Origin of the sequence: Paenibacillus algorifonticola, assembly GCF_000971975.1 — a bacterium.
GTDB classification, from domain to species: Bacteria; Bacillota; Bacilli; order Paenibacillales; family Paenibacillaceae; genus Pristimantibacillus; species Pristimantibacillus algorifonticola.
The window spans coordinates 115,344-173,014 of record NZ_LAQO01000008.1 but is presented as its reverse complement, the minus strand read 5'-3'; the positions used below and the strand labels follow the sequence as shown (position 1 = coordinate 173,014).

General features: G+C 47.5%; 56 protein-coding genes and 3 pseudogenes (2 of these 59 cut by a window edge). 34 read left to right on the top strand and 25 right to left on the bottom strand.

All coding sequences use genetic code 11. The features are described 5' to 3' along the window. The 6 genes from WH37_RS16935 to WH37_RS16910 form a co-directional block, all read left to right on the top strand. Positions 1–51, top strand: the end of a protein-coding gene (locus WH37_RS16935; RefSeq protein WP_046231782.1) for a response regulator. The gene continues 1,455 nt to the left of window position 1, outside the view; the window shows 51 of its 1,506 coding nt (coding positions 1,456–1,506); its start codon lies beyond the left edge, outside the window; it ends in the stop codon at positions 49–51. Beyond that, positions 44–1,813: a cache domain-containing sensor histidine kinase gene (locus tag WH37_RS16930; RefSeq protein WP_046231781.1), complete on the top strand. Its 1,770-nt coding sequence runs from the start codon at positions 44–46 to the stop codon at positions 1,811–1,813. Before WH37_RS16935 ends, WH37_RS16930 begins: the two co-directional genes overlap by 8 nt. Positions 1,814–1,905: 92 nt before the next feature. After that, positions 1,906–3,255, top strand: a complete 1,350-nt coding sequence (locus WH37_RS16925) for an ABC transporter substrate-binding protein (RefSeq protein ID WP_046231780.1) — start codon at positions 1,906–1,908, stop codon at positions 3,253–3,255. Positions 3,256–3,342: 87 nt separating this feature from the next. After that, positions 3,343–4,209 carry a carbohydrate ABC transporter permease gene (locus WH37_RS16920; protein ID WP_046231779.1) on the top strand — a complete coding sequence of 289 codons (867 nt, stop codon included), beginning with the start codon at positions 3,343–3,345 and terminating at the stop codon, positions 4,207–4,209. Beyond that, positions 4,206–5,033, top strand: coding sequence for a carbohydrate ABC transporter permease (locus tag WH37_RS16915; RefSeq protein ID WP_046231778.1), 828 nt, complete (start codon positions 4,206–4,208; stop codon positions 5,031–5,033). Before WH37_RS16920 ends, WH37_RS16915 begins: the two co-directional genes overlap by 4 nt. A 39-nt stretch (positions 5,034–5,072) precedes the next feature. Next, positions 5,073–8,006 carry a glycoside hydrolase family 78 protein gene (locus tag WH37_RS16910; protein WP_046231777.1) on the top strand — a complete coding sequence of 978 codons (2,934 nt, stop codon included), beginning with the start codon at positions 5,073–5,075 and terminating at the stop codon, positions 8,004–8,006. Positions 8,007–8,140: 134 nt separating this feature from the next. On the opposite strand, the gene WH37_RS16905 is transcribed toward WH37_RS16910, so the two are convergent. Further along, positions 8,141–9,157, bottom strand: coding sequence for an ROK family protein (locus WH37_RS16905; protein WP_197091380.1), 1,017 nt, complete (start codon positions 9,155–9,157; stop codon positions 8,141–8,143). Positions 9,158–9,208: 51 nt separating this feature from the next. Next, positions 9,209–10,426 carry an MFS transporter gene (locus WH37_RS16900; RefSeq protein WP_046231775.1) on the bottom strand — a complete coding sequence of 406 codons (1,218 nt, stop codon included), beginning with the start codon at positions 10,424–10,426 and terminating at the stop codon, positions 9,209–9,211. A 347-nt stretch (positions 10,427–10,773) separates the two neighbouring features. On the opposite strand from WH37_RS16900, the gene WH37_RS16895 reads away from it, so the two are divergent. Further along, on the top strand, positions 10,774–11,949 hold the full coding sequence (locus tag WH37_RS16895; protein ID WP_046231774.1) for a serine hydrolase domain-containing protein: 1,176 nt from the start codon (positions 10,774–10,776) through the stop codon (positions 11,947–11,949). Positions 11,950–12,089: 140 nt separating this feature from the next. Here WH37_RS16895 and WH37_RS36045 read toward each other — a convergent pair whose 3' ends face one another. Then, complete coding sequence (locus tag WH37_RS36045; RefSeq protein WP_197091379.1) at positions 12,090–12,260, bottom strand: hypothetical protein; 171 nt, start codon at positions 12,258–12,260, stop codon at positions 12,090–12,092. Positions 12,261–12,630: 370 nt separating this feature from the next. Here WH37_RS36045 and WH37_RS16880 point away from each other — a divergent pair, with 370 nt between their 5' ends. Then, on the top strand, positions 12,631–13,527 hold the full coding sequence (locus tag WH37_RS16880) for an NAD-dependent epimerase/dehydratase family protein (protein WP_046231771.1): 897 nt from the start codon (positions 12,631–12,633) through the stop codon (positions 13,525–13,527). A 58-nt stretch (positions 13,528–13,585) separates the two neighbouring features. Here the strand turns inward: WH37_RS16880 and WH37_RS16875 are convergent, their stop codons facing one another. After that, positions 13,586–13,912 carry a winged helix-turn-helix transcriptional regulator gene (locus WH37_RS16875; protein WP_046231770.1) on the bottom strand — a complete coding sequence of 109 codons (327 nt, stop codon included), beginning with the start codon at positions 13,910–13,912 and terminating at the stop codon, positions 13,586–13,588. Positions 13,913–14,059: 147 nt separating this feature from the next. Between WH37_RS16875 and WH37_RS16870 the strand changes: the two genes are divergently transcribed. Beyond that, positions 14,060–14,956: an NmrA family NAD(P)-binding protein gene (locus WH37_RS16870; RefSeq protein ID WP_046231769.1), complete on the top strand. Its 897-nt coding sequence runs from the start codon at positions 14,060–14,062 to the stop codon at positions 14,954–14,956. A gap of 58 nt (positions 14,957–15,014) precedes the next feature. On the opposite strand, the gene motB is transcribed toward WH37_RS16870, so the two are convergent. The 4 genes from motB to WH37_RS16850 form a co-directional block, all read right to left on the bottom strand. Next, entirely contained in the window at positions 15,015–15,767 is a 753-nt protein-coding gene (gene motB, locus WH37_RS16865) for a flagellar motor protein MotB (protein ID WP_046231873.1), read from the bottom strand. 117 nt (positions 15,768–15,884) lie between these two features. Then, positions 15,885–16,526: a TetR/AcrR family transcriptional regulator gene (locus WH37_RS33705; protein ID WP_052737030.1), complete on the bottom strand. Its 642-nt coding sequence runs from the start codon at positions 16,524–16,526 to the stop codon at positions 15,885–15,887. Between the two features lie 156 nt (positions 16,527–16,682). After that, on the bottom strand, positions 16,683–17,621 hold the full coding sequence (locus WH37_RS16855) for an alpha/beta hydrolase (RefSeq protein WP_046231768.1): 939 nt from the start codon (positions 17,619–17,621) through the stop codon (positions 16,683–16,685). A 272-nt stretch (positions 17,622–17,893) separates the two neighbouring features. Further along, complete coding sequence (locus WH37_RS16850) at positions 17,894–18,370, bottom strand: TetR/AcrR family transcriptional regulator (RefSeq protein ID WP_177217971.1); 477 nt, start codon at positions 18,368–18,370, stop codon at positions 17,894–17,896. A 266-nt stretch (positions 18,371–18,636) separates the two neighbouring features. Between WH37_RS16850 and WH37_RS16845 the strand changes: the two genes are divergently transcribed. Together WH37_RS16845 and WH37_RS16840 are read left to right on the top strand one after the other, a co-directional pair. Continuing rightward, positions 18,637–19,674, top strand: coding sequence for a ketopantoate reductase family protein (locus WH37_RS16845; RefSeq protein ID WP_046231766.1), 1,038 nt, complete (start codon positions 18,637–18,639; stop codon positions 19,672–19,674). A 138-nt stretch (positions 19,675–19,812) separates the two neighbouring features. Next, positions 19,813–20,628 (top strand): DUF2935 domain-containing protein, encoded by an 816-nt coding sequence (locus tag WH37_RS16840; RefSeq protein ID WP_046231765.1) that lies wholly within the window; start codon positions 19,813–19,815, stop codon positions 20,626–20,628. 129 nt (positions 20,629–20,757) lie between these two features. On the opposite strand, the pseudogene WH37_RS36040 reads toward WH37_RS16840, so the two are convergent. Together WH37_RS36040 and WH37_RS16835 are read right to left on the bottom strand one after the other, a co-directional pair. Beyond that, a pseudogene (locus tag WH37_RS36040) lies at positions 20,758–20,874 on the bottom strand (hypothetical protein); the annotation flags it as partial. 133 nt (positions 20,875–21,007) lie between these two features. Further along, positions 21,008–22,099: a GntR family transcriptional regulator gene (locus WH37_RS16835; RefSeq protein ID WP_046231764.1), complete on the bottom strand. Its 1,092-nt coding sequence runs from the start codon at positions 22,097–22,099 to the stop codon at positions 21,008–21,010. A gap of 433 nt (positions 22,100–22,532) precedes the next feature. Here WH37_RS16835 and WH37_RS16830 point away from each other — a divergent pair, with 433 nt between their 5' ends. From WH37_RS16830 to WH37_RS16815, 4 genes are all read left to right on the top strand, one after another. Continuing rightward, entirely contained in the window at positions 22,533–24,149 is a 1,617-nt protein-coding gene (locus tag WH37_RS16830) for a xylulokinase (RefSeq protein WP_046231871.1), read from the top strand. 2 nt (positions 24,150–24,151) lie between these two features. Beyond that, complete coding sequence (locus WH37_RS16825) at positions 24,152–24,847, top strand: L-ribulose-5-phosphate 4-epimerase (protein WP_046231763.1); 696 nt, start codon at positions 24,152–24,154, stop codon at positions 24,845–24,847. Between the two features lie 42 nt (positions 24,848–24,889). Further along, complete coding sequence (gene araA, locus WH37_RS16820; RefSeq protein ID WP_046231762.1) at positions 24,890–26,314, top strand: L-arabinose isomerase; 1,425 nt, start codon at positions 24,890–24,892, stop codon at positions 26,312–26,314. 238 nt (positions 26,315–26,552) lie between these two features. Further along, positions 26,553–27,308 (top strand): class I SAM-dependent methyltransferase, encoded by a 756-nt coding sequence (locus WH37_RS16815; protein ID WP_046231761.1) that lies wholly within the window; start codon positions 26,553–26,555, stop codon positions 27,306–27,308. 527 nt (positions 27,309–27,835) lie between these two features. On the opposite strand, the gene WH37_RS16810 is transcribed toward WH37_RS16815, so the two are convergent. Then, entirely contained in the window at positions 27,836–29,032 is a 1,197-nt protein-coding gene (locus WH37_RS16810; RefSeq protein ID WP_046231760.1) for a spr1629 family repressor/antitoxin, read from the bottom strand. A gap of 37 nt (positions 29,033–29,069) precedes the next feature. After that, on the bottom strand, positions 29,070–29,825 hold the full coding sequence (locus WH37_RS16805; protein ID WP_046231759.1) for a spr1630 family ClpXP-sensitive toxin: 756 nt from the start codon (positions 29,823–29,825) through the stop codon (positions 29,070–29,072). 277 nt (positions 29,826–30,102) lie between these two features. On the opposite strand from WH37_RS16805, the gene WH37_RS16800 reads away from it, so the two are divergent. Both WH37_RS16800 and WH37_RS16795 read left to right on the top strand, forming a co-directional pair. After that, positions 30,103–31,038, top strand: coding sequence for a copper amine oxidase N-terminal domain-containing protein (locus WH37_RS16800; RefSeq protein WP_046231758.1), 936 nt, complete (start codon positions 30,103–30,105; stop codon positions 31,036–31,038). Between the two features lies 1 nt (position 31,039). Next, positions 31,040–31,420: pseudogene (locus WH37_RS16795) on the top strand (DapH/DapD/GlmU-related protein); the annotation flags it as partial. A gap of 237 nt (positions 31,421–31,657) precedes the next feature. Here WH37_RS16795 and WH37_RS16790 read toward each other — a convergent pair. The 4 genes from WH37_RS16790 to WH37_RS16775 all read right to left on the bottom strand — a co-directional run bounded on the left by WH37_RS16790 (position 31,658) and on the right by WH37_RS16775 (position 33,648). Continuing rightward, complete coding sequence (locus tag WH37_RS16790) at positions 31,658–32,227, bottom strand: manganese catalase family protein (protein ID WP_046231757.1); 570 nt, start codon at positions 32,225–32,227, stop codon at positions 31,658–31,660. 183 nt (positions 32,228–32,410) lie between these two features. Then, positions 32,411–32,683, bottom strand: a complete 273-nt coding sequence (locus WH37_RS16785) for a spore coat protein CotJB (RefSeq protein ID WP_046231756.1) — start codon at positions 32,681–32,683, stop codon at positions 32,411–32,413. 2 nt (positions 32,684–32,685) lie between these two features. Continuing rightward, positions 32,686–32,910 (bottom strand): spore coat associated protein CotJA, encoded by a 225-nt coding sequence (locus tag WH37_RS16780; protein WP_046231755.1) that lies wholly within the window; start codon positions 32,908–32,910, stop codon positions 32,686–32,688. A gap of 174 nt (positions 32,911–33,084) precedes the next feature. Continuing rightward, complete coding sequence (locus tag WH37_RS16775) at positions 33,085–33,648, bottom strand: TetR/AcrR family transcriptional regulator (RefSeq protein WP_046231754.1); 564 nt, start codon at positions 33,646–33,648, stop codon at positions 33,085–33,087. A 161-nt stretch (positions 33,649–33,809) separates the two neighbouring features. Between WH37_RS16775 and WH37_RS16770 the strand changes: the two genes are divergently transcribed. After that, positions 33,810–34,748 carry a ketopantoate reductase family protein gene (locus tag WH37_RS16770; RefSeq protein ID WP_046231753.1) on the top strand — a complete coding sequence of 313 codons (939 nt, stop codon included), beginning with the start codon at positions 33,810–33,812 and terminating at the stop codon, positions 34,746–34,748. A gap of 62 nt (positions 34,749–34,810) precedes the next feature. Here WH37_RS16770 and WH37_RS37445 read toward each other — a convergent pair whose 3' ends face one another. From WH37_RS37445 to WH37_RS16760, 3 genes are read right to left on the bottom strand one after another with little or no spacing between them, the layout of a single operon-like run. After that, positions 34,811–35,359, bottom strand: a complete 549-nt coding sequence (locus WH37_RS37445) for an AbrB family transcriptional regulator (protein WP_269431324.1) — start codon at positions 35,357–35,359, stop codon at positions 34,811–34,813. Between the two features lie 44 nt (positions 35,360–35,403). Beyond that, positions 35,404–35,820: an AbrB family transcriptional regulator gene (locus tag WH37_RS37440; protein WP_052737028.1), complete on the bottom strand. Its 417-nt coding sequence runs from the start codon at positions 35,818–35,820 to the stop codon at positions 35,404–35,406. Next, a complete protein-coding gene (locus WH37_RS16760) occupies positions 35,817–36,533 on the bottom strand; it encodes an MBL fold metallo-hydrolase (protein ID WP_231594260.1) in 717 nt (238 codons plus the stop codon). The genes WH37_RS37440 and WH37_RS16760 overlap by 4 nt, the downstream gene beginning before the upstream one ends. A gap of 196 nt (positions 36,534–36,729) precedes the next feature. Here WH37_RS16760 and WH37_RS16755 point away from each other — a divergent pair, with 196 nt between their 5' ends. Further along, positions 36,730–37,614 carry a TetR/AcrR family transcriptional regulator gene (locus WH37_RS16755; RefSeq protein WP_046231751.1) on the top strand — a complete coding sequence of 295 codons (885 nt, stop codon included), beginning with the start codon at positions 36,730–36,732 and terminating at the stop codon, positions 37,612–37,614. A gap of 233 nt (positions 37,615–37,847) precedes the next feature. After that, entirely contained in the window at positions 37,848–39,548 is a 1,701-nt protein-coding gene (locus WH37_RS16750) for a methyl-accepting chemotaxis protein (protein ID WP_046231750.1), read from the top strand. Between the two features lie 170 nt (positions 39,549–39,718). Here the strand turns inward: WH37_RS16750 and WH37_RS16745 are convergent, their stop codons facing one another. Together WH37_RS16745 and WH37_RS16740 are read right to left on the bottom strand one after the other, a co-directional pair. Then, a complete protein-coding gene (locus WH37_RS16745) occupies positions 39,719–40,081 on the bottom strand; it encodes a nuclear transport factor 2 family protein (protein WP_046231749.1) in 363 nt (120 codons plus the stop codon). Positions 40,082–40,110: 29 nt separating this feature from the next. Further along, positions 40,111–40,905 (bottom strand): SDR family oxidoreductase, encoded by a 795-nt coding sequence (locus tag WH37_RS16740; RefSeq protein WP_046231748.1) that lies wholly within the window; start codon positions 40,903–40,905, stop codon positions 40,111–40,113. Positions 40,906–41,078: 173 nt separating this feature from the next. On the opposite strand from WH37_RS16740, the gene WH37_RS16735 reads away from it, so the two are divergent. Beyond that, on the top strand, positions 41,079–41,972 hold the full coding sequence (locus tag WH37_RS16735) for a LysR family transcriptional regulator (RefSeq protein WP_231594259.1): 894 nt from the start codon (positions 41,079–41,081) through the stop codon (positions 41,970–41,972). Positions 41,973–42,198: 226 nt separating this feature from the next. Here the strand turns inward: WH37_RS16735 and WH37_RS35610 are convergent, their stop codons facing one another. Next, positions 42,199–42,477 (bottom strand): TetR/AcrR family transcriptional regulator C-terminal domain-containing protein, encoded by a 279-nt coding sequence (locus tag WH37_RS35610; RefSeq protein ID WP_046231746.1) that lies wholly within the window; start codon positions 42,475–42,477, stop codon positions 42,199–42,201. A gap of 153 nt (positions 42,478–42,630) precedes the next feature. Further along, positions 42,631–42,756 (bottom strand): annotated as a pseudogene (locus tag WH37_RS37435) (TetR/AcrR family transcriptional regulator); the annotation flags it as partial. Between the two features lie 197 nt (positions 42,757–42,953). Between WH37_RS37435 and WH37_RS16725 the strand changes: the two are divergent. After that, entirely contained in the window at positions 42,954–43,886 is a 933-nt protein-coding gene (locus WH37_RS16725; protein WP_269431321.1) for an NADPH-dependent F420 reductase, read from the top strand. 120 nt (positions 43,887–44,006) lie between these two features. Here WH37_RS16725 and WH37_RS16720 read toward each other — a convergent pair whose 3' ends face one another. Next, positions 44,007–44,807 carry an AraC family transcriptional regulator gene (locus tag WH37_RS16720; protein WP_231594258.1) on the bottom strand — a complete coding sequence of 267 codons (801 nt, stop codon included), beginning with the start codon at positions 44,805–44,807 and terminating at the stop codon, positions 44,007–44,009. Between the two features lie 209 nt (positions 44,808–45,016). On the opposite strand from WH37_RS16720, the gene tnpB reads away from it, so the two are divergent. The 7 genes from tnpB (at position 45,017) to WH37_RS16685 (ending at position 51,621) form a co-directional block, all read left to right on the top strand. Further along, positions 45,017–46,105, top strand: coding sequence for an IS200/IS605 family element RNA-guided endonuclease TnpB (gene tnpB, locus WH37_RS16715; RefSeq protein ID WP_082110859.1), 1,089 nt, complete (start codon positions 45,017–45,019; stop codon positions 46,103–46,105). A gap of 220 nt (positions 46,106–46,325) precedes the next feature. After that, positions 46,326–46,775: an SRPBCC domain-containing protein gene (locus WH37_RS16710; protein ID WP_046231743.1), complete on the top strand. Its 450-nt coding sequence runs from the start codon at positions 46,326–46,328 to the stop codon at positions 46,773–46,775. A 315-nt stretch (positions 46,776–47,090) separates the two neighbouring features. Further along, positions 47,091–47,765, top strand: coding sequence for a response regulator transcription factor (locus WH37_RS16705; protein ID WP_046231742.1), 675 nt, complete (start codon positions 47,091–47,093; stop codon positions 47,763–47,765). Further along, positions 47,762–49,189, top strand: coding sequence for a sensor histidine kinase (locus tag WH37_RS16700; RefSeq protein ID WP_046231741.1), 1,428 nt, complete (start codon positions 47,762–47,764; stop codon positions 49,187–49,189). Before WH37_RS16705 ends, WH37_RS16700 begins: the two co-directional genes overlap by 4 nt. Before the next feature lie 59 nt (positions 49,190–49,248). Next, positions 49,249–50,163 carry an ABC transporter ATP-binding protein gene (locus tag WH37_RS16695; RefSeq protein WP_046231740.1) on the top strand — a complete coding sequence of 305 codons (915 nt, stop codon included), beginning with the start codon at positions 49,249–49,251 and terminating at the stop codon, positions 50,161–50,163. Then, positions 50,163–50,882, top strand: a complete 720-nt coding sequence (locus WH37_RS16690; RefSeq protein WP_331458058.1) for an ABC transporter permease — start codon at positions 50,163–50,165, stop codon at positions 50,880–50,882. Before WH37_RS16695 ends, WH37_RS16690 begins: the two co-directional genes overlap by 1 nt. A gap of 1 nt (position 50,883) precedes the next feature. Further along, entirely contained in the window at positions 50,884–51,621 is a 738-nt protein-coding gene (locus WH37_RS16685) for an ABC transporter permease (protein WP_046231739.1), read from the top strand. Positions 51,622–51,799: 178 nt separating this feature from the next. On the opposite strand, the gene WH37_RS16680 is transcribed toward WH37_RS16685, so the two are convergent. Beyond that, the gene (locus WH37_RS16680) at positions 51,800–53,221 is read right to left on the bottom strand and encodes an MFS transporter (RefSeq protein WP_046231738.1); all 1,422 of its coding nucleotides are present in this window, start codon (positions 53,219–53,221) and stop codon (positions 51,800–51,802) included. A 95-nt stretch (positions 53,222–53,316) separates the two neighbouring features. Here WH37_RS16680 and WH37_RS16675 point away from each other — a divergent pair, with 95 nt between their 5' ends. The 5 genes from WH37_RS16675 to nikD all read left to right on the top strand — a co-directional run. Beyond that, positions 53,317–53,787 (top strand): CcdC family protein, encoded by a 471-nt coding sequence (locus WH37_RS16675; RefSeq protein ID WP_046231867.1) that lies wholly within the window; start codon positions 53,317–53,319, stop codon positions 53,785–53,787. A 197-nt stretch (positions 53,788–53,984) separates the two neighbouring features. Beyond that, positions 53,985–55,628, top strand: a complete 1,644-nt coding sequence (gene nikA, locus WH37_RS16670; RefSeq protein WP_414811858.1) for a nickel ABC transporter substrate-binding protein — start codon at positions 53,985–53,987, stop codon at positions 55,626–55,628. An 18-nt stretch (positions 55,629–55,646) separates the two neighbouring features. Beyond that, on the top strand, positions 55,647–56,591 hold the full coding sequence (gene nikB / locus WH37_RS16665; RefSeq protein ID WP_046231736.1) for a nickel ABC transporter permease subunit NikB: 945 nt from the start codon (positions 55,647–55,649) through the stop codon (positions 56,589–56,591). Continuing rightward, positions 56,588–57,421, top strand: a complete 834-nt coding sequence (gene nikC / locus WH37_RS16660; RefSeq protein ID WP_046231735.1) for a nickel ABC transporter permease subunit NikC — start codon at positions 56,588–56,590, stop codon at positions 57,419–57,421. Before nikB ends, nikC begins: the two co-directional genes overlap by 4 nt. A gap of 14 nt (positions 57,422–57,435) precedes the next feature. Beyond that, positions 57,436–57,671, top strand: the beginning of a protein-coding gene (nikD, locus tag WH37_RS16655; protein WP_046231734.1) for a nickel import ATP-binding protein NikD. 598 nt of this gene lie beyond the right edge of the window; only the first 236 of its 834 coding nucleotides appear in the window; the start codon lies at positions 57,436–57,438; its stop codon lies off the right edge, out of view.

The window sequence follows — 57,671 nt, the reverse complement described above, 5'->3', positions numbered from 1 at the left end:
CATTATCGGGAAGCCCACTCTATCGAGCGTAAGGAAGACGGCCATGCCTAAAAAACGACTAGTGGAATGGCTGCGGTTCAAAAAAATCCGAAGCCGGTTTCTGGCGGCGATGATCATGCTCATTGTGCCTTCGATTATGCTGCTCGGCTATATTTCCTTCAATATTACGAAGGACACGCTGACGGATATGAATGAAAAAACGAATTTGGACCATTTGCGGACGTCCAGCGAGGTCGCCGATTTGCTATTTCGGAATATTAACAATTTTCATCTGTCCATTGTTGTAAACGATGCCATTCGGCAGAGCCTGCGCAGCAGCGGGGAAAATCCGGACATACAGCCCGATACGGTGAACGGCAGAACCTCCTCGCGGCTCCAGCGCCTAATCAGCAGCAGCTTTGCTGATACGCGTTATGTGACCTCGGTCTGCCTGCTTGATCTGAAGTTTCGCACCTACTGCTTTGGCCGCTCCGATGATGCGGGCGTGTATGAAGGAAGCGATAAAATAGCTAAGATTACAGGCTCGGACTGGTACAAGGAGGCGTATGAGAGCAAGGGAAAGGTTGTGTATTATCCGTCAGACATTTTTGACGAAACGAACAAGTCCTTTTCTACCGTGAAGCTGTTTCGCGATTCGGAGGACCCGGGCGGCGAGCCGATCGGCATTCTCGTCGTCAACGTTTCCAAGACGATTTTTGATAAAGTGTTCGGGGGCAGCAAGGAGAACGGAGCGTTCATGGTGCTCAGTGAGGCTGCAGGCTCAACAAAGGCGGTGTATAGCCATAATGACACCGTTCCGCTTGATGGAGGGACAACCGCGGAGACGCTGAGCCATTTGCGGAATGAAGGCTTTCTGGTCAATCCTTATTATAATCAGACGACAAGCTGGACGCTTGTCCATCTCGTCGAATCGAAGGAGCTGCTGAAGCATACCCAGTACATTGGTCTCGCGACGACCCTCATTGCCGCGGCTTTTGCGGTGACAGCGCTGATATTGTCCTATTTTATATCGGGCACGATTACAAGGCCGCTTCTGCGGCTGAAAAAAATGATGAACGACTGGACGCTCGGCAAGCGCGATTTTCCGGCGGAATTTGCCCAGGATGAGGTTGGCGTCATCGGTGAAACGTTCAAGCGCATTGCCCGCGAGAATGAGGAGCTGAATGCGCGGCTGATCAACTCGGAGCTCAAGGAGCGGGAGGCTGAGCTGAGAGCGCTGCAATCGCAAATAAAGCCGCATTTTTTGTATAACACGCTGGATTCAATTTATTGGATGGCGATTTTGCAAAATAACAAAGAGGTCGCCCAAATGGCGGTGTCCCTCTCCGAAAGCTTCAAGCTCAGTTTGAACAAGGGCAAGGAGACGATTCTCGTATACAACGAATTGAAGCATATTGAGCATTATTTGAACATCCAAAATATTCGCTTCAATAACCGCTTCCACTATATAGAGGAGGTGGAGGAATCGATCAAGGGGCTGGAAATGATGAAGCTGCTGCTGCAGCCGCTGGTTGAAAACGCCATCTACCACGGCTTGGAGCCGAAGGTGGGGGAGGGAACGATACGGTTGACGGGAGGAACCGACGGGCCGTATTTGATTTTCACGGTCGAGGATGACGGGGTCGGGATGGCGGATATTGCCCAGACAGAACAAGGCTACGGCATGCGCAACGTCAAGGAGCGGCTGCTGCTGTCTTATGGGCCAGACAGCTCGCTAACCGTCTGGAGCCGCGAAGGAGAAGGGACCCGTGTGACCTTGCGCTTCAATCCGACGACCCAACCTAAAGAAAACAGACACTCACCCGAAAAATGAAGCGCTTTCATAAAAAGCCTTTCCTCCTTACAATAAGGGTATAGAAAAGATCTTATACAGCATTGGCTACCATGAATGAGGGGGAACGAAAAATGAAGAATATGAAGCTTAAATCGCTCGCAATGACAGCAACCGCACTTGTGCTTACCGGAACGCTTGCGGCATGCGGCGGAAGCAATTCGGGCAGCAATAGCGGTACGAATACGGCGGAGGGCGGCACAGGCGGCAATACAGAGAAGAAGGTAACGCTCTCGCTGCTGGTGGACAATACACAGGATTCGGTCAATTTGGCGAATGCTTATGTCGACGCTTTCCAGAAGAAATATCCGAACATTACGGTTGAGATGGAAACAAGGCCGGGCGGTGGCGAAGGCGACAATATTGTAAAGACCCGCCTGGCGACAGGGGATATGACGGACGTTTTCTTTTATAACTCGGGTTCTTTAATGCAGGCATTGTCTCCAGAGAAAAATATGCTGGACCTGACGAATGAAGCGTTCCAGTCCAATATTGTGGATTCCTTCAAGCCGACGGTTTCCTTTGATGGGAAAGTATACGGTGTGCCGACGTCTTCCACAATAGCTGGCGGCTGGTTCTATAACAAGAAGATTTATTCCGAGCTTGGACTGAAGGTGCCCATTACTTGGGATGAGCTGATTGCCAATAACGAGAAAATTAAAGCGTCAGGCATTTCCCCGGTCATCGGCTCCTATAAGGACTCATGGACCTCGCAGCTCGTTGTACTGGCTGATTATTATAATGTACAGGCACAGGTGCCGTCGTTCGCGGATGATTTTACCGCCCATAAGGCGACTTTTGCAGGTACGCCAGCTGCGCTGAGAAGCTTCGAGAAGCTGCAGGAGCTGTATGATAAAGGTTTTATGAACAAGGATATGCTGGCGACAACTTATGATGCAGGACTCAAAATGCTTGCTGATGGCAAGGGGGCGCATTATCCAATGCTGTCGTTTGCATCGCCATCGCTTGTGCAGAACTTCCCGGATGAGATCGAAAATATCGGCTTTTTCGCCCAGCCTGGCGACGATGCCTCGAAAAACGGTTTGAGCGTCTGGATGCCGGGAGCAGGCTACATTTATAAGGAAACAAAAAATGTGGAGGCGGCCAAGCAGTTTCTGGCATTCATGGCTTCTGTAGAAGGGACACAGGTTGCGGCTACGGTCTCGAAGCCAACTGGCCCTTATCTGATCAAAGATGCGAAGATTCCAGACGATGTGCCAACGCTGGTGAAAGACATGCTGCCGTATTTCGAATCAGGCAAAACGGCGCCAGCGCTGGAGTTCGTTTCCCCAGTTAAAGGACCGAGCCTGGAGCAAATTACCGTCGAGGTTGGCGCAGGCATTAAGAAGGCACCGGAAGGCGCAGCTGCTTACGATAAAGATGTTGAGAAGCAAGCGAAACAGCTTGGACTGGCGGGCTGGTAATCTATAGCTTGGATATTAGTAAAAAATAGATAGAGAAGTTCGGCCCTGCTTGCAGGGCCGCTTTACTTCAATGTAGGAGTGATAACGATGAACAGTATTTTTAAACGAACCTACTCCTATTGGTTCCTGCTGCCTGCAGCCATCATTTATTTTATTATTTTCATCCTGCCGACGATTATGTCCTTCTTCTTCAGCATGACGAGATGGACGCTGTCGGATTGGGAATTTATCGGCTTTGAAAATTTTATTACGTTTTTTCAGGAGCAATCGTTAAGCATTGGTTTTAAAAATACGCTGATCTACGCAGTCGTTACCTGTACGCTCAAGGTCGCACTTGGACTGCTGCTAGGCGTATTGCTAACCTCGAAGATTCGGACCAAAAGCTATTTGCGGTCTGTCATATTTTTTCCAACCTTGGTGAGTACGATTGCTGTCGGTATTGCCTTCAGCATGATGATGCACCCGACCCAAGGCGTCATTAATACAGCGCTTGCCGCGATTGGCATTGATGGGCCGGATTGGCTCGGCGATACGAGAATCGCGCTGCTGTCGGTGGCCATGGTCGATGTGTGGAAAGGCTTAGGCTTTGCTACTGTCATTTACATCGCCGGGATTTTGTCGATCCCTGCGGAATATTATGAAGCTTTGCAAATCGACGGCGGAAACAGCTGGCATAAGTTTTGGAACATTATTGTGCCGCTGAGCCGTCCGGCTACGAACTCGGTTATTATTTTGGCCTTCATCGGCGGCCTGCGCTCCTTCGATCTGGTGTGGGCGATGACCAAGGGTGGTCCAGGCTTCACGACCGACTTGATCGCGTCGATCATTTACAAGCAGTATCAAGGCGGCTTCTATGGTCTCGCTACAGCGGGCAATGTGATTTTGTTCCTCGTTGTGACAGCTCTCGCCTTCCCGCTCTATACGTATTTGAACCGCAAGGAGGTAGACCTGTGAGAAAGATCAGACAATGGGGCTTTGAGATTGGTGCCGTCTTGTTCACGATTGTCGTGTTCTGGATTCCGTTCTACTTCATATTGGTCAATTCGGGCAAGGACGCGAAGGAGTCTTCGCTGTTGACGATGTCGTGGGCTTCCAATAGTCAGTATTGGGAAAATATTAAAACCGTCGTTGTGGCCCGCGATTTTATGCTGGTTCGCGCCTTCATCAACAGTACGGTGCTGACGGTGGCCTCCATCGCTATTTTGATCGTACTGTGCGCCATGGCTGGCTATGTGCTGCAGCGCCGGACAGGGAAGCTTTCGCCATTGTTCAACTTCCTGATTCTTGCTGGGCTGATCATTCCACCGGCAATCGTGCCGACGATCTGGGTCATGGATGGTCTTGGCCTGTTCAAAACGCTGATCGGCCTTATTTTGATCGAAGTCGCGCTCGGCTTTCCGTTTGCAGTTCTGCTTTATAAAGGCTTCATGAGCGGCATTCCGCGTGAGGTAGATGAGGCAGCGGTCATTGACGGCGCAGGCGGCATCCGGCTGTTCTTCGGCATTATTTTGCCGCTGCTCCAGCCTGTTACGGCTACTATCATCGTATTGTCCTCGGTCACCATTTTTAATGACTTCACGAACCCGCTTTATTTTCTTCCGGGCTCGGACAATGTGACGGTGCAGCTGACGCTCTATAACTTCCAGAGCCAGTATGTGACGCAATACAATCTGCTGTTCACGAACATTTTGCTGATTACGATTCCGCCGCTGCTGCTCTTTATTATTTTTAACAAGCGTATTGTAGCGGGCATGACAGCTGGTTCGGTTAAAGGCTAGCATTTGATTCATAAATCCAGTGATAAAGGGGATAAATACATGTTGAATGTTCATTCCGCAAGCTGTGAATATAGAGGTGCCCTGCTTGGCACCGACATCACAAAGCCGCGCTTTAGCTGGGTGCTGAAAGCAGCGGCGCGCAGAGGTGTCCGCCAAGCCGCTTATCAGCTGCAAGTGGCAGAAGCATCGAGCAGCTTTGAGGACGGCCTCTGGGATACGGGCCGGGTCGAAAAGGAACAATCGATTCATATCGATTATGATGGTCCTGCGCTTGCTGCACGTACCGCGTATCGCTTCCGTGTTAGAGTATGGGATACGGCAGGAGAAGAGTCGCCCTGGAGCGAGGAGGGCTCCTTCGAGCTGGGCCTTGCTGGCGGGGCAGACTGGCAGGCGAAATGGATTACACCGGATACAGCGGCTATTGCAGCAGATGCTGCCCCAGCCTATTTGCTGCGCCGGACGTTCGATGTGAAACCGGTGGGCATCTTGTCCGCCCGGGTGTATGCAACCGCGCTTGGCGTGTATGAGCTGTACCTGAACGGCGACAAGGTGTCGGATGATTTGCTCGCTCCGGGCTGGACCAGCTACCACACCCGTGTGCAATACCAGACATACGATGTAACGGCGGAGCTTAAAGAAGGCGCAAACGGCATCGGTTTTATGCTGGGCGATGGCTGGTACCGCGGCGGACTCGGCTTTGATGACAAAAATTATATGTACGGCGACAACCGGGCCGCGCTTCTGGAGCTGCATATCCGTTATGCGGATGGCACGGAAGAGGTCATAGCAACGGACAGCTCATGGCAAGCGGCGCTTGGCGCAATTCAATATGCGAATATTTATCACGGTGAAACGTATGATGCCCGCTTGGAAATCCAGGGCTGGAGCGAAGCCGATGGAGTGAATGGAGCGGAAGCTCAAGGGGATGCGAAGCAGGCAGCTAGTGGATGGTCGGCTGTGCAAGTGCTGGATCTGCCCTACAGCCAGCTGATAGCACAGGAAAACTGGCCGACGACCGTCACGGAAATTATCAAGCCGATTTCTTCTTTTATTACACCGGCAGGCGATCATGTGCTGGACTTGGGCCAAAATATCGTCGGCCGCATGAGATTTACCGTTGAAGCGCCAGAAGGAACGCAAATCGTCCTGCGTCATGCGGAGGTACTGGACAAGGACGGCAACATTTATTTCGGCAACCTGCGTCCCGCGAAACAGACGCTGACGTATACCGCGAAAGGCGACGGCATGGAAAGCTATGCGCCTCATTTTACCTTTATGGGCTTCCGTTATGTGCTTGTACAGGGCTTCCCAGGACAGGAAGCGGGCGTTCCGCTGCCGGTAGATGCTTTCCAAGGCGAGGTCATTCACTCCGACATGCCTTCGTCCGGTGAATTCGAATGCTCTGACGAGCGAATTAACAAGCTCCAGCAAAATATCCGCTGGGGACAGCGCGGCAACTTCCTCGATGTGCCTACGGATTGCCCGCAGCGCGATGAGCGGCTGGGCTGGACGGGCGACGCGCAGGTGTTTATCAGCACCGCCTTGTTCAACTTCCAAGGTGCGCCGTTTTTTGCAAAATGGCTGCACGACCTGAAGGCGGAGCAGCATGAGGACGGCGGCGTTCCTTTTGTTATTCCTGATATCGTTGGCGGAGCCAATTCGGCTGCTTGGGGAGATGCTGCGGTTATTTGCCCATGGACGGTCTATCAATATTATGGCGATGAGCGGCTGCTCTCCGAGCAGTATGAAAGCATGAAGCAGTGGGTGGAGTACATCCGGGCGCAGGGCAGTGAAGAGTATTTGTGGAATACCGGCTTTCATTTCGGGGATTGGCTTGCGCTCGATGCGAAGGAGAACAGCTATATTGGCGCGACACCAACCGCTCTGGTTGCAACAGCCTATTATGCCTACTCCACGCGCATTGTACGCGATGCGGCGAAGGTGCTCGGCCATGACGAGGACGCCCAGCGCTATGGCGAGCTGCACAGCCACGTCATCTCTGCGTTCCGCGACGAGTTTATGACGAAGACGGGGCGTATCGCTTCTCCAACGCAAACCGCGCATATTTTGGCGCTTATGTTCGAATTGGTGGATGAGAGCGTGAAGGATCGGGTAGCGGAGGATTTAAACAATCTGATCGTCGAAAATGACTACCACCTCACGACTGGCTTTGTGGGCACGCCGTATTTATGCTTTGCCCTGTCGAACAGTGGCTATCATACGACGGCGGTTCGCCTTCTTCTCCAAGAGAGCTATCCGGGCTGGCTGTATTCGGTATCGAAAGGCGCGACGACGATTTGGGAGCATTGGGACAGCATTAAGCCGGACGGCTCCTTCTGGAGCGACGATATGAACTCGTTCAACCATTATTCGTATGGCGCCATCGGCGATTGGATGTACCGCAAGGTGGCAGGGCTCGACATGGACCCTTCGCAGCCTGCCTACAAGCATATTCGAATCGAGCCGTTGTTCGGATCGACCATGCTGACTTATGCCAAAGCATCCTATGACTCTGTGTACGGACGGATCGAGTCGGGTTGGCGTGTGGAAGGCAGCCGTATTGAGCTTCAGGTTGTCATTCCGGCAAATACGACAGCAGATATTATTTTGCGGGGAGCAACGTTGTCTGGCACGACGGAAGGCGGAACTTCGCTTGAAAATAAAGCGGGCATCACATCGGCGGAGGAAACAACAGCTGGCTTGATCATCCGTGCCGGCTCGGGTACGTACCAGTTCGCCTATGAGGGTGAAGGCCTGTTCCGTTCGCAGTACAGTGCCAAGACGAAAATAAACGAAATTTGGATGGATGAGCGGGCGATTGCCATTGTGAGCCGGCATATGCCGAATCTGTTCAGCGGCGCACAGGCAAACATTGCTAAGCCGTTCTCTCTTCAGCAAATCTGCGATAATGGCATGTTCCGAATTTCCAAAGAGACGATTGACCAGGTGCTTGAGGAGCTTGCAGCGCTGTAGGTTGAAGAACAATAGGTGTGAAAATAGGGTGTGAAAATAGAACGAAGCCGCACGGCAACAGCCATGCGGCTTTATTCTATTCATAAAGCGACTGCGAATCTACATGTATCAGGATAATATTGCCGCTATCACGTTTATTCTGCCCCGGTGCCTAGCATCGTCCGGATCGTCATTTGATTGAGTCCATGAATATAGTCCTTCTGCCAATCCCTAAGCATAAGCTTCGGCAGATGAGCTTCCGGCACATAAACGGCGCTGCGGCTTTTTACTTCCTCCAGCTCCTGCTCAGACAGGTTGATGCTGCAAAAAATAAAAATATCCGGATTCAGCGTAGCCGTAAAAATCGCGACCAAGCGGCTCATGGCATCCATCAGCTCCGGATCATGAGGCTGTTTTTTGGAGCCCATGGCAAGCTCCCGAATGACCTCGCCAAAGCTTTGCTGCTCAAACAGGGGCAAATAAAAAATCTCGCCCGCAAAATACGTATGACCCCTTACAAGCTCGCCATTGACCATAATTCCTGCACCAGGACCGTTCATTCCAAAATAAAGATAGACCAGTGACAGCTCCTGATTGTTGTCCAGTTGGTCGTGATAGCCGAGCACAGTTGCATTCATATCATTTTCAATCTGCACCTGAAGCGGATAGCGGCTCTCATAAGCGGCTTTCAAATCAAAGCCGTTAAATTTCTCGTAGCTGGGAATATGAAAAACCTGTCCGTTCGTCACACTTGCAGGAACGCCAAAGGTTAGGGCGCGGATGAGCGGGTAACGCTCCAAATAATCCTTCATTTGACGCTCCAGCGCTTCCGGCCCTTCATCCAAAACGCCGGGCAGCTTATCTTGCATCATGACCTCTCCGACATAGTTCAGCAAGGTGTAGATGGTACAGTCCTTTTCCAGATATACGGCTAAGCCTGACATATGCGCTTCGTTCAGCATATAGATTTGCGGTCTTCGTCCTCCGCTGGATTCCCGCAGCCCCGACAGCAGAACCTCGCCATCTGCTTTCATTTCCTCAATCGCTTTGCTCACGGTAGGAAAGGTCAGCCCCGTTATTTGAGCAATTTCGACCTTGGTCGATTTGTGCTCATAATAGAGCGCGGTGCGAATTTGCTGCCGGATCATCTCGCCCATTAGTTTAGGATTCACAAATGGAAGCTTTATTATTTTCACCATCCTGACTGTTATAAAATGTGATGCCTACTTGGTTGTTGCCTGGCCATTCTCGCCAATCGGCTTTGCGGCATGAGACGTGAACCCTGCGAATACAATGCCGACCAGCACGACGATTAGGGCCATCCGCAGGCCGATTGAATCGCCAATCATGCCTAGAAGAGGCGGTCCAACGAGGAAAGCCAAATAGCCAGCTGTTGCTACAGCTCCGACCCTTACAGCTACTCCATGCGGATTGTCGCCAGCGGCCGACAAAGCGACAGGGAAGCCGAAGGCAGCGCCAAAGCCCCATAATACAACGCCGATAGACGCGATGATGTAATTGTGACCCAAGATCACAATGAGCAGGCCGACAATAGCGGATAGAGCCGACGCCCGCAGCACAGCTACTCTGCCGAATTTGTCCAGCAGGATGCCGCCAGTTGCACGAACAATCGTCATCGCAGCTACAAACATGCCATAAACAAACGATCCTGTTGTTGGGGAAGTGTCATAACCATCGACCATAATTAAAGGAAGCCAGTCATTAGCCGAGCCTTCAGCAAAGGTCATGCCCAAAATAATAATGCCGAGCATCAGGGTACGCGGCTCTTTCCAGATCGCGAGGCGTTCTTTAGTCGTTAGAGTTGGCGCGCCTGCGTCTGTTTTGCTTTCTTGCCCTGTTCCTTTAGGTACGAATCGGGACAAATAGACGATGAGCACAACTAACAGAATCAGAACAATGCTGAGGTGCGTGATGACGGAGATATGAGACTTCGTTGCATACCAGCCCACAACGGCGCCAATAAAGGTTCCCAGGCTGAAGGCGGCATGAAGGCCGGTCAGCAGCGATTTTTTCGTTGCGCGCTCCAGCATGGTGCCCTCAACATTCATCGCGACATCACAGATGCCAACGCCAAATCCGAAAATAGCCAACCCAATGAACACAACGGGGGCATAGGTGAAAAACGAGCTGCCCACTCCGATAATCGCAAGTCCTCCCGCCCCGATAAGCAGCCCGTTCATCATGACGAAGCGTCCGCCCTTGCTGGCAATGAAATGCCCTGCACCAAGCAGGCCGAGGATTGAGCCAATAGACAGCCCAAAAATGATCCAGCCCATCTGGCCGGTCGAAGCGCCCAGTGTATCGCGAATGGCCGGCGTACGGGAAATCCAGGTTGCTGTGGCAAATCCGCATAAGGTGAAAATCACATAGATCGCATTGCGCCATAATCCAATCTGTCTTGCGTTTAATGGTTCGTGCATAAGAAGCTCCCCTTACTCGCTGAAATACTTTTTAAAGATATTTAATAACTTTGCAAGCTTATCATAACGTATCGTATCCGTTTTAAAAAGCTGTCTTTTTGCGCAAAACATATGGGATTATGGGTTTTGCATAATTTCACGTTTAGCTGTGAGGCCGACACCGAGTTAATATTGCATTGAAATCGGCTCTTTTAAATTTAAGGTTTTCCATGCAAACTATCTTAATTTTAATTGTTATAAGGCTGATTTAACTTAATTGCCTTATATAAACGAAATAACTTATTTTATATAATTAACTCACAATAGTAAAGTCAAAAGGCTTTAACTATTCGAAAGGATGAAGACTGATGAGTAAGATGGACTCAAGCAAAATTAATCTAGATTGTCTACCCGGTCGAATGGATGAGGTAATCGATAAAACGATTGCTGACAAGCGTTTGGTCGGTGCTGTCACTAAAGTGGCGATAGATGGAAAAATGGTTTACAGCCGCGCTGCTGGTTTTACCGACCGCGAGAAGAATCGGCCCATGCGAGAAGATGCCTTGTTCCGCCTTGCTTCCGTTTCTAAACCTATCGTTTCAACGGCTGCCCTAGTGCTGGTTGGGCAAGGCCGCCTACAACTGGACGACCGTGTTGATCGCTTTCTTCCGGAGTTCCGGCCACGACTGCAGAACGGAGAGTTTGCAGCATTGACGATTCGTCATTTGATGACGCATACCGCAGGTCTGACTTACCGCTTCTTTCAAGAAGAGAATGGCCCCTATCAACGAGCTGGGGTATCGGATGGTATGGATCAGTCTGGTATTACGTTGGAAGAGAACTTGCAGCGCATTGCCTCTGTTCCGCTACTCTATACGCCAGGCACCGAGTGGAAATATTCCATCGCGACTGATGTGCTAGGAGCAGTCATTGCAAAGGTTACGGAAACAACGCTCAGCGAGGCCGTGCATTCCCTAGTGACAAAGCCGATTGGCATGACCGACACCGATTTTATTGCAGTAGACCCCGACAGACTGGCTATTGCATATACCAATGATAGTCCAGAGCCGAGACCGATACTGAATCCTGACAAAATCGACTTTTTGGAAGGCACGGCAGGCTTCCGGCTTGCTCCAGACCGTGCACTTGACGGTACGGCCTACCCTTCGGGAGGAGCCGGTATGGTCGGCAGCGCCGGGGACTTTATGCGACTGCTGGAAACTTTGCGTAAAGGAGGAGCGCCTCTGCTGCCGGAGACTCTGGTTCGTGAGCTGACTACCAATCAGATTGGGGATTTGCCAATGGCTTATTGGCCAGGGCGCGGCTTCGGCTTAGGCATCACGGTGCTCAAGGATCCTATTGCGGCAAATACACCGGAATCACCGGGCACATGGCGCATGGGCGGCACCTACGGTCATTCGTGGTTCGTCGATCCAAAGCAGCGGCTCAGCGTCGTGGCGTTTACCAATACTGCACTGGAAGGCATGTCGGGCCAGTTTACGGTTGACCTTTGTGAAGCTGTTTATGACAGCATCAAAAAATAGTCATTCAAAGAAAGCTAGGTTAGTCGGTTTTCCCGGAAATTAAAAGGAGTAAAGCAGCCCCATTAAGGTTGCTTCACTCCTTTTTGCTGATTATGGGAAAAATTCGCCATGCTGCGACGTTCAAGCAGCTGTGTTGCTAGTTAAATTTCATTTTTGGAAATACCATTCAAACTTGGGACATAATCGGCAGCTTTATTGCTTGTCAACGTCTGAGCTTCTTCCGTTAAATGATCGTTATTTTGTTGATTGTTTTTCTTATCAGCACGATTATTTGAGCGGTCCAATTTGGGATCGGCGCTATTTTTGGGCATAATATTCACCTCCATCTTTTCAAACATAGTATGAGAAGGTGGTTTGAATTTTATCCCAAGGCCTTCTCATGGCTAAAATAAACCCGTTTTAATTTCAAGAACGTGGTTGCCTCCTGTTGAATACGGGGACAATGAGCGATTGTACGGAATAAATGCTTGCTTTTTAAAAACATTAGAGTTATTGTAGACTTGTAAAGTCTTTAATTGAGCTGCTGAATAAAATATACTCAGGCAACTGACTATGCGCTTCATACAAGGGAGCGCCTCCTTATTCGTAAGGATCTGTCCTTTTTTGCAGCAATTAAAGACATATTGAATCTTCTATATCTCTAATGTAATTTCGAAAAGTGGGAAGGAGAATAATAAAACCATGAAAATTTTTCTAACGGGTGTTACAGGATATATTGGAGGCTCAGTCGCTAAGAGCTTGCTGGAAGCTGGTCATTCGGTGTATGGCTTAACCCGCAGTACGGAACAAGCTGCAGCCGTCAAAGAAATGGGTGTGGAGCCTGTAATAGGATCTCTGGAAGATACGGATATGCTGACTCAATATGCGCAATTGAGCGATGCGGTAATCCATACGGCTGATTCAGGTCATCGTCTGGCCATCGATACGTTCATAAGGGCACTACATGGCAGCGGCAAAGCGTTCGTGCATACATCTGGTTCCGGTGTAATTGGCGATGATGCTAAGGGCGAATACGAAAGTCAGCAAATTTATGATGAAGATACGCCATTTGTGCCAATTGACCCGCAAAAAGAACGCGTCATGATTAACGAACAGGTGCGAAAAGCAGGTGTGGAGCAGGGCATACGGAGCATCGTGATCGCACCTAGCATGATCTATGGAACTGCGCTTGGCCTTCCAAGAGAAAGTGTTCAACTGCCCCTTATCATCCGCAAATCCAAAGAGATGGGTGCAGGCGTCTATATCGGGGAGGGAGTAAACCGCTGGTCTAACGTTCATATTAAAGATTTGGCGGAGTTGTATTTGCTTGCTGTAGAGAACGCTCCAGCTGGATCCTTCTTCTTTGCGGAAAATGGAGAACAATCTTACAAAGAGCTTGCCCATTTCGTCAGTGAAGCTTTGGGATATGGAGGACATACGGCAAGCTGGTCGATGGAGGAAGCTGTCGGCGAATGGGGAGGAGTCGCACGATACGCACTCGCTACCAACAGCCGAGTTCGCGCCGTTCACGCTAGGAAAATGCTTGAGTGGGAGCCAACAGGAGAATCGATACAATCGTGGATTTCCAATAACGTGTAGAAAAAACAAAACCCTCTCCTTCGTCAGGAGAGGGTTTTGTTATAGACAGGTATTGAATTTATTGATCCTTCTGTAAATAGCCGTCGCCCCAAGCTTTTATTTGAAGCAGGACGGGAATAAGACTTTTTCCAATGGGAGTCAACGCATATTCCACTTTTGGCGGAACTTCTGCATAAACGGTTCGTTCAACTAGGCCATTTTCCTCAAGCTCACGCAGCTGGCGGGTCAATGTTCGATGGGTAATTTGGGAAAGCATGCGCTGTAATTCATTGAATCTTTTTACTTCATGTGTAGTTAACTGATACAAAATCAGAATCTTCCATTTTCCTCCAATGAGGTTGACTACAGCTTCTACTGGGCATGGTTTTTCGCAATGTTCGTCCATAGGATTCTCCTTATAAGTATCCCATAGGATACCTTATATCTATAATGTGCGTACTTACATCTTGTATCCTCTTTTCTTAATATAAGGATAGCACTTACATCGATCAATCAGCTACTGCTGATGATTAGTTTGGAAAGGGAGATGACAATGGAGCAGGTTGAGCGTTATTTGGTTTATGGGGCATCAGGGGTTCAAGGAGGAGCAGTTGCACGCTTGCTGGTTGAAAAGGGTTTGTATGTACGAACCGTTACACGTTCAGAAGAACAGGCTGTTGTTTTAAATAATCAGGGAATAGAGGCTGTTATTGGGGACTTCTCCAAAGCGGAACTATTAGATCAAGCACATGAGGGAATCGACAACGTTTTTTTAAATATTCCAGTTGATTTTGAGCTGGCAAAGGTGAGGAAATATATTTCGAATGCGGTAGACGCAGCTCGGAGAGCAAACATTAAACTGCTGGTTGTTAACACAAGCGTTTATGTCCCAGAGCATGAAACAGATGCGGCGGCTATCGAGATTAAACGAGAGTTGATTAACTATGTCAAACAAAGCGGGGTACCCTTTATTATTGTGCAACCTATCGTTTACATGGAAAATTTTCTAATACCAGGTTTATTAAATAATCATATGCTCGCGTATCCTGTGCCTGCTGACAAACCAATTGCCTGGATCAGTGCGGATGATGCAGCAAAATATCATGTCTACGCCCTGACTCATTCTCACTTGGCTGGAAGTACGTTGCAAGCGACAGGTCCAGAAGCCTTGACTGGCATGCAATTGGCTGAACACTTCAGTGCAGCATTGGGAGAAGCAATAAGCTTCTATTCTTTACCGTTAGACAGCTTTGAAACGGCAATTCGACCTTTGTTAGGGAAGGAGACAGCTTCAGGCTTGGCGGGACTCTATCGATGGATTGAAGCAAATACAGCATCTCTGCCGCAGCCTGATCACATAAATCCCACAGTTGATCCAAGTTTTCGGATGACAGGGATGACAGAATGGATCAGCAAGGCAGTGGAGCGTGGACATTTTTCGATAAAATAAAACATAGGGGAGAACCGGCGAGCGCCGGTTCTTTGCGATTCAATCGAGTTAGCTGTAATTATTGATTCGGGAGCGCATTAGACTGCACTAAGATTTCAACACGTCTGTTGCGTTGTTTGCCTGCCTCCGTTGCATTACTGTCAATTGGCTTAAATTCGCCAAACCCTTTGGAGCTGAAGTATTGGGGATCGAGCTCCTTGTTTTGCAGTAGTAAATTAAGAAAATTGAGTGCTCGCATGGCGCTAAGATGCCAATTTGAATCAAATTCAGTAGTGCCAATCGGCACATTATCTGTATGCCCGCTAATGATTACGTTATGTATAGGGTCCATGACCAGAAGCTGTGATATATCTTTGACGATGCCGATATTGGAGCTTTGAACCTTGGCACTGCCTGAAGCAAATAAAACATCATCCTTTATCGTAATGAGCAGTCCTTCATCCGTCATTTGTGTTTCCAGTTTTGTGGTGAGCTGATGATCGGAAATGTACTGATTAACCTGTGATTGTATATTTTCCAACTCGGTTATTTCTTGTGTATGCGTGGTCTCTGGCGTTTCCTGCACGTTTCCCTGATCAGATTTTGAGATTACAGGGTTCTCCAACGCAGGCTGCCCTTCGAGAACACCAGAACCGCCAGCGAACGCGATTCTAAAAGCTTGCGACATCTGTTCGAACTTTGCAGCATCTGCGCTGCTCATCGCATAAAGCACGATAAATAAAGCGACTAATAAAGTCATTAAGTCAGAGTAGGGCAGCAGCCACGATTCATCGACATGCTCTTCCTCATGTTCATGCTTGTTTCTTTTCATTTGTTTAACACCTCTCCCGTCTAATTTGAATGCAATTAATTCAACAATCGATGAATTAAAGTCATAAGAAGAGAAAACATTTTTCATGCAAAACGCTCTCTCTTCATGATCTTCATTTTATACAGCAGCTATTTGAAAAAAATTGGCCAACACGGATTCCTTCATCTCGCTTTTAAGATCGTTGTTCACCGTAAAATCTTCTTTGAACTCGTTTACTAAATTAGGAATCGTTCCAAGAAGTGAAACGGAGTTCACAAGCATTAAATAATAGAGAGTAGGCTCCTGTTTTTTGATAACGCCAGCCTCCATACAATCCTTAATAAACGGCATTAGATGCCGGAATGTCGGCAGGAGCATTTTATCCATGAGATATATGGATCGCTCACTCTGGTGGGACAACTCATTCGTCACAAACATCATGTGAAAGGGAAACTCAAAGCAAAAATTTACAATGTTATCTACAAGAGCAATGCAAGCAGTCTCTAGCTTCATATGCATATAATTATTTTTAAATGGTACGGTTTGAAGCGTAATACGTTCAGTTAGATGATCGACTACCGAAGTCCACAATCCAAGCTTTGAGCCGAAATGGTAGGATAGCAGGGCCACATCCACATTCGATAGGTTTGCAATTTTCCTCAGACTTGCACCTTCATAACCGTGTTTTGCAAATTCAATCAGTGCATGAGACAATAAAAGCTCTTTCTGGAATTGATCCTGCTTGGATGGACGCCCTGGACGGCGCTTGGCTTCTTTCACTTTGTTGACCCACTTCCTTAAAACATTAATTCATCACATGATGATTTTAGCATGCGTTCATGTTTAGTGTCTACGATAAAGCTTAGGTATGTACGCAAAAAAAGGCTGTCCCATAAGGCCAGTCATGACCTTAGAGACAGCCGCTTGGACGAGCCCTTATTTTACTTCTTCCATAAACGCCTTAAAGTTTTGGGCAATTTCTTTGGATTTGGTATGGTGCAAATAATGTCCACCTTCAAAGGTCATCACTTTTCCATGTATAGAATCCTTGACTTGCTCTTCATGCAGCGGTATCCAGGTTGCAATTTCTTCATTATTCGCTTGGATAAAGAAAATAATAGGCAGCTCTTTTGGGAAGGTTAAATGTTCAGCTGCTTTAAAGTTAGAAGAAATATTTTTCATTTCATTTAAGGTTGTGGGACTATTGCTGTTCTTGAGAGAAAGCATGGTCAGCTGTTCTTTTGTTGCCTCATCATATGGCAGTCCATCATAGGGATCGCCACTTACTTTCACGACCAATCGAAGAAAACCTGACTCTTTGAGAAGCTTAAACGTTGTTACAGGGAGTTCAGCATCCATGCCGGGTTGTGTTGGAACACTGCTATCGATGCCGACAAATGCACTCACTTCGCTTGTATATTTGTTTGCATAATCGATTCCGTAAATGCCAGCAATGGAGTGGCCCATTAGAATATAGCGGTCAATTTTTAGGCTTTGCAGCGCTTCATGGATTTCACTTACTATATTTTCTGTCGTTCTTTCCTTATCGGTTCCATCACTTAATCCATAACCAAAAGGTTCAATCGCGACTACTTTGTAAGAGTGTGAAAGCTCATCTATTAGCGGCTTAAAATCGAGTGCTGGTGCTGCTGTTCCAAACCCTGGAAGTAGCACGATGGTTTCTTCGCCTTCCCCTTGAATGAACACATTCATATTTTTCCCGTCTACGGGTACTAGCTGACCATAGGTTTGTATTTTTCCTTGCTCAGATTTGCTGCTGACCTTATTCACTATAAACACAATAGCTATAAAAACGACTATTGCGATAACAATTGCTGCTAATATTTTAAGTAAAACCCTAAGCCATTTTTTCATAATCGTATCTTCTCCTGTCGTTATCTTGATAGTGGACTGCCTTAACGGCTGCTAATGTAAGCTTATACGACGAAGATGTCCTCGCGATGACGACAATGTGAACGGAAGATGAACGAGTAATATTTTATTTTCCTCATCCATTTATTTGCGAGATATATTCAAATGCTGTTGTTCCATATACGCCTTTAAAAAAGTATTGATAGGGCGAAATCCCCGTATGAGCCTTGAATAACCGGATAAACTGAAATTTCGACAATTGAAGCTCTTTACAGTCATTCTGGCTTGAAAGAAGAAATGATACGCGCAATAGCTTGCGGGCTTTCCTCCCCATTCGATTCCAGCCATTGATTAATGACCCCCATTGAGCCGTGAACCATGAAAGTAAAAGAATAGTCCATTGTGGACGAGTCCTTTTTGTCCTGATCATCTCCTCTTCTTTTTAGATAATCTCTATGAACCTCAAACAGCACTTCGGATAAAAAGTTGCTTTCTCCTCTATCTGAGATCATGATTCGATAAATCGTTTTCTTCTCTTGGATGATGTTCAATAGCTTGATTAAGGAGCCATCTTCCGCGCACGGACTTTGATCCTTTTGCAGCGTCTCCCATATTTCTTGATTAATTTCCTTCTGCATCACTTCAAATAATTCATAAGGATCTTTGTAGTGCAGATAGAAGGTACCACGGTTGATGTCGGCTTGTTTGCATATTTCAGTGACCGTTATTTGAGGCAATTTCTTCGTTTCCAATAGAGCAAGGAAACAGCTCTTAATAAGCTCTGTCGTATATTTGGCTCTTCTATTGTTCTTTACTCCGACCATAGGATCCGTTCCTTTCCGCATCTATTCGAACAAACGTTAGTGGATTTGTTGAATTGATGACATTAACTCGCATATTGATTATTGTGATTGTGAATATTTTGAGATTATACTATCACTGTGATATTAAATCAACATGTGTTTATTTTATGGAAATGATCTAAACGGTCGTTCTATTATTTGGAGAGTGAATAAACATGACAACTAGTACAAATAAACCTAATATCCTAATTGTAGGAGCGGGTGCAGTAGGATTTTCTGTCGGCTACCATCTCAGTTTGTCCGGCGCCAACATTACCTTTCTTGTGCGAGAAGGACGGAAAGCGGCATTCCAAGCTCCTCAACAGCTTTATTGCTATGACGATGCTGCACTGAAAAATTTTACCGGATTTGGCGTCATTGAGAATGTCGCTGAACTGGCGGATAAACCATTTCAGTTTATCTTCATTACACTTGACGGAAATGCCAGCCGAACGAAAGAAGGCATGGCTATGCTGAGCAAGCTCGGCGACATGGTACGCGCTTCTAAAGCTACTGTCATTATGAACGGTTTCGGGATTGGCCTTCGCGAGCACTATATCAAGGTTATGCAGATTTCGGAGGATCGCTTGCTAAGAGGGATTCTCGGCATGCTAAGCCACCAGGGAAGCGCGGGCTTGCCTGTACATGCACCAACAGATCCGACGAAGGTAGCAAAGGCCATTGTCTGTTACAAGCATCCTGCGAACAAGGTCGGTTTCCAAGTCGAGACCAACAATAAAGAGGCAGCAAAGCAATTCATCGAGATTTACAACCGCAGTAAGGTTTCGCGCTGTGGTCAAGTAAGCCCAGCCATGTTTAACATTTACTCCAGTATTGGCTTTCCTGTATATGCAGCGTGTGACATTGCGGGCTGGTCTGATTTTTCAACGGTTGCGTCGAACAAGGAGCTTTGGCGGCTTGCCATCCGTGCACAAGGCGAAATAGCGGCACTCCCGCAGCATGGTTTGTTGGGTAAATTCATGGCTTTGGTTATGGGGCCGCGCATGACGGCAAAAGTACACATTAAAATGGAACGGGACATGCTGCCGCTAGATTATCAGGCATTCAACCGCTTCCATCATGGCGGCAAGGTTCGTGCTCAGGACGTTGAATCTATGCGCAACTCCCTTGCCGAAGGGCAGCGTCGCGGTCATCAGATGCCGGCGCTGCAGGAATTACTGAAGCGTCTATCAGAGCACGAAGCGGCAAGCTAAGCTCTTAAGCAAGTAACGTTTCCGCCGCAAAGCCACAACTCCGCATGCGCATGCTGGTGTGGAATGACTGCTTCTCATAAGACCGAGCACTCGCACATACGATATGGAGTGGGAGTATTGCCTAAGGAGGAGTTGCTATTGTCGGATGCGTTTGTAGCCCGTTCTTTAGAGGAAGTAAGGTTTTGGTCACGGATTATGAAAGAACATTCTTTATTTCTAAAATTAGGATTCAGGTGTGAGGACACACAGTTGATTAATGAGGCGAACCAATTTTATGCGATTTTTGAGGCAATCGAAAACCGTGCAAATGCGTTTACAATGGGAACAGACCCTCACGTCATAAAAAAGTTTAATGAAGAAGTCCATAATGCTGTTTCGTATATTTGGGCTTTTAAGAGAAAAGTGCTTGGGTTAATTTTGAGGTGTCAACTTCCTGGCGCTAATAATTTCCCCTTATTAGTTGATCATGTAAGTAGGGAAGCCAATTATTTCAGAAATCGTTTAAGTGAATTAAACAAGGGGACTTTGGAGCCGTTGCCTGATGCTATAATTGATGAGAACGTGTTCTTCCTTAGAATTATGGCTGATCATGCAAAATTTATCAGTCATTTGCTTGATCCTTCTGAACGTAAACTTGTAGAGCAAGCGAATCATTTCAGCCAAGAATTTGATCAATTATTATTTCAGGCGAAGGATTTGGAATCCATGCGTCCTCAATCACAAACCGTACCTCTCCTTGATCAATTCCTTGACCAGAACAGGGTTTCCGTTAAGTCTCTTCGTGACTTTAAGAAAACAGCTCGTGACTTAATTGAAGCATGTAAAATCAAAAGCATTATTCATCCGTTATTGGCGGATCATGTTTTCCGGGAAGCCGAACATTTCTTGATCATTATAGATATGTTCGAAAATAGTCTGACAGGTAAACCTGTTCAAGTAAGATTTGATCATTAAATATACGAACATATGTAATCTCCACGTAGCCCCGGCTAATTACGTGATCGTTCATGTGGCCGAAAAAAGATTCCGTTCCATAAAATACAGATTTAAAAGGAGTAAAGCGCCCAATAGAAGGTGGATGCTTTACTCCTTTTTGTCGATGCCTTTCTTCTGATCCCGATCCTCCTTAATGATTTCGACCGCTTCCTTGAAGCGCAGGGCATGGACAATTTCCCGCTCACGCAAAAACGCCCGCAAAGAAGAACGACCGCACCCGGCTAGATGAACTTGTCGATTTTCGAGGATGGAACGTGTGTGGGCCGTTCTAGATTTAGACATCAGCATCATCTTTGAGCAGTATTAACGGATGTCTAAAAATGAACAACGCGAAGCCTTACTCCACTTCGATCTCTTTTACGGTTTCACCTTCAATTAACACCGGTTGGTAGTAGGTGGTAGTGGGCAAGTCTTTTTTACCTTGTAAATTCTTAATGACCCAGTCCGCTGCGTCACGTCCCATTTGTTCTTGGGGGTGCGTCAGAGTCGTTAGTTTGATATTTGCATTTTTGGCGATATACGAATTGTCTTGGCCAATGATGGATAGCTCATCTGGAATGGATATCCCCAGTCTTCTACAGACATTTACGACTTCCAGCCCTACCTCGTCATTGTAACAAACAAGCGCAGTCAGAACATCCCTATTGTCGTTTAGGAACTCCTCCAAGTTGGTGGAAAGGTCCGGCTTCGTCGCCGTATCGAAGGAAAGCACTTGCTCGGGGTGAAGACGTAATTTGGCTTCCCCAAGCGCCTTGATATATCCCTTCATGCGATATTTCCCTTGTAAATCATCCATTTTCGCGATAATGCCAATCTGGGAATGTCCTTTAGCAATCAGTTCCCGGGTTGCGAGATAGCTGGACTGCACGTCATCCAGACAGAAGAAAGGGACCTCCAGTTCTTCATAGTAGGCATTAATCATGGTGAACGGAACCTCCTGCTCCTTGAAAGAGAGGTAGTAAGCAATATTGGGGTTGTATAAATTGCTTTTGGTCGGTTCAATAATAAGACCGTCCACACCATAGGACAGCATCATTTCGAGCGCCTTCTTTTCCTGCATAATATCATTATTTGTACTGGCTAACAGTAACGAATAGTTATCTTCATTTAATCGGCCTTCTATACCACGGATTATAGAGGGGAAGATGTAATCCGAGATATAGGTCGTGATGACGCCAATCGTTTTTTTTGCGGCATTTCCGCCCGATCTGGAGCGGTATTGGCTGCTTACATATGTCCCAGATCCCTTTTCGCTTCTTAGGAACCCTTCGTTGGACAGCTCCAAAATGGCCTTCCGAACCGTCTGGCGGCTAACATTGTAGCTGCTCTGCAAAGCAGACTCTGTAGAAATTTGCTCACCTGCTTTGTACGTTCCCGACAGGATATTGCTTTTTATATCATCAATGATGATTTGATATTTTGGCTTCACGTAATCCACTTCTTTCATCGTTGTTCAGAAAGTTGTACGTACACATTCTAACATGATTTGCAGCGAATGAACATGCAGCGCCATTTTTTACGAAATAAATGGTGTAATTCCATGCTTGTACTGGGATTTTTCACATGGGAAAATGTCTAATAAGAGGACATTAACTCCAAGGATTAAGAGGAGATGGCGCCGTTGTAAGTATAACTATTAGTTGGTGTTGACAAATGTACGTACAAAAAATATACTAAGGCTGTCAGTAATGGAAAGCGTCTTCTTTTGATTAAATCGTTGCGCTTCTTTTTATGGAGTGAACCGTTTAATCTGAAGCAGCTATTATACGAATCAACATAGACCTGTTATTGAGGTATCACACTCACTTTAATTCCATCCTTCAGGTTTAAAAACCGCGAACAGAGAGGGGACATACGTGATTATGAATCATGTAGAGTTGAAAGAAGCGATAGCTAAGGGAGAAACTTCGCTGGGTATCGAATTTGGATCTACGCGGATCAAAGCGGTATTGATCGATCATCGTTTTGAGACCATCGCGTCAGGAAGCTATGAATGGGAAAATCAATTAAAAAACGGATATTGGACATACAGCCAAGAGGATATCATCACAGGCCTCCAAACGGCCTATCGCGAAATGAAGCAAGAAGTGGAACGCAATTACGAAGTCACCCTCAAGACTGTGGGTTCGATCGGATTTTCCGCAATGATGCACGGCTATATGGCGTTCGACAGCACGGGAGAGCTGCTCGTACCGTTTCGAACTTGGCGCAATGCAACAACCGGTGAGGCAGCAAGGGAGCTGACGGACAAATTCCAATTCAATATCCCTGAGCGCTGGAGTATTGCCCATTTGTATCAAGCGATATTAAACAAAGAGGAACATGTGCCTCGTATTGATTTTGTGACGACTTTGGCCGGTTACATTCACTGGCTGCTAACTGGAAATAAAGCGATTGGTATCGGGGATGCCTCTGGTATTTTCCCGATTGACGAATCGACTCATAATTACCATCCCTTGATGGTCAAGCAATTCGATGAACTGATTTCAGCGGGCGGCTATCCGTGGAAACTGGAGGATCTTCTTCCTAAAGTCCACCTCTCAGGCGAGCAAGCTGGTGAATTAACCGAGGCGGGAGCCCGTATTTTGGACCCCTCGCAGGATCTGCAGCCAGGCATTTCGCTTTGTCCTCCGGAAGGTGATGCCGGGACAGGCATGGTTGCCACGAATAGCGTGAGAAAGCGTACGGGGAACATCTCCGTAGGAACCTCCGTTTTTGCGATGATTGTATTGGAGAAGGAATTATCCAAGGTCTATCCGGAAATCGATATGGTCACGACGCCAGACGGAAGTCCGGTCGGCATGGTGCATGCCAACAACTGCTCCAGCGATATCAATGCATGGATGGGCTTGTTCCGTGAATTCTCTGTGGCCATGGGCTACGAAGCGGATAACGGAAAATTGTTCAGCGTGATGTTTAATAAGGCTTTGGAGGCCGACCCGGATGGCGGCGGTTTGCTGAGCTACGGTTATTACTCAGGCGAAAATATTACGGGAATTGAAAAAGGACGTCCGCTATTCGTTCGCTCGCCTGAGAGCAACTTCACTCTGGCTAATTTCATGCGCACCCATCTGTTCACTGCTTTCGGAGCACTCAAGCTTGGCATGGACATTTTGACCGAAAATGAGCATGTCGCCATTGACAGCATTTTGGCTCACGGCGGTCTATTTAAAACCCCTGTCGTCGGACAAAAAATGGTAGCCGCGGCGATGAACGTTCCGATTTCGGTCATGTCCACAGCCGGCGAAGGCGGGGCGTGGGGGATGGCGCTTCTGGCTTCTTATTTGATCAACAAGGATCAGCAGGAGAGCCTGGACGACTTCCTCGAACAGAAGGTCTTTAAAGATGTCGAGGGGCAGGAAATGGCTCCGGACGCATCCGATGTGAAAGGTTTTGAAGCATTTATGGAGCGCTACCGGAACGGACTGGCCATTGAGCAGGCTGCTGTAGACCATCTGCTAGAGAACGGGAGGGACTAACGATGTTAGAACAGCTGAAAGAAGAGGTATATCAGGCGAATCTGGAATTGCCGAAGCATGGACTCGTAAAATTCACATGGGGCAATGTAAGCGCAATGGATCGGGAAAGCGGCCTGTTCGTCATCAAACCAAGCGGAGTCAGTTATGACAAGATGAAGGCGAGCGATATGGTCGTTGTGGATCTCGATGGCAATGTGGTGGAGGGAGAGCTAAGACCTTCCTCCGATACCGCGACTCATGCCGTATTGTATAAACATTACTCAGAGATCGGCGGCATCGTGCACACCCACTCCACTTGGGCAACGATCTGGGCACAAGCAGGACTTGATGTACCAGTAATGGGAACGACGCATGCGGACACCTTTTATGGAGCCGTGCCTTGTGCTCGTTTCCTGAACCAAGGGGAGATTGACCGGGGTTACGAGGCTGAAACGGGGCGTGTCATCATCGAAACGTTTGAGCAGCGCGGGCTGGATGTCATGGCCATTCCGGCCGTCCTGCTCCATGGTCACGCACCGTTTACTTGGGGCAAGGATGCGAAATCGGCGGTCGTGAACAGCGTTGTGCTGGAGGAAGTTTGCAAAATGAATTTGTATGCGCGGCAATTGAATCATTTCGCCAAAGAGCTGCCGCAAGGCATTTTGGACAAACACTATTTGCGTAAACATGGGAAAGACGCATATTACGGGCAGAAGTAATCATTTTATCCACTATTAAATTTAGAAAAGAGGATGATTGGAATGTCAGTAACATTAGCTAAACAGTTTTGGTTTGTCGTAGGTTCTCAAAACCTGTATGGGGAAGAAGCATTGGCTGAAGTGAAAGCACATGCTCAGACGATGACGGATGCCTTGAATGCAAGCGGTGTGCTGCCTTACCCGCTCGTATTGCAAGACCTGGCTGTCAGCGCAGATAAAATCACAAGCATTATGAAAGAAGTTAATTATCGCGACGAAGTAGCGGGCGTTATTACATGGATGCATACGTTCTCGCCTGCAAAAATGTGGATTCGCGGAACGAAATTGCTGCAAAAGCCGTTGCTTCACCTGGCAACGCAATTCAATGAAAGCATTCCTTGGGCCACGATCGATATGGACTTCATGAACCTGAATCAGGCCGCTCATGGTGACCGTGAATATGGCTTCATCAATGCCCGTCTGAAGAAGCAAAATAAAATCGTCGTAGGCTACTGGGAACGTCCAGAAGTGCATCAGCAAATTGCCGACTGGATGGACGTAGCGGTTGCCTATAACGAAAGCTTTAACATCAAGGTTGCTCGTTTTGGCGACAATATGCGCAACGTCGGCGTTACGGATGGAGATAAAGTTGAAGCCCAAATTCAATTCGGATGGACGGTGGATTATTACGGCATCGGCGACCTCGTACAATACGTGAATGCCGTTACGGAGCAAGAAATCGACGATCTGATGGGGCTGTATGCGGAGCTATATACATTTGATTATGGCACGAGCAGCAAAGAGTCTTGGGAAGCTAGCGTAAGAGTACAAGCGAGCTATGAAATCGCCATGAAACGTTTCTTTGAAGAGAAGGGCTACAATGCCTTCACTACGAACTTCGAGGATTTGCATGGCATGAAGCAGCTTCCGGGTCTGGCTGTCCAACGACTGATGGCACAAGGCTACGGCTTTGCCGGTGAGGGCGACTGGAAGACGGCCGCGCTTGATCGCTTGCTGAAAGTGATGAGCCACAACCAAAATACAGGCTTTATGGAGGATTACACATACGAGATGGCAGCTGGGCAAGAAGCCATCCTGCAATCTCATATGCTTGAGGTAGACCCGACTTTGGCCAGCAACAAACCAACAATCATCGTTTCCCCATTGGGTATTGGCGATCGCGAAGATCCAGCGCGTCTCATATTCGACGGCAAAGCTGGCGAAGGTGTCGTCGTCTCCATGGCTGATTTTGGTACCCATTACAAACTGTTGATCAACGAGGTTTCCGCATTCGAGCCAACGGTTCCAGCTCCTAAGCTCCCTGTAGCTCGTGTGCTGTGGACGGTGAAGCCGAACTTCCAGGATGGCGTAAAAGCTTGGATTGAGAATGGCGGCGGCCATCATACTGTCGTTTCCTTGAACCTGACGACAGACCAAATCGTGACTTATGCTAAGCTGGTGAACCTGGAGTACGTTGTAATCAAGTAACATCGCTATTCATTCAAGCAGATAAGCTTTTCCTTGCGGCCGGAGGTGAACCTCCGGCCTTTTTGTTTTGCTCTAGTTAATTATATTTACTTCTTTGGCAATTGAAGTTTGGGGCTGGGTATCCAGATGTTCATTTTCGGTAACAAAAGATATGACCGTAGGAGCATCCATCGAAAGAAGGAATATGAAACAACAGGTAAACTTTTGTCGTCTTATAAGTGGATGGAGGAGTATGGTGATGGACATAAAGCAATCATTTTCAAATAGAGTTAAAGATTATATGAAATATCGTCCAACATATCCGAGTGACGCAATAGATTATTTATATGATATTGTCAAACTTGATGAGAATTCGACCGTGGCTGATATTGGGGCAGGAACAGGAAAATTATCTAAATTACTAGTTGAAAGAGGTACTAATGTTATTGCAGTAGAACCGAATCAGGAAATGCGAAAAGCTTGTGTACAAATACTTGGACATGAATCCAACTTTCGTGCTGTGGCAGGTTCAGCAGAATCAACATGTTTACGTGACAATTCCGTAGACTTTATAGTTTGTGCACAAGCGTTCCACTGGTTCGATCGTACTGTTACAAAAATGGAATTTAAACGAATTCTAAAAGACCGTGGTAAGGTTATTTTAGTTTGGAATACACGTCAAACAAAAGGAACCCCTTTTTTAGAAGGGATAGAACATTTATTGCTTAACTATGGTATTGATTACTCCGAAGTGAATCACAAAAACATTTCGGAAGATGAACTGCAATTATTTTTTAAAGAAAATACCATGGAGAAGTCCGTTTTTAAATTACAACAATTATTTGATTTTGAGGGTCTAAGTGGAAGAGTAATGTCTTCCTCCTATACTCCTATGCCTGAACATCCTAACTACGGACGTATGATGGACGAATTAAAAAAGCTATTTAATCGATATGAGAAAAACGGTAAAGTACCTTATATATATGAAACAGAGTTATATTGGGGAGAGATTTAATATTCACTTAGGGAGCGTGAGTCGAAGAATTGATATGTCAATTATCCAGTTGGAATTTTGTTCCTGCTACATTGACGACATTCTTATGTACAAGTTTGAATTAAAATAGTTATAGTTTGTGAAATATTGTACTTAAAGTAACGGATTACGATAGTGCAAAAAAAAGAAGTTCTTGTCTCCCGTTCTCCGTTGTTCATTTGCGTCGACTCTTCAAGTGCGCTTTTGGCGTGCCGCTACAAAGCTATATCCTCTCTCGAAAGCTGGCCATCAGCTTGGAGAATTTGATGCTAACCGAGAAACGGGTTCTCGACATTGCAATCGAATGCGTTTATGAACATAGCCGAATTAGGTTTGAGCCTACCCTTGCAGCCTTCACATAGATTTTTATCTTGAGGTATAGGGGAAACTGGTAATGTAACTGCAGTTTCCCTTATTAATGATTGTGTAAGCCATGACGGTAGAATGGCAAGATGGCTAAGAATAACAAGCAAATGTTACTAAGTTGCTTCTTCAATTATCAATTTTACTTAAGAAGTATGCTTAGATATTTCAGAAATATCACGGAGTTCAAAGTCTAGGCTTCGAGTCATATATTTATTGAAAAAACTTGAATCAATTCCTGTGAGATGATGGAAGAAGGGAATTTCGGCTTTCCAATCCTTCTCAATCATTTGACCAATGTCGATAACTCCTTTTTTTGAAACGAAATCAATGATGGTTTTAATTTTCATTGGTTTCTGAATTGGAATTACGTTATCAAGGGGTTCAAACTCCAAATAACCTTTCCGATGCATGGCCGCATAGAAGTTACGATGATCCTTTGACTGAATGATTCCAAGATTAGCTGCTCTATACCCCAACACCTGCAACGAAGTTTTCCATTTCTTTTTTAAATCTAAATAATCATCTGGATTGGTAAGATGGGACACATCCTGCATATCGGTGGTGAATTCGTCTTCAGGCAATAGCAAAGCCCCAGCAAACATATTTGCTTCATTCTCAATAAGTTTGTGTTCTTTTCGTTCTAAGTTCGTAAACTCCATACGATAATGAAGTAATAAATGACCTAATTCATGAGCGATATCAAAGTTCCTACGAACGGCTGAACGCTTCATATTGCCTAAAATAATATATGGCCTATCATCAAGAGTCCAAAGGCTATAGGCATCAATTTCTTCACCAATAGCCTTTTCAAACACGAAAACACCGCTTTTTTCAATCAAGAACATAAGATCATCATTATTCGTTTTTGATAGCTCAAGTCTTTGTCGTGCTAAAAGAGCAACATGGTTGATTTGAGCAGATCTATTGTCCTCTGTATGATTTAAATACTCTATAACTTCATCACGTAATTTAATCATTTTAAGGGTAGGATAACTAATTTTAGTTGTAAGATAGTTGACAAATACATTCAAAAATTCAACATGCTTAGCCTCTGCTTGCGTTTTTGAGATGACATTTAGCACTTTTGAGCGATAGGCAATATTCGTTAAGTCGATATTGTCTGAAGTGGTATTCTTTTCAAGCATGTCTTCTGTATAGAAATATTTACTTTTCACTTGAAAAATCCGTTTTAACTCATTTACGATTTGCATTTTAGGAGATGTATAAGCATTCTCGTATTGCCAGACTGCTTGTTCTGTTACGCCTAACTTTTCGGAGAGCTCTTTTCGCGAATATCCGTGCATGATTCGTAAATTGGTTAGGTTCTTACCAATAAACATGCCTGCTGCCTCCTAGTTTATTTAACATCATACTGTTTTATATATCTTGTTTTTTATCTTCATATATACCAATATCAAATGCTGCTGGGTCCATACGGTCATCATTTATTTCAGGTGCTACTACTTCTCGGTCCTCATCAGATAGTGTAGCTCCTGAGATAAAATCGGAAAGATCCTCGACAAGGTATGCGATGTTATCATTTGGATTAGGAAGATAGTGCAAAACCTCAGAAATTTGATACGCTTCATCAATAGAATAGGTGAGTATGTGGAACTCGTTGTAAGAAGATTTGAAATTATCAAGGTCAGCTTTGACTTTACTTTCTAAAATAAATAAGGAAAGTTGTTCGACCCGCTCTGTTTGTTTCGCTCTTTTTGGCGATTTTTCTGAGGAGGAAAATGGTAAATCTTTATTTATTTTTGAGAGTTCGTGAAGATAGGTGCGAAGAGACCCCTTACTTTCGCTCTCATCTGGAAGTGTAGCTTGTGAAAAGCAATCTTCATTGAAATAAGCGGCATTCTTAATAAGAAAAAGAATTTTGGAATCTCCATTAATGAATTGGAGGTAATCCCATGTTAATCCAGCCTTTGATTTCTTGTATGTGAATCCATGAGCTATGCACTCTTCAGCGAGTTTGCTCTCAATAAAATTACCCTTAGTCCAAGAAAAAGCAGAGCTGATTTTCATTTTTGATTTTCTGTCTTTACGATGATCAACATAGTCACGATAACCTTCAACAATAGCATCAACAATCATATTATTATGTGCAGGACTAAACTTGTATTGATCCACATCAAACACCCCAGTTCAATAATATGAAGACAGTTAATATTGTAATCGAAGTTGGGGTGTATTGAAATGATTTTCTTTGTTTTTTTTAAAGTTTCAATCTATATCTCGCTTTTTCTTTATAGTGGTTAGTTTGAATTATTGACTGTCCTTCTTGAATCTATTCATAGGTTGCCTAAGATCACACCTGTCAATGGCAACAAAGAATGGAATACAAACGTCTAGTTATTGTACTTCCTAGTAACGACTTTCGAATAAGCAAAGCAAAAGGAGCGTTTCCATGAAACCATATGCCGGAAAAATCGTGGTGCTGGGAATCGTTGCTGCGATACTCATACCTATTCTGATGTTCACAGAGTTTAATTACGGTTTTTACCAAAAGTTTCGATTCGAGCAGCGGGCAGAGCATTATTTGGCGGAGACCTATGCCGAAGACATGAAGATTGTGTACGTTCGTTATTTATGGGATAACATAGAACCGCTAGTAGCGAAAGTACATCCAAAATCTGATCCGTCGCTCCAGTTTTATATCTATCATAGTGAGGAACGGGAGCTCGGATTAACGGACGATTATGCGACCACTTTATGGAAAATACAGGCGATGGAAGAAGCGGAGACACTACTGCGTCCCGTACAGCCTGATTACGCCCGCCACGCGAGTATCGATTTTTCCTGCTGTAAGGTGAGTGAGTATGATTTTGCGTCAATTCGTGGGGAAGTGCCGCATTTCGGCACTACCAGGTTGCCCTTTGATTTAGCAGTTACTCTGGAAAGGGCGATGGAAGCAAACGATTTTGATCATATGTATCAATCTGTGTCGGCTCTACGGGAATCCGCATCACTTGTGCTGGGGAGCCTTGTTTTCCGTTTTCCGCTTCCGGAGACAGACGGCTTCGCTGTATTTGAGATTCCGGGTGATGCCTTAAATGCTGTCGCTTCCGCAGCGGATGTGGAAGCCTACAATGCAACGAGGATACCCGCACAGGAAATTGCCGAGCGGATCGGAGCCTCTCTTGAGTGGAACGAGCAGAAGAGCGAGGCAATCTTCACCCGGGATGATACGACTTTGGTCGTTCGCAGCTGGGGAAATGAGGCGTTTTTGAACGGAGAGCCCATTGCTGACCCAATAGGCGCTTATATTGGCGACTCCATGCAGCTCATGGTGCCAGTCTGGTTGGTCGAGCGCGCTTTTGAACAGAAAATAGCACTGTGGTAGCCTTTTTATCGAACCGACGTTTCGTTGCGACTGTGGCTACAACATCCATGTAGGCAACCATTTTTATGTTAATTTTGACTGTGTAATTTTGGATGTATGCGAGGTTCGTATCGGGGAAAATTGTTTTATAGCACCAGGCGTACATATCTATACAGCTACTCATCCATTAAATCCGTTTGAACGAATCAACGGCACCGAATTTGGCAAGCCCGTAACCATCGGCAACAATGTCTGGATAGGAGGAAGAGCGGTCATCAATCCGGGGGTTACGATTGGGGATAACGTCGTTATCGCTTCTGGAGCGATAGTAACCAAGGATGTTCCCGATAATGTCGTCGTAGGAGGCAATCCTGCAAAAATCATTAAGAACATTGATGTTTAAGCGATTACCAACAGAAATAATCAGCCTGCGCTCGACATTCAATTGCTTTACTGCTCAATAGCAATAGCAGTAGGAGGCAAAGCCTTATCGCTTATTCACTCCGGTGGCGAAAGACTGTATGCTAAGTGGAGCAGAAGGATGATTTGGAGACCAGCAGGCAAGATGCTTCGTGGACTTCAACTGGTAGAGGAGTAAAGCATCCCACAGGTGGCTGCTTTACTCCTTTTATTCGCTTCCTCAATAAACCTTCTTCTGATCCCGATCCTCCTTAATAATTTCGACCGCTTCCTTGAAGCGCAGCGCATGGACAATTTCCCGCTCGCGCAAAAACTTCAGGCTATCCTGCAAATCCACGTCGTCGGTCATATCGATCAGCCACTGGTAGGTCGCTCGGGCCTTCTCCTCAGCCGCAATATCCTCGTATAAATCGGCGAGTGGATCTCCTTTAGCCTGTATGTAGGCGGCGGTGAAAGGAACGCCCGAGGCATTGTTGTAAAATAGCGCGCTGTCGTGGCTCACATAATGCGGCCCAAGTCCAGCCTTTTCAAGCTGCTCAGGAGTCGCATCCTTGGTCAGTTTATAGATCATCGTGGCAATCATTTCAAGATGGGCGAACTCTTCCGTTCCAATGTCCGTTAGCAAGCCAATGACTTTGCTCGGAATCGTGTAGCGCTGATTCAGATAACGCAGCGCTGCCGCCAGTTCACCATCGGCGCCGCCGTATTGCTCGGCGAGATAACGCGCCATTCGAGGATCACATTTGCTAACCCGAACAGGGTACTGGAGCTTTTTCTCATAAACCCACATGCCGTTGCCACCTCCAACATGCTAAGCTGCCGCTTTAGGATCTAATACCCGGATGTCGGCGGCAGCCCGCTGTGCTTCATGTTGACTGTCTGTCAGGCTTGTTACTGGCTGATCAGCCATCCCAATCCCAATCTTAATCCTGCCCCCGGCCCAGATGCCTAGGGAATTTCATTTCGCTTTTCGTCACACCTGCCAAGGCCAAGGCGTATCCGGCCACTGAAAAGGATAACCCGAGAAGCTATGACCGTAGTTCATGAGTGGCCCGTACTTCATTTCAAACTGCTGGGCGCATTGCATGCGCTGCTGGGCCAAATAATTGAACTGCTGCAGGGCATGATGGTCATGTGGATGGGTATCAAGATAGAGGTTCAGCTCAAGCAGGCCAAAATCCAGCTGCTGCAGCTCCAAAAGCTTGGCATAGTAGGCTTTATCGCACACGATAGGCTGCTCACTCATAGCTAATAGCTCCCCCCTCCGCATTTCGATTGGTAAGGGCTGTATAGCGCCGGCCACAATGTTCCAAGCCGCAGCGCCTCCTCTAGCGAAAACTGCGGAAGGTTCATCGGCTGAAAAGGAATGTACTGGTTCGGCGGAACGACATACGTCCGTACAATCATCGGCTCGCACGGATCATGCGGCCCGACGAAAGGATACCATCTTCGAATTTGTGAATTGCTGTTCATGCACGGCCTCCCTCATCCAGCCATGGGCGTCCAATTTCCTTAGCAGTCCCATATCCGGGCTGGAGCAATTATTCATATGTATGAGCACCGCCCGCCTATATTGCCTGTCTGCTGCAAAATTTCTAATGTTCGGCTTGCAATTGGGATTTTTTTAGATGGAGGAACTGCCTTGGCTTATCCCATATCCGGAGGCACCATCTGATTGCGCTCAAGCAGCGACCATAACTCTTCGGCCATCTCTTTGGCTGGATAAGGCATGGAACGGGTAATCCACCACTCCAGGACGCCGACCGCAGCTGATACTAAAAACTGCATCAGTACCTCCTTGTTCCGGTCTTTGTTCATATCCCCCATATGGATGTTTTCGCCGAGCTGCTGAAACATCAACTCCATCATGCGGTTTCGGAAAGCGGGAATGCTCTTGTTCGTCAGCAGCGTCGCGTATAGGAAAGCATGCTCCTCTAAATATTCAAGTGTTCGAAGCAGCAGCTCTTTAGACGAAAAGGAGGTTGCTTCCTCGTTAGGCATGCATTTTTGCTGCAATTGGATTAAATGGATCTCTATGCATTGATCGAGAAGATCGAATTTGTCTACATAATGCAAATATACGGTGCCCCGGTTTACATTAGCTTGGTCTGCGATTTCATTGATTGTTATGTGTTCAAAATTTTTCTCTGCCATAAGCGCAATAAAAGCTCTCATAATCGCTTCCCGCGTTTTGAGCACCCGTCTGTCCATAGGCCCCTCCTCAAAAACTTTTTTAGACAACTTCGCTAAATTTGTTGATTAATCAACGAATGGGCCAATTTTAGCGATTGAAGCGAGCCCGAGTCGTTGGTACTATCATTGTATTGAACGAATGTTGATAAAGCAACAAATGTTCAAAAAGGAGGGTCAATATGAAAATATTAGTTTATGGCGCGGGCGTGTTAGGCAGCTATCTGGCCCATGTGTTAGTGCAGGGAGGCAATGACGTCACGGTGCTTGCCAGAGGAAGCAGAGCGGAGGAGCTGAGCAAGGACGGACTCGTGGTTCGCCATTATTTTCAGCGTAAAACGACCGTAGATAAAGTGAAAGTCATTCAAACGCTCCAAGAGGATGACAGCTATGACCTGATTTTTGTCGTGATGAAATATAATGATTTTCCAGCGGTGCTGCCGATTTTGGCGAAAAATCAAAGCAGTAATATTGTTCTTGTCGGTAATAACCCGACGGCCGATGCGACGGAGCAGGAGCTATTGGAGAATAGCTTGCCTGACAAAAAGGTTGCCTTCGGCTTCCAGCTAAGCGGCGGCCGCAGAGAAAAGGGGCGCATGATCTCCGTGCGTGGAGGCGGTCAAATGGTGCTTGGCAGCCTGAACGGGCCTGTTCCCTTTAAAGATTTAATTGATAAAGCATTTGCGGGCGTGAAATATAAAATCGATTATCATGAGCATATAGACGCATGGCTTAAAAGCCACATCGTGCCTATTCTGGTGTTGAGCTCTGTTAGTTATGTCAAAGACAATCAATTTAAACATATAGCGAAAGACAAAAAGCTGCTCCAGCAAATGATTGCAGCTGTTGATGAAGGCTTTAAAGTAATGGAGGCTGTCGGCTATACGATTACACCTGCAAACCAGGTTGATTTTTTTCGTCACAAAAGGCGGCTCGTCTACTTTTTTCTAAAAATTTATCATCGACTCCCCGTTGCGAAAATGATTGACGGATCATTTGTGGAAATCGCCCATTTGCATAAAGCGTTCGACGTTTGGAAGCGGCGAGCCAATATAGCAACGCCCAACTGGAATGAGCTTGAGGAGGCGTTCACCTCTAAAATGGTGAGGGAAGCTAAATAGAGATAATAAGCAGGGGATATAAAAAAGGACAGCGCGGCTTCGCTTAAGCCCGCTGTCCTTGCTTAGTGGCTTTTCAGTGATTGATGCCCATCTGTGCCTGACGCAGTTCCTGTTCCGCTGCCGCCCCCGATCCGCTTGAAAATAAGCCTAAGCAGCGGCGGTACCGCAAAATAGATAAACCAAATGCGAAACAGCTGGTAGCAGCTGACGATAGCCATATCGGCGTGAATTTCCTTCGCCATAATGCCCATTTGGTCCATGCCGCCAGGGACCATGCTTAGGAAGGCAGTTGCGGGCGAAATGGGATGAAGCTTCCCAAGCAGCACGGTAAGGCCGAATGCACCGACTAGCAAAATAATCCCGCTGGCGACGGCGAGCAGCGTCATTCGTACTTTGCTTTTCAGGCTTTCAGGCCGCAGCAGCAGCCCTACATAAGTGCCTATCATCAATTGTGCTGCGTTAATCATTCCGGATGGCAGAACAGGGGCATCCAGGCCCAAGCCGTGAATAATCGCCGTTACGATCATCGGTCCAAGCAAATAGGCGGAGGGCATTTTGATCCTCTTCGCCAGAAGTGCTGCCGCCACACATGCGATGGCGAACGGCACAATGCCAGGAAATAGCGCGGCCCAGTAAGCACCCTCAGAGCCAGCCGTTATTGACGTAGCCCCCTCGTGGACACCGCCAAAATCACCATTTGCGACAAGCCGCCGGGAATACAGCCCATGAGGACGGTCGGCAGCGGCAGTCCAGACAGCTTGGCGAAAGTCACGGCAATTAATCCGCTGAACAGCAAAAGCAGTACGGTCATCAGCACCATGGTCGGCAGCTGATGACCCATTTGCCTGATCGTATCCAGTGTTAGCGACAGTCCGATGGAATAGCCAATCATAATGAGTGCGGTATCGCGTATGGAACTGGGCCACACTGGCCTCCGTTTCTCCTTGAGCAAGCGGGAGCCAATGAAGGCGAAGACCATCGGGCCAAGCAGCCAAGACAGCGGCACATGCAGCAGCGTGAATAGAAGTCCGCCAGTCAGCGCGAGCGCAAGTGTAATAAGAAAGCGGATCACAGCTGATCAGCCAGCTCAGCAATCCGTTTGTTTGCGTTTCCTTGGAATAACCCGCCATGATAGCAAATAACCTGCTCGATATCAAAAGCTTTAAATTTGCTGAGGGAACGGACAGCCTCCGCCATATTAGGTGTAGCAGCAGGCACTGGCCCGGATAGCTGACCATCGATAATGACCATGGCATCCCCCGCAAGAAGCGTCTTGCTTGGCTGATGGTATAAAGCGACATGCCCCGGCGTATGGCCGGGTGTATGAATGACGGCAAGACCGCCGCCGAAGTCGAGCGTATCTCCATCTGAAATCGTCAAATTGACGTTCGGACGGGTGGGGTGGATAAAAGTGTTCTCAAACGCTGTCCGCTGCTGTTCAGGCATCGTCTCAAGCAGCTGTGCCACCCTTTCAGGAGACGCTTTAAGCAGCGGCTCTTGCCCGTCAATGGCAGCCTGGTCCCCAAGATGAGCGTAAACGACGGGCAGCTTGCGGCTCACGGACAGAAAACCTGGCAAGCCGCCGATATGATCTAGATCCTGATGGGTAAGAATAATAGCGCTAGGCGGTACATCGGGGAACCCCGCTTCTACGACGATTCGCTGAATCGCTTCGGCAGAGCCTGGCAGGCCAGTATCAACCAGCACCCAGAAGTCCGGCCCCAATATCGCTGTGGGATGGAATACTCTGTGGTTGCCTCCCAAGCTTAAAGTCAATTCCAGCATTTCAATTCCTTCAGCTATGCGCATGTGCAGGCCACAGCTCTATCCCTATTCAACATAGAAACAAGCAGCGGCGCACCTCCTTTACCAGTAAAGTAAAACTTATGAGTTCAATATAAAACTAATTAGTTTCAGTGTCAACTCCAGACATTGACCTCACCCTTTCCTCGTGTCAAGATAGGGGGGAGGAGGGCATATAATGGAGGAATTAAGAAAAGGAAAAATTTTGGACGCAGCTTTGGCGCTTTTTCGAGAGAAGGGCTACAGCGCTGCTTCCATGCAGGATATTGCTGAAGCTTGCGGCATGGCGAAAGCGAGCATTTATAAGTTTTTTGCCTCCAAGGAAGATTTGTTCACCGAGGTGTTTACCGTCTGCTACCGTTCTTTGCTGGAGCAGGAAGCGGAGCTTGACCGTGTGCAATCGCAGCAGGGGCTTGCGCCAAAGGAGAAATTTCGCCGGAAAATTGAATTCCAGCTGTATTATACAATGGAGAACCATTTGTTCATGCTCGACTTTAAGGAGCTGCCGATTACGGCGAATGACAAATTTTTGGCCGCATGGCAAAATAAAAAAGCCGCTATGCTGTCATGGCATCGGGAGCTGCTGACAGAAGCGTACGGCGAGCAAATCGATCACATCGTATGGGATGTTGTCACGATTTTTCGGGGCATGCTGCTGCAATATTTGTCTTATGCCATTCAGAAGGTCATCGCCGTGCCAATGGCAGATCTTGCCGCTTTTCTAGTGGACCGGATGGACGCTGTGGTCCGCGATATGGCGGAAAAGCAGCCGAGGCCGATTATCGACAGTGTCAACGTATATTTTAACCATTTGAATCCAAGCGATGAGCCGGTTCGGCGGGAGACGGTTGCACAGTTTCTACAGGCGCTGGCTGGGAAAATGGACGAGCTGCCCAAGCCAGAGGCCGTTCGCGCAGAACTGCGGGAAGTCGTTTCGCTCATTGAGCGGGAGGCTCGGGCAGAGCGGCGAAATCCGACCCTTTTACGCGTGCTTGTAGCGTATTTGGACAACGTTTCCGAGCTGAGGGCTGACGTGCGGCAGCTGAATCTTATGCTGTTCTAACAACGCACCGCACAACGAGTGGAGGGAAGCATATACCCTTCTTTTACTCCACTCCCTATGGGCTGACACGGCTGGGAAAGGATGAAATCAAACACATAAATCCAGTTCTTACATCAATTAGGGAAAAATCCAGCACATCTTGCTCAAGTGCAGAAAAATTATTATGTCAGCGTATTCACTCCCTCCTTGAGAATGTCGATATACATATCACACAGATCATGAGGAGTGAATTTATGAGATTTAGTATTCGATTTAAATTACTTGCGGGCTTTATTTCGGTAGCGTTATTGCTCGTTTTAACAGGGGTAATCGCGATATTTGCCATGAGTGGAATGGGCGACAAAGCAAGGGAAATGAATGATAGATGGATGCCAAGCGTCGCGCTTCTCGCTATTTTAAATGGGGAAGTGTCTGACATTGAACGGCTTGCCCTGAATATCATTGTCGAGACGGATGCAGATGAAGTTGACAAGATGGATAGTGCTTTGAATGATCTTCTCGACAAAATTAAAACCGAACGTGAGCAATATGCAGCGATGGCCCAAACGGAAGAGGAAAAGATGTTGTTCGAAGAATTCGGGAAAAGTTTGGATCTTTATTTGGCCAAAATGCCTGAGTTTGTCGCATACGGCAAAGAAAATAACTTTGACAGGGCGAGCGAGCTGCATACGACAGCCTACCCGCTCTGGTATACGGCCAATGAGAATATTACCAAGCTGATACAGCTCGGTATAGAAGGATCGACAACCGCTGCAGACGAGTCGGTTGACTTGGCTGTGACCAGCACGAATGCCATTACGGCTGTAGTCATCTTCGCGGTACTGCTGGCGTTGGTCATTGCTTACTTAATTGCGCAGATGGTATCCAAGGCAGTACTGAAAGTAAGCAGAGCTGCGGAGCAAATTGCGGGAGGCGATCTAACCGGCGAGATGATCGTCATTAAAAACCGCGATGAAATTGGCGATTTGGCTAAATCCTTTAATGCAATGACTCACAGTCTGCGCGAGGTCATTAATTCGGTCTCCATGACCTCCTCGCTCGTTGCGGCTTCCTCCGAGGAGCTGATGGCAAGCGCTGAGCAGAACAGCAAGGCATCGGAGCAAATTTCCGAGACGGTGGAGGAGCTGGCTGTCGGAACAAGCGAGCAGGTCGATATGGTGAAGCGTTCCTCCCAAGCGATCGAAGAAATGTCGATTGGCGTCGAGCAGATCGCATTGCGTGCGCAAAGCGTATCTACCTCGGCACTCGATGCGGCCGCCCAATCGTCAGAAGGCAACCGGACGATTCAACAGGCCGTCGTGCAAATGGACTCCATTCAGCGTTCGATTTCCTCACTTGCTGAGCTGGTTACTGGACTCGGCGAGCGTTCGGATGAGATTGGCAAAATTACCGATGTCATTACCGCCATTGCAACGCAAACCAATCTGCTTGCTCTGAATGCTGCGATTGAAGCGGCAAGAGCAGGCGACCACGGTCGCGGTTTTGCGGTCGTAGCGGATGAGGTCCGCAAGCTGGCGGAGCAATCGTCCGCTTCGGCCCTGCAAATTACCGGAATTGTCAGCGTTATTCAGAAGGACACGATTAATGCAGTCCAAGCTGTGACGATGAATAGGCAAGAGGTTTCGCAAGGGATCGCGGTTGTGACGAATGCGGGAGAAGCGTTTGAGCAAATTTTGGATGCCGTTAACAAGGTGGCTGGTGAAATCCAGGAGGTTTCGGCTAGTGCGGAGCAAATGGCGGCAAGCACGGATGAGGTTGTCGGCTTCGTGAAGCAGATCTCCCACATTGCGGAGGAAGCTTCAGGTGGTGCGCATAATGTGTCCGCAGCGACAGAGGAACAGCTTGCTTCGATGGAGGAAATTGCTTCTTCAGCGGCATCGTTGTCCAGCATGGCTGAGGAGCTTCAGGATAAAATCAGCAGGTTCAAAGTATAAGCGAATGATCGCTCTTAAGCTTCATTTGAAATAAAAGCAAAGAGACAGCTCCCAGCAGCATAGGGTGGCTGTCTCTTTGCTATTGAGCTCGACCATTGCTGTTAAGTTTATCGAATTTAAACTCGCTCGAATCAACTTCTTTTCATTCAAACTTTGCCTGATTGATTTCTTTAAGCTCTTTTGTGATCGTTTAGAAAAATGGATAAGCTCACAATTTTATCATCTACAATACGGAAATGATAATCGAGTAATAACGGATCGGGTAACCCTGTTTTGTCGTAAGTTCCTTCCACCTTGCATGTTACAATAACCTCATCCTTATTTTCTTTTACTGCTTTAGGCTCTAACGTTACGTTTGCTCCAAAATGGTATTGATCACTCCATTTTTTAATCTCTTTTTTGCCAATCCGCTTTTTTCCTTCATCCAACACAACGGCATCTTCTGAAAAGCAATTTATAAATGCTTCCGGATCGGGCTTATTCGATGCATCCATATATTTACGGATCACAGTAGGAATTTGAATGATTTCCATTGTTTCTCCCCCTTAGTTAGTTTGAATAATTAAACGGTAGGAATGGTTCCGCCATCAATGACATATTCGCTTCCTGTAATGGATGCTGCACGGTCAGAAACCAAAAATGCAACCAACTCAGCGACTTCTTCAGGAAATCCTGGCCGGCCAATTGGAATGCCTCCGAGCGAATCCATAAGCTGCTGAAGCGCACTTTCTCTGCTTCCCGTTGCAGTTGCCATCCGCTCAATCAACGCATCTGCTGCCTCAGTCTGAATAAAACCAGGAGACAATGAATTAATACGAATACCACGGGGAGAAAATTCATTAGACAGCCCTTTGCTGTAATTAGCGAGAGCAGCTTTAGCTGCTGCATAAGCTAATGTAGTTTCATAAAGAGGCAATCTTCTTTGGATTGAGGTGAAATGAAGAATAACACCTGATTTATTTTCCAACATGAGTGGAGTTAAGCCGCGATCAAGCCTCACTGCGGCCAGAAGATTCCAATTTAATGCCTGCAGCCAATCTTCATCGCTAAGGACAAGTGCGCCTCCTGGTGGAGTAGATGATCCGCCTACACAATGGACAATAATATCGATACCGCCAAGCTGTTCTTTCACTGCTGCGATCACTTGCTCTACTCCTGCAGGTGACGCAATATCGGCTTGAACAAATTTAACCGAAGCGGGCATGTCAGCAGATACGGAACGGGCTGTTGTCAAGACAGTGGCCCCGCTGCTTGCTAGCCTCTTCACAACAGCTTGTCCCATTCCTTTTGTACCGCCAGTTACAAGCACTTTCTTGCCTTTAAATTCTGTTGCCGAGTACTCAAATGTTCTACTCATATCTATTCCTCCTTATGATGGATAACCGAATCCGCTTGTTCAGCGCTCAGTCCCTTAAACGGTTATGCGATGTTCAAGAGGAGCTAGATATAATAGTACACTTGACTCTTTTATAAAGTCCAATCTATTATAATAATGAAAATGATGAATAATATTAATATAAAGAAGGTCATATGATGGAGCTTACACAATTAGAGTACTTTATGACGGTTGCACGCTTAGAACACATGACGATGGCTTCAAAGACACTCGGTATTACCCAGCCAGCGCTAAGTCATGCGATTGCCAAGCTTGAGAACGAAATCGGGGCTCCCTTGTTTGAGCGTAATGGACGAAATGTGAAGCTGAACCGTAATGGCGCCATGTTCTCTAAATGGATCGGCAAAGCCTTGCAAAACATTGAAAGCGGCATAAAAGAAATCGAAGAATGGTCTAACCCGGATACGGGCGTTATTACTTTATCCTATCTCAATATCCTTGGTGTTGACTTAATCCCCCATTTAGTCCGCAGCTATCAATTAGACTATCCCAAAGTTCGCTTTGAATTGACACAAGGGAATCTTGGAGATATAGATGAACATTTGGAACAAGGACATTCGGATCTTATGATTACATCGAAGGAATCTACTTTAGACAATCATAAATGGATGATTATCCAGAAGGTCCCCTTGTATATTGTTGTATCCTCCCAGCACCATTTAGCGAATCGATCAGCATTGAGTTTGGCAGAGCTTTCGGGCGAACCATTCATTGGTTTGAAAAACAATTGCGGATTAAAAGCGACGATTATGTCGCGTTTCCAACATACTGGTTTTGTACTTGATTCGGCGTATGAAGCCGAGGACTTAATCACAGTAGCCGGCTTTGTTAAGTCAAATCTTGGTGTATCTGTCCTGCCTAAGACTATGGGATTGATGTTAAACGAACTTGTTTGGATTCCGATTACTGATGATGGCTGGTATTGGGAAATAGGCTTAAAGTGGAGGGAGGATCGTCATATTTCTCCGGCTGCCAAGCGGTTTATTGCATTTGTTGAAAATGAGCAGCAGTCGGCTGATTTGCAATAACTCAACACTTTTACAAAAAAGTGGATGAATTACGCGCTTGTATGAAAAATTCACTCTAGGATAAAGCGCCTTTAAGTTGGAAATACGACTATTGTAAAATAATCGTACAACTTGGAGGTGTTTTATCCTTGTTTCATTAACGGGGAGCACTTTCGTAGGATACATCACTTGCGGGGTGTTGTTATGACATATCCAGTTGGAGAGGGGATTCCCTGACTCATATCGGTCATTGAAGGCCTCGTACAAGCACTTCCACCGATTTCTCTTCCGTTTTCACGATATCGTAGGCAGAGTCGGATTGGCACCAGGTGACCAAAGCTCCCGTGATATAGGTGTATAAATAATTTACGATTTCTTCTCTGGACAATTCGCCGGTGAACAGCGATCGGGATAGCCCTTCGTCCACGATTTCATACAGCAGCTCCGGCTTCAAACAGTCCGCCAAATAAGAGGAGTCGTCCGGCGATGTCGAGGACAAATTGACGATATGCGCCAGTTTCGCCAATTCTGCTCCTGCGACCGACGAAAAGCTTAAAGCGATGACAACAAAGGCTTTCAGCTTGTCTATCGGGGCAGCTGCTGGATGTTCGCTTGCATACTGCTGGAATTGTTCATTTATATATTCGCTGATATCATCGCGGTATAATTGTTTGACAATAGCCTCTTTCGACTTGTAATGAATGTAAAAAGCACCTTTGGAAAGGCCACATTTCGCGCAGATTTCGTCTACTGTAACCTGGTTGTAGCCTTTGGCTAAAATGAGCTCTTTGGCTACAGAAAATATTTTCTTTTTCGTTTGTTTCCCCTTGAGTTACCGCTTCGTTTCCGCCGTTTTCATGTCTTCCCTCCTCTGTAGGTTCAAGGTCAACTTCCCATTCGTCCAATGAACATCTATAACTATAATGCATTTTTTTTGTCGATGTCAAAGCATATAGTCTGGCAACGAAGGATTGATATTTAAAAGTGACCGCAGTACACTGACTGTGGTCACTTTTAGGTTCCGGAACAGCAAATAAGCCAAATTGGGCGAAAGGAAGGTTTAACAATATGAAGATCGCTATCATCGGAACAGGACGTATCGGGGGGAACCTCGCCAGACAATTTACGAAATGGGGGCATGCTGTTGCCATCGCCAATTCCGGCAATGCTCAAGCCCTGCAAAATTTGGCGCAAGAGACAGGGGCGAAGCTGGCAACAATTCAGGACGTTGCCGAAGGTGCGGAGGTCGTGATCATCTCTATCCCGATAAAACGAATTCCGAGCCTGCCGTCTGGATTTCTGGACAAGGCCGCTCCGAGCGTGGTCGTCATTGATACGAACAACTATTATCCATTTATGCATCGCGACGGCGTGATCGAGGAGATCGAAAAAGGCCTTCCCGAAAGCCGTTGGGTGGAGCAGCAAATTAAACGCCCGGTCATTAAGGCATTCAATGCGACCCCGTGGTATAACTTGACTTGGGGTGTGCCGGCGGGAACCCCGGGCCGTCTGGCCCTGCCTGTCGCCGGAGACGATTCCGCGGCGAAAGCCATTGTTTTCAAACTGGTCGATCAGGTAGGGTTCGACCCCGTCGATGCCGGCGGTTTGGATGAGTCTTGGCGCCTGCAACCGGGCAAGCCGGTCTATTGCGTCGATCTTGATGTATCAGGGGTGCAACAGGCGCTCGCTGCGGCGAGCCCGGAACGCGGTCCGGAATTAACAGGGTCCCACCTTAGCAAGGAAGTGATTCAAGCAGCACACGAGCAGCAAAGCGCGTTTTACGAGAAATACTTTAAAGCCTGCCTGCTGCTCGCGGAAGCGAACGATTGGACGGAAGCAAAAGCGACCAAGGCGCTGCATCTGCGATTTGAGAAAGGCGATAAGTCTCCAGACGATATTTTGAACTTCGTGCTGGAACAGCAACGACTTGATTGATGCCATGGTCGAATAAGACAATACCGGTTCGAGCGATCCATAAAATCGTATTCAGCATCATTCTATTATCATTGGCTAGTTTGGCTACCTTGTTTTTTCACTTGGAGGGCAAAAAGCCGTTTATGATTTCCTATTGCTATTGCTGGCATATTGTTCTGGCGTGACGCCGATAACGGCTTTAAAATCTTTAATAAAATGCGATTGGTCGTGGTAGCCAAGCTCAAGCGACAGCTGCGTCCAATCGTGGCTAGGACTGCGATCCAGCGTTTCAGCCGCATTTTGCAGCCGATACAGCTGAATGACCCATTTTGGCGTAACGCCGACATATTGATCGAATAAACGCTGCAGCGTTCTTTTGTTGATATGAAAAGCCGCACATAGCTGGTCGACCTTCGTAACGTCGCGCTGTGCCATAATCCAATCGACCATCTGATTAATGAGCGTGACCGACTCATCCTGTACGGGCAGCTTCGGTTTAATGAAGCGCTCGGCAAGCTCGATCATCGCCGCTTCCCCTTCCTGTGACAGCAGCAGTTCCTCCATGGCTGGCCCATCAACATCGAAAATATCACGGATGTCCAGCGGGCGATCAGCTAGAGCGGACACCGGCTGCTGCATAAAAGGATAGAAGCCGCCAGGGCGAAATTTTGCCCCGAACACGCAGCCTTTGCCTTCAACGAGATAACTATACTTCTGCTTGGCTGCGCCGAAAATACCGCTTCTTCCCTGCTGAACAATAAGGTTCACGCAAGGGTTAGGCACAACTTCCTGCAAATATTGTTTCTGCTCAGACAAGTCCCAGCTGACGATCCAGAAATGCTTGACGAAAAAAGCAATATCCTCGGAAGGCGCGTAACGCGTAAGCTGAAAATTTTTCTCCCCCTCCTGCAAATGGAGAAGGCCCATACTCGGTCGTTGCATGCTTGCGCTCATCATAGATTCCTCCGCAGTCCATTGTCGTTGTCGCGTTTTTACAATACATGCTGCTGCTTGCACATTATAATAATTTTATCAACAAAAGCTGAGAAGACTCTTTCCTCTATAGGGAGGAGATGAATCGGCAGTTTGTGCATTTTGTACGAACAGATGTGCTATAATTATAATAACATATATGGAAGGAGGTGGGTGGCGTGTTGGTGCATAAAGCTTATAAATATCGGATCTATCCGAATGAAAAACAACAAACTCTGATTCATCAGATGTTTGGCTGTTGCCGTTTTGTATACAATCATTTCTTGGGCTTATGGAATGATACCTATACGGCAACAGGCAAAGGATTATCCTACAACACTTGTGCCACCCAACTTCCTGCCTTAAAACAAGCACATGAGTGGTTGAAATTTTTCGATAGTATTGCGTTGCAATCGGCAGTTCGAAACGTGGCGGATAGCTTTGATCGATTCATTAAGAAACAAAATCAAGCTCCACGTTTCAAGAGCCGTAAGCATCCTGTTCAAAGCTACACCACTAAATATACGAATGGCAATTTGGCTATCGAAGGGGATCAACTCAAGCTTCCGAAATTGGGCTGGCTACGCTTTGCCAACTCCAAGGCGACAGAAGGACGCATTCTATCTGCAACGGTTAGGCGGAATGCGGCAGGAAAGTATTTCGCATCTATCGTCTGTGAAGTCGAGGTTCAACCTTTGCCGCAAACCGACAAACATATCGGTATTGACTTAGGACTCAAAGCGTTTGCTGTATGCTCCGATGGCATGCGGGTTGCCAATCCTAAAGCGTTTCGAAAGCACGAAAACAGATTGGCGATGTGGCAACGCCGCATGGCTCGTCGCTCAAAAGGCGGCTCTAATTGGCAAAAAGCTAAAAATAAAGTAGCTCAAATTCATGAAAAAATTGCAAATGTTCGTCATGATTTTTTGCATCAACTCACAACGCAGCTGATTCGTGAAAACCAAACGATCAGTATCGAAGACTTAAAAGTGACAAACATGCTTAAAAACCATAAGTTAGCCAAATCCATTAGCGATGCGGCCTGGGGTGAATTCGAACGTCAGTTATCGTATAAATCGCAGTGGTACGGACGCACCGTGAAGTTCGCAGACACATTTGCTCCAACGAGCCAAACGTGTCATGTGTGTGGATTCATCCATAAAGAAGTGAAAAACCTTAGTGTGCGACAGTGGGAATGCCCTCCATGTGGTACCGTTCATGATCGGGATGAAAATGCCGCACAAAATATAAAAGACGTTGCAGTATAAACTACAACACCATGAACTGTGGGAACTGCAATAGCAGATTTCCTGCGAAAACTGCGGGAACCGCAGGGATCGCTTGGTTAATTTTGCTTCGTAAGAGCAACTACCCAAGAATCCCCCACTTCAAGCGTTAGCTAAGTGGTGGGAGCGTTCAACATAGCCAAGCATACTAGCAATATAAGTAAAAAGGTCAGCCCATTCACGATTGCGAAGGAGTGTAGGTATGGATTTGAAATATGATTTTTATATTAATGCCGAGCCGGAGGATGTTTGGAATGCGTTCATGAAGCCGGAAAACACGCGCAAAATCTTTTTTGGCAGCACGCTGCATTCGACCTTTGAGCCAGGCGCCCGTTATGAATACATTGGCCCGAATGAGAAGGGCGAAGAGGTTGTGCATGTATACGGAACGGTGCTGGAGTTCACGCCAAATGAGCTGTTCAGCTGTACAGAGCATCCGGGGCCTTCATACCGTGAAAATCATGCGGAGCTGGAGACGCGGCTTACATTGTCGCTTGAGAAGGTCGGCGGCTGCACGAAGCTGACGCTGGTGAACGATCAATGGCCGGCTGACCATCCGTCGTATGAAAATACGAAGGCGAGCTGGTGGATGATTCTCAGCAATATTAAGACGCTGGCGGAGACGGGCAAGACGCTTGATTTTGGCTGGTAAGCGCACAAATGTAATGGGATAAAGAGTTAGAGCGGTAGAGGCATTTTTTGCAAAAAAAGCAAGGATGTATCCGCGTTCAGCGGAAAAGAACCAGAGCCATAGGCGGTTTTGGTTCTTTTTTGCGATTTAAAGTAAGAATAACGAGTCAGCTTGGTTTGGCTAAACTTCTTTACAAACCCTAAGAACAAGGTAATATGGAAGCTATATACATACAAACGATCAGGGGGATGAATTTATGCGTATAAAGCTTGAGGAATGGAATGAGATTGCTAGGTAATATTTTCAAAGTGCTGCAGCTTGGGAGGGGAATCCACGATGAGTGTAAAGCTTTTATATATTGAGGATGACAAAGAAATTGGGGAGTTCGTTTATGTTCATTTGAAGGAGCAGGGCTATGAGGTGTTGTGGCTGCCCAGCGGTGAACGGGCGCTGGAGGAGGCAGCAGGCTGTGGGCTGGCGATTTTGGATGTGATGCTGCCGGGTCTGGATGGATTTACGGTTGGGCAGCGGTTGAAAAAGGCCGACCCGAGCCTGCCGATTCTGATGTTGTCCGCGCGGACAGCGATTGATGACAAGCTGCAAGGCTTGCAATTTGCCGATGATTATTTGACCAAGCCCTTTCATCCCGATGAGCTGACGGCAAGGGTCGAGGTTCTGCTGCGCCGCTTTGCGAGCGTTGCGGCTGAACCGCTGGCGGTGAAGCATTGGCTCGTGTATGAGCAGGAGAACCGAATTGAAAATCGGGAGACTGGCGAAGAACTGATTTTGACGGGCAAGCAGTTTCAAATTTTCTCTTATCTGCTGCGCCATTTGGGGCAGATTATGACGAAGGAGCAAATTTACGAGGGCGTATGGGGCGAAGCTTACCTGGAAGGGGACAAGACGCTGATGGTGCATATCCGCTATTTGCGCGAGAAGCTGGAGAAGGACCCGGCTCATCCCGAAATCATTGAAACGGTGCGGGGCATCGGATATCGGGTGAAGCCGTGAAGCGGGATAAGAAAGAGCGGCGGGCACGCAAAGGTGGCCGTTTTTTTCAATCGCTGCAATCCAGATATTTGCTTATTATCTTATCGGCGTTTCTGTTTGTGCCGATTGTGTTTCCAGTGGCGACGATTTTGTATTATTTGCTGGGGGTTTTCGTTCAACAGCAGGATATGCAGGAGCTCAAATACGGCAACACCAGTCAAATTGAGCAAATGTTTCATCAGCAAGCGGCTGAGCTCTCCGGTGCATCCAACCAGCACATCAGTGACACGATGCACAAGCTGCGGGAGCGCTATCCTGATGCTTCCTTCTTTTGGGTCGATGGAGAGGGAGAGACCAAGCTGGAGCTTGGTGGGCAGATCGAACTGCCAGCGATTTGGTCGAATGAGGATAGCATCCAGTTTATGAAGGAATATACCGGCTCGGATACGTTTACGGTTTTAGCATTTATCGGGGATAAGCCGCTTGGTCAAGGCTTTATGGCGATGCAATTACCGCGTTCGCTTGTGCAAAGTAACACGCGGCTCATTTTCGAAGCCCCTTTTTATATTCTTTTTTTAATCCTAGTGTTCCTGTTTTTCGTGGCTTTGTCGCTGCTGTTCTTCCGCCATATTCGCAGGCGCCTGCTGCGTTTGCAGGCCGCTATGACGAGGCAGGGGGAGGAAGGGCTGCCGCTGCCGGTGGAGCAGGAGAAGCAGGATGAGATTGGACAGCTGGAAATCGCTTTTAACGAAATGATCCTGCAGCTTAGAGCGGGCAGGCAGCGGGAACGTGAAGAGGAGGAACTGCGCAAGGAGCTAATTGCGAATTTATCACATGATCTGCGAACACCGATGACGGTGATGGGCGGTCAGCTGTATACGCTGCACAAGGAGCCGCTCAGTCAGTCGGGACGGGAAACGGTGAAGCAGCTGGAAAATAAAATCGATACGGTCAGCAGCCTGATCGAAAATCTGCTCTCGTATACGTTGATGACCAGTGGACGGTATCCGCTTGAGCTGGCGTTGCAGGATGTGCTTCGGCTTGTCAGGGAAAGCGCAGCCTCCTGGTATCCGCTTTGGGAGCGCGAGGGCCTAGCGGTGGATATTGAATTGCCCGAGCAGCCGCTTGTCTGGAGCGTGGACAAGGAAGGTTTCCGCCGTATTTTGGACAATCTGTTCCAAAATGTCGTGCGCCACGCCGCGGAAGGCGGCTACATTGGCGTTGCGATGATACAGCATGGCGAGCAGTCGGCACTCGTCATTTCAGATCGGGGTCCCGGCACCCAGTCGGCCTCGAAAGAAAAAGGAGCAGGCATTGGCCTTGCGATTGTTCATTATTTGGTCCGCGAGATGGGGCTGGCATGGCATATCGACAGCTCGGCTGCTGGCACGCGCATTCTGATTTATCCGGAAGCAGCGGCGGATTATTTTTTAAACAAAATTTAAACAAAGCAGGTCTATGGTTTTAACCTTGATGCGTTATTCTAGCTTTCGAGGTGATAGACATGAACGAATGGGTCATTGAAACGAAGGGGCTTAGTAAAAAATATAAAGGGCGCTACGCCGTATCGGGTCTGAATTTGCGGATTGCCAAAGGCGACATTTACGGCTTTCTTGGGCCGAACGGCGCGGGCAAAACGACGACGATCCGCATGCTGCTTGGGCTGATTAAGCCGTCCAGCGGCAGCGTGCATATTTTCGGCAAAGCGATGCAAAAGGAACGGCTGGCGATACTCCGCAAGATCGGCTCGCTGGTAGAGTACCCGTCCTATTACGGGCATCTAACAGCCGCCGATAATTTGGAGGCGATTCGCCGAATTATTGATGCTCCGAAGACGAGAATTTCCGAAGTGCTGGATATCGTTGGTTTAACGAAAGAAGCCCGGCGGCCTGTAAAGGGTTATTCGCTCGGCATGAAGCAGCGCCTTGGCATCGCCAGCGCGTTGCTGGGCAATCCGGAGCTGCTGATTTTGGACGAGCCGACGAACGGCCTCGATCCATCCGGCATTTTGGAAATTCGCGAGCTTATTAAGCGCATGCCGCGGGAGCATGGCATTACGGTGCTCATCTCCAGCCATTTGCTGAGCGAGGTTGAGCAGATGGCGGGAACGGTGGGCATTGTCCGCCAGGGGGAGCTTGTTTTTCAAGATACGATTCAAAATTTGCAGCAGCAGGCACAAAGCTCGATTGTACTGCGGGTATCCGACCCGCAAGCAGCGCTGCTCACCTTGTATGAGCAGGGTTTGGACGCCGTCAGAGAGGGCTCGCTCATTACACTGGAAGGAATAAGCGATGCTGCCGCGGCGCAGATGGTCAATAATTTAGTAACGCGCAAGCATGAAGTGTACCGCATTGAGGAAAAAAGAAAGTCGCTGGAGGATCTCTTCCTGCAAATTGTCGGTGAAGGAGGGCATGCGTGATGGGCATGCTGACCAAAGCGTTATCCGCCGACTTTCTGAAAATCCGCCGCAAAGGGCTGTGGACGCTCATTATTTTTGCTCCTTTTGGCGTTGTATTGCTGCAAGCCGTCAATTTTGGGCTTCGTTATGACTATTTAGTCAAGGAGTATGCCGATGATTTATGGGGTGGGCTGCTGCATAACATCTTCATGTTTGTGCCGATCTCGCTGTTTCTCGGATGTGTGCTTGTCAGCTCGCTGCTGGCGAATGTGGAGCATGGCACAGGCTCTTGGAAGCAGCTGCTGGCACTGCCGATCTCTAGGCTTACTGTGTTTTCTGCGAAATTTGCGCTTAGCGCGATTTTGCTGGCCTGCTCCTGCCTGCTGCTCATGGTGTTCTCGATTGCCTTAGGTTTAGTGCTTGGGTTTGGCTGGCATTTTCCGCTGCCGGAGGTGCTGCGGCTAAGCTTTTATCCTTATGCAGGCGCGCTGCCCATGCTTGCATGCATGCTATGGCTCTGCATGACCTTTCGCAATCAGGGCCTCTCCATCAGTGCCGGAATCGTTACCGTGATTGCTTCGTTGTATCTTCCGGCAAAATATACGTGGCTGCCGCTGAATTGGCCGCTGCTCGCCTTCAGGAGCGAGCAGGGAGAGCTTTATATCGGCGCAGGAATATTGACCGGGCTTGTTATTTTTTTGCTGGGCTCCGTGCATTTTAGCCGAAAGGATGTGGTCTAGAATGGCTGCATTCATGAGGCTGCTGGCATCCGAGCGGCTTAAGCTGTCCCGCTCCTTCATCTGGCTGCTGGTTCCCATTAGTCCGCTGCTGAATCTTGTTCTAGGCGTTCTCTCCAATGAAATAGAGGGCACGCCTGCCGAGCAATATGAAGTCTTGTATTCATCTATGGCTTTGTTTCACGCGGTGCTGCTTCTGCCTATTTTGACAGGCGTCTTTGCAGCTTTCGTTTGCCGCTATGAGCATGCAGGGGGAGGCTGGAAGCAGCTGCTGGCGCTGCCTATATCGCGAAAATCGCTTTATTTCGCCAAGTTCTGGCTCGTTTCCGAGCTGCTCATCGGGGTGCAGCTGCTCTTCTTGGCAGCGGTGCTCATTACGGGAGCTGTTCGCGGTCTGCATGAAATTCCTTGGAATCTTATGCTGCCGGGTGTGCTGGGCGGCTGGCTCGCTTGCTTGCCATTAGCAGCGCTTCAGCTGTGGGCCTCCATTGGCTGGAGCAGCTTTGCAGCGCCGCTGACGATCAACGTCATGCTGACGCTGCCGAATATGCTGGTCATTAACTCAGCGGAATACGGCCCGTTCTATCCGTGGGCGCAGCCGACGATTGCGATGCTCGCGCTGGGCTCCGAAAATTACGGTGCCTTCACTATGCCTACAATGAACTTATTTATGACGATTATAGGCAGCTTTCTCGTATTTTTTATCGGCGGTCTGCTCTATTTTCGCGCTAAAGAAATATAATTGCGGATAACAGCTTGTTTACGAACACATCAAACACATGACAAATGTATAGCCACTGACTGTCATAAAGCTTCCTAGTTTCATACTAAAAAAACGTCTTTCCTTCGTTCACTATGAACGGAGAAAAGACGTTTTTTTACATTCGAACAGGCTTTGATTCAACCCGTGCAGCTCCACCTTACGGTTTGAGCTGCCGCTGCGCTTCCTGCTTCTTCAACAACGGCCTGACAACATACCAGAAATAAAGGGCGCTAATGAGCATAACGATGGCGGTAATGAGAAAAGGGAGCTGGACATTTTTCTGTTCCAGCATCAATCCTGTAGCATAGGCAGCCGCCGCGCCGCCGATACTGCGAAACAAGGAGCGCAGCCCCGCAAAGCTGTTGCGGTCCTCGTCCGGCAGCGACGACATCGTGTTGCTGTCGATCAGCGTATTAAGGAAAGCGAAGAGCCCGCCCCGCAGCAGCAGCGCGCCAGCGAACAGGCTAACCGAGCCTGTTACGGACAGCACCGCCGCACATATAATGGTAAGCGCGAACAGCAGCATATACGTCTTCACCTCGCCGAGCCTGGACAAGATTGAAGGCACCAGCAAAGTGCCGATGAACAAGAAAAAATAATTGGCTGCGAGCAGCGACGATACCGCTTCATTTTCCCAATCGAGCTGGTACTTTACGATGACGTTCAGGAAGGGCATGGTTAAAGCGCCTGCAATGCCGGATATGAAAATAAACCCGGACAGCAGCCAGACCTGCTTCGTCGGCAGCAGTTGAGCGAGTGAACGGGCAAATTTACGCGAAGCGGATTTTTCCACAACTGCCGCCCGATCCTCGCTACCAGCTCCCGTTTTCCTAGCATTCGCAGCAACTGTTGGCCGATCATCTCCCGGATGGTGCACCTCCCGCGTTTGCTGCTTCACCGCAGCGTGGCGGTCAGAAGGCAGCTTCAAGCCGCGAATGATCGCAAGCAGCAGCATGAATATCGCCGCCAGCCACAGCTGCGGCTCATAGTTGTCTTCAGGCGTGCCGAGCCAGCGAGGCAAATACCCGCCGAGCAGCGTGCCGCCGATGTTAAAGAACATAAACACAGCAAGAAACAGGCTGTAAGCCTGCGTTTCCGCTTCCCGTGACCGATTATATTGAAACAACAGCTGTGTTTCCGTCGCGACAATAAATACGATGCCGCAGGACAGCATAGCCTGAGCGCAATAATATAGAAGCAAGTGGTCGCTCACTGCAAACAGCGCAAAGCTGCCGGACATCAAGCTGATCCCGATGACCATAATGCGCTTTCGTCCCAGACGTCCTGCCAACATGCTGGCGGGAATGCCGACGGCTCCTCCAATTAAGGTGCTGACCGATGTCAGGTGACCGATTGCCTCTTCATTCACGCCCTTGGATAAAAAATATAAATTTAGCACCAGGCTCGATAGCCCCATGGTCATTCCAAAGCATATTTCGCTAAAAATCAGCCATTTTGCAGCGGGCGCAAGCTGTTTAATGGCCTTGCCGTATCCAAACATAACGATCCCCAATCTGATGTTGAACAGTGCTTTCGTTTTGCGACTATACTGCTGCCCAATTGAAATTTTAATATTCATGAAGTATACCATGCGCTGTTAGGAGCGTATAGAAGTCCAGCCGATGAACGATTATAATGAAATCTATCCATTCTTTCAAAGAAAGCGGTGTGAACATGAACGGCTCTGTGTACGTATTCATTATTTTAATCGCGGGACTAATTTTATGGAGGAGAACGCGCAGCTTTTATCGTCCGATTCGCGGCAGCGGCATACGGTTGCTGCTTCCCGTCCTTTTCATGCTGCCAGGCATAATGATTTTCCTCAATCCCCGTATTCATGCGCCGCTGCTGGAGTGGATCATCGCTATTGTTATTGGCTTAGCGCTGTCGATTCCGCTCATATGGACGACTAATTATGAGGTGCGCGAGGATCAGCAAATTTATGCCAAAAAGAATATGGGCTTCATCGTCGCTTTTCTAGCGATTTTGGGCATTCGCCTGCTGCTTAGAAATTATGTGTCGATGCTTGATCCGGAAACGCTCGCCGCCTTGTTTATGGTGATCGCCTTTTCCTATGTCATTCCTTGGCGCGTCATGTCCTATCTTAAATTCAGAAAGCTCGCAAGAGGACGGCTTGTGGCGTAGTCTTCTGATGTATACAAGCAACAAAAAAGGCAATTGGACCTGTAGGAGGCCCGATTGCCTTTTTTCACGTCATAGGGCAGCAGGGCATTCTCGGAAAGTAAATAATTACATTCATGAGGAAGCTCATTGACAGCCTATATGCTTTTCTCTATTATTAGTGAGAATCATTATTACTGAAATGGAACGGAGATAACGACATCATGATTAGAACGACCAAGAAAACGCTGCTTTCTATTGCAGCCACGATTTTCCTCGTATCAACCGTGCTTATGGCATGCACGAAGCAGGAAGCGGCGCCGAGCGCAAGCAATGGATCTGCTGAAAACACAGCAGTTGTATCTGAAAAGGCCATTACGCTATCTTGGCCGCGCGATATTGGAACGATGAATCCCCACACGTACAACCCTTCGCAGCTATTTGCCCAATCGATGATTTATGAGCCATTGGTCAGCTATAAAGCAGGAGGCAAGCTTGAGCCGATGCTGGCTGAATCATGGACGATTTCGGAGGATGGCAAGGAATACACATTCAAGCTTCGTCAAAATGTGAAGTTTTCCGACGGAACGGTTTTTAATGCTGCGATCGTGAAGAAAAATTTTGATGCAGTCATGAAAAATCCGAGTCTGCACAGCTGGCTTGGCGTAATCAACGTTCTAGACAAGACGGAAGTTGTTGACGAATACACTTTTAAAATGACGCTGAAGCAGGCGTATTATCCAGCTATTCAGGATCTCTCGCTCGTTCGCCCCGTTCGTTTTCTGGGTGAAGCCGGTTTCCCGGATGACGGAGACACTTCTAAAGGAATTAAAGAGCCGGTTGGAACAGGACCGTGGTTACTGGCTGAATACAAGAAGGACGAATATGCCATATTTACGCGCAACCCGAATTACTGGGGCGAAAGTCCAAAAATCGATAAAATCACCGTCAAAATCATTCCTGATGCCGAAACACGCGTATTGGCTTTTGAAAAAGGCGAGCTCGATTTGATTTACGGAGAAGGTGTCATCAGCATGGATGCCTTTAATCAACTGAAAGAATCTGGCAAGTATACAACCCAATTGTCCGAGCCGGTCGGAACAAGAAGCCTGCTGCTGAATACAACCAATGATAAGCTTTCCGATTTGCGAGTGCGTCTGGCGCTCCAGTCCGGCTTTAACAAGCAGGCGATGGTTGAAGGCATTACGCTCGGCCTCGAGGAGAAAGCGGATACGATTTTGTCCAAAAACTTCCCGTATACGGATATTGACGTACAACCTGTTGAATACAATACGGAAAAAGCAGCTGCCTACCTGGATGAGGCGGGCTGGAAGCTGCCTTCCGGCAAAGCGGTTCGCGAGAAGGATGGACAGGCATTAGAGCTGGAATTGATTTTCGACAAGACAGACCCGATTCAAAAAGCGATGGCTGAAACGATGCAAGCCGAATGGAGCGCCATCGGCGTTAAGCTGAACATTACGGGACTTGAGCTCACGACCCAAATTCAACGCCGGAAAGCGGGCGAATTTGACATTGATTTCTGGTACAACTACGGTGCGCCGTATGATCCGCATTCCTTCATTAACGTTGTAGCAGAGAAAGGCTGGGGCGTTGCCGAAGCCAACTCCGGCTTGCCAATGAAGCAAGAGCTGGATCAGCAAATCCATGAAGCGCTTGCCTCGACGGATGAGACGAAGCGCCAGCAGCTTTATAGCTCCATTTTGCAGACGCTGCAGGAGCAGTCGGCAATCGTGCCAATCTCCTATATTAAGAAAACGGTAGTATTCCAAAACAAGGTGACGGACTTTGCGTTCCCTGCGAACCGGGACGAAAATCCTTTTGAAGGAATTAACATTAGCCAGTAGCCAGCAGGGAGGCAATCCATGGTCAGCTATATCGGGAAGCGATTGCTCGCAATTCTTCCCATCGTTCTTTTTGCCATTCTTATTACGTTCGTACTGATTCATGTTTCACCTGTAGATCCGGCGGAAGCCTATTTAACGGCAGCCCACATTCATCCGACGGAGGAGCTATTGGCTGAGAAAAGACATGAATTTGGCTTGGATCAGCCCTTGCTCGTCCAATATTGGCGCACAGTCGTGAAGATGGCGCAGCTTGATTTTGGACAGTCGTATATGACGAATGAGCCGGTATGGGAGGATGTCGTGTCGAAAATGCCTGCGACGGTGCAGCTCGCCGTCAGCAGCATTTTATTTGCGATGCTCGTCAGCATTCCGCTCGGCTTTTTATCGGCCATTTATAAGAACAGCCTGATTGATTATTTCAGCAGAGGGCTCTCTTATTTCGGGGCGTCCATTCCGCAGTTTTGGCTCGGTTATTTATTGATGTTCTTTTTCGCCGTCAAGCTGGATCTGCTTCCCGTAGAGGGCAAGGGCTCTTGGGAGCATCTTGTGCTTCCAACGCTAACGCTGTCACTGGCTCTTATCGCCATCTATACCCGGCTGCTGCGTGCGAGTGTACTGGAGCAATTGCAGGAGTCGTATGTGCTGTATGCGAAGACGCGCGGAATCAAGCAGCGGATTATTATGGTCAAGCATGTGCTGAAAATAGCGTTTTCGCCCGTTATTACAGGACTTGGCATGAACTTTGGCAAATTGCTGACCGGGACGATTATCGTGGAGCAGGTATTTTCCTGGCCGGGGTTCGGACGTTATTTTGTCGATGCGATTTTCAATCGGGATATTCCAGTCATCCAGTGCTATGTGTTTCTCGCGGCTTGCTTGTTCATAATCTGCAATTTAATCGTTGATTTGGTACAGCTTTATATGGATCCGCGAATTTCCCTGAAAGGAAGAACCGACCAGTGATTGCGAGACTACGCACCGTCCTGAGGGGCCAGAAAGTTATTGCCATATGCACGGTCATTTTGCTGGTTTTCGCTATTGTGACCCTGTTAGCTCCATGGATTTCACCACATGACCCCATTAAAGTCAATTTGGCGCTTAAGCTGCAGCCGCCCTCGGCGGAATATTGGCTCGGTACCGACCATTTAGGGCGTGACAATTTTTCGCGCCTGCTGCATGGCGCCCGTATTTCGCTAGGCCTGGCCTTCTTAATTTTCATTGCCTCTCTTGGGATCGGCTTAGTGGTTGGAACCGTTGCCGGGTACAGAGGGGGCTGGTTAGATGCCTGTCTAATGCGTTTTTGCGAAGCAGTGATGACGATTCCGAATCTCGTGCTCGTGCTGGGAATGGTCGGCATTTTTGGACCGGGGCTGATGCAGGTCGTGTTGGCATTGATGCTGGTACAATGGGTCTATTACGCCCGCATGTTTCGCAGTATGGTTGTCAGCTTAAAAGAACGCCATTTTATTACCGCCGCTCGAATCAGCGGCTCCTCCGAGTGGAAAATTATTAGACGGCATATTATTCCGAACGTGCTGCCGCCTATTTTGGTAATGGGAACGCTTGAAATGGGCTGGGCGATTATGGATATTTCGGCCTTATCGTTTCTAGGCCTCGGCATTCAGCCGCCGACTCCGGAGTGGGGGGCGATGATCCATGAAGGCAAAGCCTTTATTCGCAGCCATCCGGAATTGATGTTATATCCAGGCTTGATGATTTTGTTCGTGGTCATTACATTCAACGTATTAGGAGAAGCGTTGTCGGAGCGATTTGGGGTAAAACGACGGATGTGAATAGGATGAGGCCCATGTTGGAAAAATCTCGCAAGGTGCTGCAGGTAAGCGGCTTGCATGTCAAAGTAAAGACGGAGCAAGGGATGCTTTCCCTGATCGAGGATATTCATTTTGATATTGAGCGCGGCCGGGTGCTAGGTCTTGTGGGAGAGAGCGGCAGCGGCAAGACGATCACCTGCAATTCCCTGCTGCAGCTTCTGGACCCGAAGCATACGACTGTCGAAGGCAGCATTCAATTGAATGGCCGTGA

What these genes read in the sequence shown, in the direction of transcription:
- WH37_RS16930 (WP_046231781.1), top strand. Translation starts at nt 44, where the DNA reads ATGCCTAAAAAACGACTAGTGGAATGGCTGCGGTTCAAAAAAATCCGA.
- WH37_RS16925 (WP_046231780.1), top strand. Translation starts at nt 1,906, where the DNA reads ATGAAGAATATGAAGCTTAAATCGCTCGCAATGACAGCAACCGCACTT.
- WH37_RS16920 (WP_046231779.1), top strand. Translation starts at nt 3,343, where the DNA reads ATGAACAGTATTTTTAAACGAACCTACTCCTATTGGTTCCTGCTGCCT.
- WH37_RS16910 (WP_046231777.1), top strand. Translation starts at nt 5,073, where the DNA reads ATGTTGAATGTTCATTCCGCAAGCTGTGAATATAGAGGTGCCCTGCTT.
- WH37_RS16900 (WP_046231775.1), bottom strand. Translation starts at nt 10,426, where the DNA reads ATGCACGAACCATTAAACGCAAGACAGATTGGATTATGGCGCAATGCG.
- WH37_RS16895 (WP_046231774.1), top strand. Translation starts at nt 10,774, where the DNA reads ATGAGTAAGATGGACTCAAGCAAAATTAATCTAGATTGTCTACCCGGT.
- WH37_RS36045 (WP_197091379.1), bottom strand. Translation starts at nt 12,260, where the DNA reads ATGCCCAAAAATAGCGCCGATCCCAAATTGGACCGCTCAAATAATCGT.
- WH37_RS16880 (WP_046231771.1), top strand. Translation starts at nt 12,631, where the DNA reads ATGAAAATTTTTCTAACGGGTGTTACAGGATATATTGGAGGCTCAGTC.
- WH37_RS16875 (WP_046231770.1), bottom strand. Translation starts at nt 13,912, where the DNA reads ATGGACGAACATTGCGAAAAACCATGCCCAGTAGAAGCTGTAGTCAAC.
- WH37_RS16870 (WP_046231769.1), top strand. Translation starts at nt 14,060, where the DNA reads ATGGAGCAGGTTGAGCGTTATTTGGTTTATGGGGCATCAGGGGTTCAA.
- motB (WP_046231873.1), bottom strand. Translation starts at nt 15,767, where the DNA reads ATGAAAAGAAACAAGCATGAACATGAGGAAGAGCATGTCGATGAATCG.
- WH37_RS16855 (WP_046231768.1), bottom strand. Translation starts at nt 17,621, where the DNA reads ATGAAAAAATGGCTTAGGGTTTTACTTAAAATATTAGCAGCAATTGTT.
- WH37_RS16845 (WP_046231766.1), top strand. Translation starts at nt 18,637, where the DNA reads ATGACAACTAGTACAAATAAACCTAATATCCTAATTGTAGGAGCGGGT.
- WH37_RS16830 (WP_046231871.1), top strand. Translation starts at nt 22,533, where the DNA reads ATGAATCATGTAGAGTTGAAAGAAGCGATAGCTAAGGGAGAAACTTCG.
- WH37_RS16825 (WP_046231763.1), top strand. Translation starts at nt 24,152, where the DNA reads ATGTTAGAACAGCTGAAAGAAGAGGTATATCAGGCGAATCTGGAATTG.
- araA (WP_046231762.1), top strand. Translation starts at nt 24,890, where the DNA reads ATGTCAGTAACATTAGCTAAACAGTTTTGGTTTGTCGTAGGTTCTCAA.
- WH37_RS16815 (WP_046231761.1), top strand. Translation starts at nt 26,553, where the DNA reads ATGGACATAAAGCAATCATTTTCAAATAGAGTTAAAGATTATATGAAA.
- WH37_RS16810 (WP_046231760.1), bottom strand. Translation starts at nt 29,032, where the DNA reads ATGTTTATTGGTAAGAACCTAACCAATTTACGAATCATGCACGGATAT.
- WH37_RS16800 (WP_046231758.1), top strand. Translation starts at nt 30,103, where the DNA reads ATGAAACCATATGCCGGAAAAATCGTGGTGCTGGGAATCGTTGCTGCG.
- WH37_RS16790 (WP_046231757.1), bottom strand. Translation starts at nt 32,227, where the DNA reads ATGTGGGTTTATGAGAAAAAGCTCCAGTACCCTGTTCGGGTTAGCAAA.
- WH37_RS16785 (WP_046231756.1), bottom strand. Translation starts at nt 32,683, where the DNA reads ATGAGTGAGCAGCCTATCGTGTGCGATAAAGCCTACTATGCCAAGCTT.
- WH37_RS16780 (WP_046231755.1), bottom strand. Translation starts at nt 32,910, where the DNA reads ATGAACAGCAATTCACAAATTCGAAGATGGTATCCTTTCGTCGGGCCG.
- WH37_RS16775 (WP_046231754.1), bottom strand. Translation starts at nt 33,648, where the DNA reads ATGGACAGACGGGTGCTCAAAACGCGGGAAGCGATTATGAGAGCTTTT.
- WH37_RS16770 (WP_046231753.1), top strand. Translation starts at nt 33,810, where the DNA reads ATGAAAATATTAGTTTATGGCGCGGGCGTGTTAGGCAGCTATCTGGCC.
- WH37_RS16760 (WP_231594260.1), bottom strand. Translation starts at nt 36,533, where the DNA reads ATGCTGGAATTGACTTTAAGCTTGGGAGGCAACCACAGAGTATTCCAT.
- WH37_RS16755 (WP_046231751.1), top strand. Translation starts at nt 36,730, where the DNA reads ATGGAGGAATTAAGAAAAGGAAAAATTTTGGACGCAGCTTTGGCGCTT.
- WH37_RS16750 (WP_046231750.1), top strand. Translation starts at nt 37,848, where the DNA reads ATGAGATTTAGTATTCGATTTAAATTACTTGCGGGCTTTATTTCGGTA.
- WH37_RS16745 (WP_046231749.1), bottom strand. Translation starts at nt 40,081, where the DNA reads ATGGAAATCATTCAAATTCCTACTGTGATCCGTAAATATATGGATGCA.
- WH37_RS16740 (WP_046231748.1), bottom strand. Translation starts at nt 40,905, where the DNA reads ATGAGTAGAACATTTGAGTACTCGGCAACAGAATTTAAAGGCAAGAAA.
- WH37_RS16735 (WP_231594259.1), top strand. Translation starts at nt 41,079, where the DNA reads ATGATGGAGCTTACACAATTAGAGTACTTTATGACGGTTGCACGCTTA.
- WH37_RS16720 (WP_231594258.1), bottom strand. Translation starts at nt 44,807, where the DNA reads ATGCAACGACCGAGTATGGGCCTTCTCCATTTGCAGGAGGGGGAGAAA.
- WH37_RS16710 (WP_046231743.1), top strand. Translation starts at nt 46,326, where the DNA reads ATGGATTTGAAATATGATTTTTATATTAATGCCGAGCCGGAGGATGTT.
- WH37_RS16705 (WP_046231742.1), top strand. Translation starts at nt 47,091, where the DNA reads ATGAGTGTAAAGCTTTTATATATTGAGGATGACAAAGAAATTGGGGAG.
- WH37_RS16695 (WP_046231740.1), top strand. Translation starts at nt 49,249, where the DNA reads ATGAACGAATGGGTCATTGAAACGAAGGGGCTTAGTAAAAAATATAAA.
- WH37_RS16690 (WP_331458058.1), top strand. Translation starts at nt 50,163, where the DNA reads ATGGGCATGCTGACCAAAGCGTTATCCGCCGACTTTCTGAAAATCCGC.
- WH37_RS16685 (WP_046231739.1), top strand. Translation starts at nt 50,884, where the DNA reads ATGGCTGCATTCATGAGGCTGCTGGCATCCGAGCGGCTTAAGCTGTCC.
- WH37_RS16680 (WP_046231738.1), bottom strand. Translation starts at nt 53,221, where the DNA reads ATGAATATTAAAATTTCAATTGGGCAGCAGTATAGTCGCAAAACGAAA.
- WH37_RS16675 (WP_046231867.1), top strand. Translation starts at nt 53,317, where the DNA reads ATGAACGGCTCTGTGTACGTATTCATTATTTTAATCGCGGGACTAATT.
- nikB (WP_046231736.1), top strand. Translation starts at nt 55,647, where the DNA reads ATGGTCAGCTATATCGGGAAGCGATTGCTCGCAATTCTTCCCATCGTT.